Raw genomic sequence first — 57,671 nt, 5'->3', positions numbered from 1 at the left:
TTGGTTTGAGGCAGCATCTTCATTTAAAGATATTATGAACGACTGTTTTAAAAGCAATTCTCTATTTCGATATTCATTTCTTTTCCTTCTTTCATTCTTAAATGCTCTTATTTTTTTAAGCTCTTTTTGTTCTCTTTTCAATTCGTCCACATCCAAAAATGAGCTATATAACTTTCTCATTTTGATTAACTCATCATATGCATCCAAATATTTACCTTTCTTCTTAAGTAGCTGCACGTTCTCTTTATCTTTTTTATAATTAGAAGATATCCACAATGAATCATTAGGAATATTTCCTTTGGCCATAGCGTCTAATGTAAAAAAGGGAAAAACTTTATTAATTATATTTTCGGAAGGTAAATTACTATCTCCTCTGTACTCATATAAGACAGTAGTAAGTCCACGTCTCTTTAGATACTGATCAGCATACAAGAAATCCTGATACCTAAAATTTTCATCACTAACTATTCCGAAATATGAGAAATTTTTATTCCTATGCAATTTTTGATCATAGTCATAACTGTCATTAATAGCCAATACACCATTAAACTGCTTATAAAACAAAGGTATCGAAGTATTAAGAGGAGCATCTTTTCCTACTCCAAAAACATACATTCTTTTATTTTTAATCGGAAAAAGTGAAATAATATGTTTTATAAGTAAGGGCATATAAGTCGATTTATCGCTTACACTTTCTTTGTTACCATAGTTGGATACTACTACTACATATCCAAATTCTTCCGCTGCATTTTTAAACAAATGCGTTAGATTACTCATATTTTCGGTACTATCAAAACCAAATAGGATAGGCCATGATTTTTTAAGATCAAAAGATTTTGGTACATATATACTATATACTCCTTCTGTTTCAGGCACTAATAATGAGTCGGTGACCGCACCCTTTTTAAGTCTTAAGGTATTCTGACTGGACGCAGATGTTACAATACAAATAAATATAAAAAGTGACCAAATTTTGGTAGAAATACATTTCATGTTAGAAAATTTATGCTATTACATTGGCCACAAAAAAAATGCCATTCCCTGATGTATATTTTTCTTTATCAAAAGAATAACACTTTATGCTCCAATCTTTCCTAACTCCACTCCTTCTGAGTAAGCAACTTGGATATTATGTTCACTAAAAGCCTTCTTAATTTCTTGATGCGTAATAAAGGTTACCTCCCAGAAATCATCGGGCTTTACATAAGGCCGTACAGCAATTAGAATATTATGAGAATCAAAGTTTTCTATTCCTATTTCGGTTTTAGGGGTATCCAAAATTTTATCAATCGGATCAAGTGCATTTTCTATTACTCTTTTTACCTTAGAAAAATCTTCGTTATAAGGCATGGTCACAGTAATCTCTAATCGTACAACTCCCCTTTTAGAATAGTTAGCAACTACATCGTCTGTTATTTTAGCATTTGGAATAATTAAAACTTTATCTCCTGGTGTTACTACAATAGTGCTAAAAATACCTATTTCTTGCACTTTTCCAAATGAGTCTCCTACCTGTATCCAATCTCCCGCCTCATAAGGTTTTAAGAACATAATTAATATTCCGGAAGCAAAATTTCCTAAACTACCCTGTAAAGACATTCCGATTGCAAATCCAACTGCAGCCAGAATCGCTAATAATCCTGACAGATCTACTCCTAAAATGGTGACAATAGCAAAAACAACAGCTATTTTTAAGATTACCGAGATAATAGACAACAAAAAAGGACGCATAGTATCCGAAATTCCTGTCTTCTCCAGTGTTTTGTCTAATAACTTAAGTAGTTTTTTAATAAGTTTAAAACCGATCCAAAACACTAAAGCAGCCGCAATAATTTTGGGAGCAAAAAAAACAACTTTATCAATTGCTATTTCAAAATATTCCTGTAGTTTTTCCATAGTTAGGTTTTTGAAATATCTAAAATAGAAAAATTAAATAAAAAAACGCTCAGAGTTTTGCTCGAGCGTTTTTCCTATCCTTTTCCCGTACTCTCTTTGGTTCTAAGAACCAATATCCTCACACAAGATTTTGATAAATTTTACACACTTATAATACATCAAACCTTGTGCCAAAATTTAGAAAATATTGACCTAATTAATTACTATTAGCAATTGCATTTTTATACTTCTTTAATTCAGTTGCTACTTTTGGAGTTAGCATAAATAATCCTATTATATTAGGTACTAACATCGAAAAAATCATGGCATCCGAAAAATCGGTTACAGCGGTTAGACTAGCCGCAGAACCAATAATTACACAAATACAAAATATAGTTTTGTAGATATAAGCCACATATTTTTTTCTTCCAAATAAATAGGACCAAGCTTGATAACCATAATACGACCAAGAAATCATTGATGAAAAAGCGAAGAGTATGACTGCAAAACTTAGCAAATAAGGAAACCATGAAATGCCACTTTCCAACGCATTTGCAGTTAGTAGAACACCTTGCTCATCAGATATTTCGGCTCCAACATTAATTTGACCAGTTATAATTAAAACCAATGCAGTCATTGTACAAATCACGACTGTATCGATAAATGGTTCTAGTAAAGCTACTAATCCTTCGCTTGCCGCATATTTTGTTTTCACCGCCGCATGAGCAATGGATGCGGATCCAATACCTGCTTCATTAGAAAAAGCAGCTCGTCTAAATCCTTGTATCATAACTCCAACCATTCCACCAGTTATCCCTTTTGCACTAAAAGCACCATCAATAATAGATATGAAAGCTTCTGGAACTATTTGATAATTGATTACTATTATTGTAATAACAGCGAGTACATAGACTATAACCATTGCAGGTACAATCTTGTCTGTTACTCTGGCAATTTTCTTAATTCCTCCTATAATTACAATGGCCACTAAGATTGCCATGATTAAACCGAAAAGCCATCCTTTTCCATAAAAGAAACTGTTTTCTCCTCCGGTTACATGTTCGAATAACTTGAAAGCTTGATTGGCTTGAAACATATTTCCTCCACCAAAAGAACCACCAACGCACATAATTGCAAATATTACTGCTAGTATCTTTCCTAATTTAGAAAATCCTTTTTCTCTAAGACCTTTACTTAGATAATACATTGGACCACCATAAACAGTACCATCTTCTGTAACTTCCCTATAAGCTACTCCTAACGTACATTCTACAAACTTAGATGCCATTCCTAAAAAACCAACTAATATCATCCAAAAAGTAGCTCCTGCTCCACCGATTGATAATGCAATAGCTACACCTGCAATATTACCTAATCCTACGGTAGCTGATAAAGCAGCTGTTAATGCTTGAAAATGACTTACCTCTCCAATTTCTCCTTCTACCCTTGCTGTATCTGGTTGATCTCCATTTGTTGTTTGAACAGATTCCGAGACTTGTAATGTTTCTGAATCTTCAAGTGCATCATATTTTCCTCTTATAATATGAATAGAAGTCCAAAAACTTCTAAAGTTGATTCCCTTAAAGTAAATGGTAAAATATGAAGCACCCAGTAAAAGCACAACTAAAACCCAAGGAATACCTACCTGCGATGTGATTGGAATTTCAGCAAAAATTGCATCCACAAACCAATCTGTCATATTTTTAAATCCTGAATTAATCTTTTGATCAAAAGACTGTATTTCTTGCGCTGTTCCCTTTACGTATCCTAGAAAACAAAGACATCCCGTTATAATTTTTTTCATCTGACCGATTTTTTGATTTCGGACGAAGATTGAATAAAACTATCTATGAGAAAAGATTACGCATTGATCAAATTAGCTATTATAAGTACTTAAGCACATACTTAATCACTAGTATCATTATCTAAACTGGCATATTGTAAAAGTTGGTTTGCTTTGGCAAAAGCAATAAGTTGTTCTTTCCCATCTGCCCCACTAATTTTGAGCACTTTTTTAATCTGATAAATATGGGTTTGAAAACCATCCAAACTAATATTCATAGCTTCCGCAATTTCGGTATAAGATTTACTTTCGCCACATACACCCAAGTTTCCTAAAACCTCTTTTTGTCGATCAGACAACGTAATTTTTGTTGATTCCTTTAAAGAATTTATTTTAAGTTCACTCTCCTTTATACGTTCTTGTAATCTTGCAATAGTATCTAAATGACTTTCATTAGCCAATACCAACTTCTGCTGTTCTTTTAGTAAAATCTCTTTTTCTTTATTAAGTAACTCTACTTCATTTTGCTTTAATTCTTTTTCAGAAAGAAACTTCCAACTGTATAATAAAATAGAAAATAGTAATATAAATAGAAACTTAAATGACAATCCTGTTATAACTCCTAGCAAACTCCAAAATTTCTGGTCTAGAAGTTCTAATGCTTTATCCTGAGGAATGATTCTTTGCGTAACCGCTATTACAATCAAAACGAAAAGTAAAAAGCACGGTACTACCATAAACTTCATATTACGATTTGCGAAAGCTTTATTAAGCTCATTTAACAATGCAAAAGCAACAATTAAAGAAATAGGAATATCGATAAGCCAAATAAAATTATTACTAATCTCTGTATTACTATAAGAAGTTACTATAAATACAAAGGCAATCATTATTAATATTCCACTAAACAAAGTGACAAATTCTTTTTCGGAAAAACGCTGAACTAATCGAACCACTATATTGCGTTTCTTGTGATGCTCTATGGATGGTAATGAAAGTAGAATACTTAATGAATTTGCTAATGAAATTAGAACTCCTACATAAATGACAAGTTTGTGTGTTGGACTTATATAAGATACTTCTATTAGTAATATGTTAATCAGGGCTCCAAAACCCCAAAGGAATATTGCCAAACCGAACCATTTAATACCAATAATAGAAATAGAAGATTGATTTTTGAACTTTTCTTTTTGATAAATTCTTTGAATTACAAAAGCTGTAATCAAACATACAATGGCTGTAACATAATATTCTAAAGTGACATACATAACGTCTTAAAGATAAGATTTAATCTATTTATCCTCCTTTCTGTTCAGAATAGGATTGTTTTCAACCACATTTGATAGAATAATATGTGTTTTGGCTTCACCATATGTAATCAATCTATCAATAAACCCTTGAAGATGAACCTGATCTTCCAACACTACTTCCATAATGATATTTTCATTACCAGTTATTCTATAACAATTAAGGACTTCTTTGAATTCTGATATCTTTGACAAAAAAGGTTTAAGGCGTCCCATAAAGGCTCTGATTGTTATAATTGCTTTTAATTGATAACCAGTTTTAGCATAGGAAACTTTGGTAGTATATCCTTCTATAATTCCTAAGTCTTCCATTTTTTTTATTCGCTCTGCAACTGCAGGAGAGCTTAGTCCTACATTTCTTCCGATCTCTGCATTTGACAATCTAGCATTCTCTTGTAATAGCTGTAGAATTTTCCAATTTGTATCGTCCATTATGATTTTAACTTTTCTAAATGAAAAACTTTAATTTTTAAAGCAAAATAACCATTATACTTTAAACTAAAAAGCAATATCCTTGTAAATACACTTAATTTTGATAGTGGAATGGAGAGACGCCCCAAAAATATAATTCTATACCAAAAAGCTTTGGAAATACTTATACTATCTAAAAGTGTTTCTAAATATTTGGCTTATGATTTAGCTCCCTTAGAAAAAAACGGTAATGAAAATCCGTTTATTTACTTTACTGGTGATATCGTAAAAGATTCTGATTCTTTGGTTCCTAGAATTATAGATGTTGAAAATCAAGTTTTCCAGGATGATCGTCTAAAACATGCTAACCTTTTAGAAAACCTAACAAACAAACTATACAAAAACTGTGAACGACTGGAACGTTCTCATAGTAATGGAAAAGACTTTGTTCGACTTTTAAGAAAAGAAGTAAAGAAATTCAAAAAGTTACAGCATCATTGGATGATGACTTTATAATTTCTAATCCTCACTTTTTTGGATAAATCAATCCTCTGATTTTATCCGCTAACTCCTTTTGCTTCGTATTAGATTGGTATAAATTTGGATTATTCATAGAATACGCAACTGCAAAAATCTGAAATCTCAATCTCTCCAACATTTTTTTCATTTCGGGATCATCATCCTCATCTAACTTTTTTAGTTTCCCTAATTCTTTTTCCCACCAAGAGAATTCTATGTTATTTGGATTTTTATAATCCTCAAAAAGACGTGTCGTAAACTTTTTCGTTAAGGTAGTTTCCTTATTAAATGCTTTGGATACTGATTTAAGTTTATTTTTGTACGCTTTACTTTTATGAATTGCTTTTAGTTTGTTCGAAACGCTATCTAAATTGTAAAATGAGTTAAAGGTAATCAGCGCTCGTTCATAATTTTCAATAGCATATAATAAATCTCCTTTTTTTTCGAATTCCTGAGCCTCTCCGTATATCTTTTGATAGCTTTTATAAATTTCGGGAGCTTCTTTTTTCTTTATTCCTTTTAAATGTGCCTGAATTTCTAACCAATCAAAAGCCCTGAGAATTTGTTTTGAAGGGGTCCAACTATGATTCCCATCGTAGGTAATTAATGTGTTAGAGAAATTTAACTGTAATAAATATCCTTTTGCTCGTATCATTTCCTGATAGTTCATATCGCGATCTCCACAAACACCGGCATACGAAAAATTTTGAGTACTAGGTAAATGTGAAGACTCTAATGAAAACCCTGCACCACATCCCACTACGCCAGCAATTTGATTGGTTAATACAGCAATAGCAGAAGCCAAACGGGAACCTCCGGAAAATCCTGATAAGTATATTTCATTTTGTTTGATCTTAAAATTGGCAAACACGAAATCAAACAAACGATTGGTAATATCAAAATTTCTATCATACGGGCCGTTTCTGGTATGATTAGAACAAACCAAGATATATCCATAGTTTTCTGCAGCTTCAATAAAAGGTTGAATACCTCTTTTTCCTTCTGCTCCTGGATCAAAAATAAAAACAATCGGAGATTCTTTGGTTGCATCAAATGAATTCGGCAAATACAGCGTAAACGTTTCTTGTGTTTTTCCTGAAACCAAAACAGAATCTATAACTTTTCCGGTTTCATAGTTTTGTGCAAAGCAATTTGCGTTTACCAATAGCAACGGCATTAATATGATCCATCTAAACATTACTTATATCTTTTTCCATGTTTTATAATCACATCTACATCCTGAAGCAAACTTACATGTCTTAACACATCTCCTTTTACAGCAATGATATCAGCATACTTTCCTTCGGTAATCGTTCCTACCTTGTCCGAAACTCCCATCCAAACAGATGGCCAATAGGTAGCTGCTTTAATAGCATACATGGGATCAATTCCAAATTCGTTTACCCACACATCTAATTCGTTCCAAGTAGATTGGCTATGAAATTTCATAGGAATTCCACTATCAGTTCCAATCATTAATACCACACCCGCATCCATTAATTGTTTAATTTTGGTTTCTAGGGTAGGCTTTCTTAATGGTGTTAATTGAAAATAAGGTAGGCGATCTTTATGTTTAAAGCTACTTTTTATATCTGCAATTATAGTATCGTGTAACCCTCTGTGCCATGAATCATTATCTAAGTGTTCTCCGTGATCTCGTGCATATTCATAATTGTATAATCCTTCTACTGTAGGACACCAAAAGAGCGGTCCCAAATTCATTTGTGCTGTACGCTCTCTTATAGCATTCATAACATCATCCGGATATCTAGGCGCTGATGACAAACCTGTATGTTCGAAACAATCTGCACCCATTTTAAGTCCGGTTTTTATTTCATCAGGACGATGTCCATGCGCTACTACTTTCAATTTATACTTATGAGCTGTATCTATGACTGCTTTGACTTCTGCGCTTGTCATTTGATCCTGATCAATTAACTTAATACAATCCACACCAGCATCTGCTAGTTTTTTAATTTTCTTTTTGGCATCCTCAACTCCATTAATTCCCCATCGAAATGCTTCCGTTCCTGGATACGGCTTTTTTTGTATAAATGGTCCAGAGACATAAAGTGTTGCTCCTGGAATCTCTCCTTTATTTATGCGATCCCTAACGGATAAACTTTCTTTTAGTGGGCCTCCCAAATCTCTGGCGCTTGTTACGCCTGCCATTAATAATTGCTCAGCAGATGCTGGCATAATTACATCTTCTAATAATGGTGGATACGTTTTGTCCCAATAGGTATAATCCGCATGACCATTAATCATTGTATGTACATGCATATCCCACAATCCAGGTAAAACAGACATTCCTTCAGTAGAAATGACTTCTGCTCCTTTTGGCACTTTTAAAGTTGCTATCGTACCTATTTCTTTAATCTTATCTCCTTCGATAAGAATGACACTATTTTTAATTGGAGTAGCTCCAAAACCATCTATTAATGTTCCACCAACTAATGCTTTTAACGATTTTTGTTGCCCAAAAGTGCTACTACAAATAAAGAATATCAGAAGTATTTTTTTCATGATGAGTTGTGTTTCTCTAAAGATAAAAAACTATAAGAAAAGAAAAATCCCGTTATAAAACGGGATTTTAACTTATTTTATCTTGTGCAGATCCCAAAACAAGTTTGGGGTAAGCGACCTCAATGATTTTGCGAAAGCAAAAGCAAGAGTCTGCTTACATATTTCTTCGATACTGACCTCCCACTTCAAATAGAGCAGAAGTAATTTGACCTAAAGAACATTTCTTACAAACCTCCATAAGCGCTTCAAATATGTTTTGATTATTCACAGCTTTATGTTGTAAATCTCTCAATAATTCTGCAGTATCATCTGTATTACCTTTATGTAATTCATTAAGCATTGTAATTTGATACTGTTTTTCTTCTTCTGTAGCTCTGATTACTTCTCCTGGAGTTACCGTAGGAGAACCTTTAGAACTTAAAAAGGTATTCACACCGATAATTGGGAATTCTCCTGTATGTTTTAAAGTTTCATAATACAAGCTTTCTTCTTGTATCTTACTGCGCTGATACATGGTTTCCATGGCTCCTAAAACACCACCTCTTTCGGTTATTCTATCGAATTCTGTAAGCACAGCTTCTTCTACCAAATCTGTTAGCTCTTCGATAATAAAAGATCCTTGAATCGGATTTTCATTCTTAGCTAGCCCTAATTCTTTATTGATGATCAGCTGTATGGCCATGGCTCTTCGTACCGATTCCTCTGTAGGTGTTGTGATAGCCTCATCATATGCATTGGTATGCAATGAGTTACAATTATCATAAATGGCATATAGTGCCTGCAACGTAGTACGAATATCATTAAAATCAATTTCCTGAGCATGCAATGAGCGTCCAGAAGTTTGGATATGATATTTAAGCATCTGTGCTCTAGAATTAGCTCCGTATTTATGCTTCAGTGCTTTTGCCCAAATCTTACGGGCTACTCTTCCAATAACAGCATACTCTGGATCAATTCCATTAGAGAAAAAGAAAGATAAATTTGGTCCAAATTTATTGATATCCATTCCTCTACTTAGATAGTATTCCACATACGTAAATCCATTCGCTAATGTTAAAGCTAATTGTGTAATTGGATTGGCTCCTGCTTCTGCAATGTGATATCCAGATATAGAAACAGAATAGAAGTTACGTACTTGTTTGTCGATAAAATATTCCTGTACATCTCCCATTAGTCGCAAAGCAAATTCTGTAGAAAAAATACACGTATTTTGTGCTTGATCTTCTTTCAAAATATCCGCCTGTACGGTACCACGAACCGTATTTAAGGTAGTTGCTTTAATGTCTTGATAGACATCTGCAGGTAACACCTGATCTCCGGTAACACCTAATAACATTAGTCCTAATCCATCATTTCCTTCCGGAAGATCACCTTGGTAAGCAGGTCTTTCTACGCCTTTGTCCTTGTATATTTTTTTAATCTTTGCTTCTACCTCAGCTTCAAGACTATTTTCTTTGATATATTTTTCACAATTCTGATCAATTGCGGCATTCATAAAGAATCCTAACAACATTGGAGCTGGTCCATTAATCGTCATACTTACAGATGTCATCGCATGCGTAAGATCAAAACCAGAATATAGTTTCTTAGCATCATCCAAGCAACAGATAGAAACTCCGGCATTACCAATCTTACCATAAATATCAGGTCTATGATCAGGATCGTTTCCGTAAAGCGTTACAGAGTCAAAAGCAGTTGACAAACGTTTTGCTGGCATTCCCAAACTCACATAATGAAAACGTCTATTGGTTCGTTCTGGTCCTCCTTCTCCTGCAAACATACGTGTTGGATCTTCTCCAGTACGTTTAAAAGGATATAAACCAGAAGCAAAAGGAAATTCTCCTGGAACGTTTTCTTGCAAACACCATTTTAGAATATCTCCCCAAGCTTGATACTTTGGCAAAGCCACCTTTGGAATCTGACTATGCGATAGGGATTCTGTATGTGTTTCGATCTTTATTTCCTTATCTCTAACTTTAAAAGTATAAATAGGATCTTTATATTTTTGAACTTTGGCTGCCCAACCAATAATGGTCTCCCAATTATGAGGGTCAAGATTTAGTTTTACTCTATCAAACTCTGCCAATAATAATTTTAAGAAATCTTCATTATCCTCCTTTTTTGCCTTTCTTAATATCTCATCATCAATTCCATTTTTGGACAGGTCTATAAAATCTAGATTGACAACACTACAAATCGTCTTATAAATACCGTATAATTTTTGCGCTACTTCTACCTGAGTGCTTACCGTTTTGTCATAGGCTCTATTATTTTCTGAAATCTCAGACAGGTAACGTGTTCTACTTGGCGGAATAACAAAAATCTTTTCGGACATTTCCTTAGAAATATGAAAATCCGATTGTAGATCTGCACCAGTTTTCTCCACTACCTTATCCATGATTGCCTTGTATAAGGTATTCATTCCAGGATCATTGAACTGAGAGGCAATAGTTCCGTATACTGGTAAATCATCTTGTGGAACATCCCACAACTGATGATTACGCATATATTGTTTTTTTACGTCTCTTAATGCATCTAAAGAACCTCTTTTATCAAACTTGTTAATAGCTACCAAATCTGCAAAATCAAGCATGTCGATTTTTTCTAACTGCGTAGCAGCTCCGAACTCTGGCGTCATTACGTATAAAGAAGTATCACTATGCTCTAGAATTTCGGTATCAGATTGTCCAATCCCTGAGGTTTCTAATATGATCAAATCAAACTCAGCAGCTTTTAAAACTTCAATAGCTTCTGCTACATATTTTGATAATGCAAGATTGGATTGTCGTGTGGCTAATGAACGCATATATACTCTTGGAGAGTTAATTGCGTTCATACGAATTCGATCTCCTAATAAAGCTCCACCGGTTTTTCTTTTCGAAGGATCTACAGAAATAAGTCCAATGGTTTTATTCGGAAAATCAATTAAAAAACGACGAACTAGCTCATCCACCAGAGAAGATTTTCCTGCTCCACCAGTTCCAGTAATACCAAGAACTGGGGTTTTGGATGTTTTATTTTTCTCGTGTATTTGATCTAAAGTCTCTTTCGCGATCTCAGGAAAATTTTCTGCAGAAGAAATTACACGAGCAATAGCTCCAATTTCTTTATCTACAAGATGCTCTGCTTCTCCATTAAGACTATCTCCAATAGGAAAATCAGATTGCTGTACCAAATCATTAATCATACCTTGCAATCCTAACTCACGACCATCATCTGGAGAATAGATTCGAGTAATACCATACTCCATCAAATCCTTAATTTCTTCTGGTAGGATCACTCCTCCTCCTCCTCCAAATATTTTGATATGAGATGCTCCTTTTTCTTTTAGCAAATCATACATATATTTAAAGTATTCATTATGACCTCCTTGATAAGAAGTCATCGCAATCGCATTAGCGTCTTCCTGAATTGCACAATTTACTACTTCCTCTACACTTCTATCATGACCTAAATGAATTACTTCCACTCCTGTGGATTGAATAATTCTACGCATAATATTTATAGCGGCATCATGACCATCAAAAAGAGATGCTGCAGTTACAATTCTAACTTTATTCTTTGGTTTATAAGGTGCAATTTGTTCCATTGATAATAAAAAGGATTTTTAGCGCTGCTAATTTACGAAATACGCATTGAAAACGAATATTTTTTTAGAATTATATAATTTATTTAACCCTATTTGTCGTTTCATTAATTTTCATTCAAAGTTACATCTATTTATTTTTATGGATTACGACAAAAACTTATTTTAATTGATGGTAAAACTCATTAATAAAATGTTAACACTATTGTTAAAGAATTTCAAACTATATAGAGAAAGTGATATCTTCCCCGATTATTGAACAAATACTTTTTTAAAATGAAAATTTCATCATCAAAAAACAAATTAATCATCTTATCGCTCGCTTTCGCATTAGGATTGGGGATCCAAAATGCAGATGCACAACGTAAGAAAAAGAAAAAATCAAAAAAAGGAGATACTGAACAAGTTGATACTCCTAAAAAGGATTCTAAAGAAAAATCGATTGAAGATCTTACCAAAAAGAGTAAAAAAATCGAAGGTTTGTTTACCGTGTATAGAGATACCATCGACGGGAGTACCCAAATGCTGATCAAAAAAGATCAGATTGGAAAAGAATTCATTTATTTCAGTCAGATTTCTGATGGAGTTTTAGAAGCAGGTGCTTTTAGAGGGTCCTACATGAATAATAAAGTTTTTAAAATTGAAAAACATTTTAATAAGATTGAATTTGTAACTCAAAATGCGTCTTTCTATTTTGATGAGAGCAGTGCTTTATCAAAAGCCTCCAACGCTAATATTAGTGAAGGAATTATGGCTAGTTTAAAAATTGAAGCGCAGGATGATGAAAAAGGTTTTTATCTTATAAAATCGGACAACCTTTTCCTTAAAGAAACTTTTGAGCAGATTAAAATGCCTAATTTTCCGGGACAATCTCCTTTCTCATTTAAAGTAGGTTCTCTTAGTAAGGAAAAAACCAAAATCAAAACAATTAAAAACTACCCAGAGAATTTAAATATTAACACTCATTATGTATATTCTAAGCCGAATGTACTCAATGGAGGGTCTGCTGCAGTGACTGACGGTAGAAATGTAACCATCAAGGTAGAGCATAGCTTAATAGCGATGCCAGAAAATGATTATCAACCACGATTTGATGATCCAAGAATAGGGTATTTCTTTACACAAGTAACTGATATGACCTCTGCAAGTGCGACGCCGTATAGAGATCTTATACATCGTTGGAACCTTGTAAAAAAAGACCCTAACCTTGCACTTTCAGAACCTGTAACACCTATCACTTGGTGGATAGAAAACACGACTCCTATTGAGTTTAGAGAAACGATTAAAGAAGCTGTTTTAGAATGGAACCATTCCTTTGAAAAGGCTGGTTTTAAAAATGCTATGGTCGTTAAAGTACAACCAGACGATGCAGATTGGGACGCTGGAGACATTAGATACAATGTACTTAGATGGACTTCTTCTCCAAGACCTCCTTTCGGAGGTTACGGACCTAGTTTCGTAAATCCAAGAACTGGTGAAATATTAGGAGCAGATATTATGCTAGAATATGTATATCATACGAATCGCGTTATGTATGATCGTCTTTTTAACTTATCTGCTAACAGTTATACAGAAGAAGAAAATTATCCGACCATGGCAAAGAATAAACATATGTATTGTTCTTACGGACATGTAATGCAGGAAAATTCATTATTTGGTCAGGCTGCACTAACCGCTTTTGGTGCTAGCGAAAATGAAATGGAAGGTATGAAGAAGGAAGCAATGAAAGAGCTTATCATGCATGAAGTAGGACATACTTTGGGTCTCAATCATAACATGAAAGCTAGTCAACTATTTTCTCCAGAAGAACTTAGTAATCCAGAATTCATAAAAGGAAAATGTCTTACTGGATCAGTAATGGACTATACTGCAATAAATGTTACCAATGATCCTGCAAAACAAGGAGCTTATTTCTCAACAACTGTAGGACCATATGATGATTGGGCGATTCAATTTGGATATACTCCAGTAACATCTCAGAATGAATTAGAAAAAATTGCGAACCAATCTAATAAACCTGAACTAATTTTTGGTAATGATGCTGATGATATGCGTTCTCCAGGTAAGGCTATTGATCCGAGAGTAATGATTGGAGATATGTCTAACGATCAAATTACTTATTCTATCAACCGAATAGAATTAGTGAATGAAATGATGAATAAAATTAAACTGAAGTTTAGCAGAAAAGGAGCTTCCTATCAGGAATTACGTCAGGCATACTACATCCTTAAAGGCCAATATGCTAGTGCTGGAAATGTTATTTCGAGATTTATTGGAGGTGTATATGTTGATAGAAGTATGGTTGGTCAAGATCCAAATGCCAAGCCATTTACTCCTGTTAGTTATGAAGATCAGAAAAGAGCCATGAATGCACTTAAAAAATATGTCTTTGCTCCTGATGCTTATAGTGTTCCTAATGATCTTTACAATTATATTGCAATGCAGCGAAGAGGATATAACTTTTTCGGTGGCCCAGAAGATCCTAAAATTCATGATCTTACACTAGGTCTTCAGAAAAGAGTTTTAGATCATATTCTACACCCAAATACCTTACAACGTATAACAGATTCAGAATTATACGGTAATAAGTATATCTTATCTGAGTTTATGACGGACTTAAATAACGCTATTTTCCAAGCTGATGCTGCAGGATCCATTAATACATTTAGACAAAACCTTCAGTTAGAATACACAAAAAGGCTTATTAATATTATTGCATCCAACACCGCAAAAGGTCCAAAGTATACATATGCCTCTAAGTCTATGGCTTTATATAACTTGAAGAGAATTAGATCAATGATTTCTAATGGATCTGGAAATAAGTTATCAAAAGCTCATAAAGATCATTTAAGAACTTTGATTAACAATGTAGTAGAAGACATAAAATAAACTTCTATATCTTAATAGCTTAAAAAGGCTGATTTATAGAATCAGCCTTTTTTATTACCAATACTTCAGAAAAAACAGAAATATATTTTAAAATATCTAAAAAGGTTTTACTTATTTCAAATTTGTAGGAGATTATTACAAATTTTATATACTAAATAGTATGTTTATATCTTAATTAAACTTAAACCAACCCACCACATTAAGACCAAATGAAAAAGACCACACTTCTTATTCACTGTTTAGACAAAAAAGGAATCATTGCCACAGTCACCAATTTTATCTTAGCAAAAAAAGGAAACACTGTCTACATAGAGCAACATGTAGATAGAGAGTTAGGTGAGTTTTTCATGAGGTTAGAATGTGAATTTGATCAAGATGAAGAAAAGTTAGCATTATTCAAAGAATCCTTTAATAAGGTGGTTGCGGATAATTATAATATGCATTGGGAAATGTACAACGCAGAAAAAAAGCCTAAAATGGCTCTTTTTGTCTCTAAATATGATCACTGCTTGTATGATATTTTGAGTAGGCATGCTTCTGGAGAGCTTAAAGCAAAAATACCTATCATCATCAGTAATCATCTTGATCTAAAACCAATTGCCGATAGTTTTAAAATTCCATTTAAACATATTCCTGTTACTAAAACAAACAAAGCCGAAGCTGAAGCGGAACAATTAGCACTACTTCAAGAACATAAAGTAGATTTCATTGTCTTAGCGAGATATATGCAAATACTTTCAGAAAACTTTGTAAATCAATTTACAAATAGAATTATTAATATCCACCATTCTTTTTTACCAGCTTTTCCCGGAGCCAAACCATATCATTCTGCTTATGAACGTGGTGTAAAAATTATTGGTGCTACTAGCCATTATGTAACTTCAGATCTGGATGAAGGCCCTATTATCGAGCAGGAAGTAGTTCGTGTATCACACATCCATAACGTTCAGGATTTTATTCTAAAAGGTAGAGATCTTGAAAAAATAGTTCTATCGCGGGCCATCAAACATCATATAGAAAGAAAAGTGTTGGTCTATAATAACAAAACAGTCATTTTCTCATAAACCGAATACATCTCCTGTACTAGCAAAATTATACCCTTCTTCTTCTAACTTTTTTCTATCCTTATTTTCTGGATTTATTAAAGGGTTAGAGTGATTAAAATGGATGAATATAATTTTTGACTTCATTTCTTTACTTTCATTATTGAACAACTCTATGGTTTCTTGAATAAACGGATGAGGAACTTCGGACATAGGTCTAGGAATTTCTCCATCATTAAAAAAAGTAGCATCCAAAAACGCATAGTCTACCTTTTTTACCTCATCCACAATATTATTTTCCCAAAGAGACCATTTATTAATATCTGGAATAAATAATGCCGTCTTGGTTGGGCCAGATATTTTATACCCTACCGTTTTAGAAAATTCATCTCTATGAGGTACTGTAAATGGAGTAACATTAATCTCATTTGTTATCCTCAAAGGTTCTTTATCATTCAAAGTCTGTATCCTTATATTATCTAATGCTACCAGTTGAGACCAAGGTCCATTTGATTCTAAAAAAGATTTCATTTTAGGCATAGCAAAAACATTAATATCTTTTGCTCCCATTGCTTCTCTACCGAAATACATAAGACCTGTATAATGTCCGATATGCGCATGCGTGAGAAATACACCATTTATAATAGGATCTTGATCCAGAAAATGTGCATCTAACATTGCCAATTGTTCTGGCAGATCAGGAGTTGCCTCTATCAAAAACTTTTTCTTCGCTTTTTCATCTACTATTCCTAAAGAAACCACTAACTCCTTTTTAATTTTACCAGAAGCCACAGTCTCAAATTCATTGGTATTATTAATATGAGGATATCCTCCATCCTGTGCGATTCCTAATACGGTGATATATTGTAGTGCGTCATTATATCGCGAAGATGTTCCTTTTGTCGAATCTTCTTCATTTTTACAAGAAATAATGAAAAGAGATAGAGCGAAAAAAATTAACTTTGAATTCATAGAGAAGAATATCTACTCAAATCTAACAATAAATTAAGAAATGATTGTGACATGTAAATTGTCCACGAAAGAAACTCTTCCTAGATTACAAATACTTAAACACAAAAAAGATGAAAAGATTTTTGCTAATACTCGTTATATTTCAACTCACCAGTTGTGCAGAACTGCAGCAAGTTATAGAAAGCCTTCCGCAAGAAACTACTGGTGGTATCGGTCTTAGTAATGTTGATATTGGAAATGGTCTACGGCAAGCATTAGATAAAGGGATCGACAAACAAGTAACAAAACTTACGCAAAAAGATGGTTTTTTTAGAAATGAATTGGTAAAAATTGTATTACCTGATGAACTTAAAAAAGTAGATAAATCATTGCGAGATATTGGATTAGATAATTTAGCTGATGAAGGTTTAAAAGTATTAAATAGAGCTGCTGAAGATGCGGTAAAAGAAGCGACTCCTATTTTTGTAAATGCAGTAAAGCAAATTACATTTAATGATGCTAAACAAATTTTACTTGGTAATCAGGATGCTGCGACACAATATCTTAAGGGAACTACAAAGACTGCTTTATACTCAAAATTTAACCCTGTTATAAAAAATTCACTTTCCAAAGTAGGAGCAGATAGAGTTTGGTCTAATATTATTAATAAGTATAACAGTATTCCTTTTACGAACAAAGTAAACCCTGATCTTACAGATTACGTTACAGGTGAGGCATTAAATGGTGTTTATACCATGATTGCTGTGGAAGAAGGTGAAATAAGAACCAAATTAAGTTCTAGAACTACCGATTTACTTAGAAAAGTTTTTGCGCTTCAGGACGGTAAATAAAAGCTCAGAAGGAATAACCCTACACTTTATACACTTCATCTAATCTTGTATGGTTTTCAACGATTTTTCAAATTTTTCACAAAAATTCAGCTTTTTATTTAATTTATAGATTTAATAACAATCAATAAGATTTTTTTATAAGAATACGGAACCCCTTCAAGAGAAGGGGTTCAATTATTCTCAAAACCCAACCATCTGTTTCAAGGAGGTAATTATATTGTAGGACTTTTTTTATCGAGAGATTCATTTAATTTCGCGTCCGATTTTAAAAAAGCCCTCAATGAAAAACTTAATCAAGCTTAGCATAGCTATAGCTATTTTCGTATGCTCTGGACTTATTCAGGCCCAAGAGAAAACAGTAACCGGAATGGTTACGGATCCCTCTGGAATTCCACTTCCAGGAACAAATATTTTAGTTAAGAACACTGATAATGGGGTACAAACCGATTTTGATGGTAATTATTCTATCGAAGCTAACATAGGTGATACACTTATCTTTTCTTATTTAGGTTTCGAAACACAAGAAGTTATAATCGCCTCATCTTTAGTAATCAATGTTGCGCTTAAAGATAATGTTGAAGGATTAGACCAAGTAGTAGTAATAGGATACGGAAGTTCCTCCAAAAAACAAATTACCACGAGTGTTGCAAGCATACAAGCTGAAGGAATAGGTGATATTAACACTCCAAGTATTCAATCTTTGATGACCAGTAAAGTTACTGGTGTTCAAATAACTCAACTTTCAGGAAGAGTTGAATCTGGTATAAAAGTAAGGGTAAGAGGTGTCTCTACAGTGGGCGCATCTCAAGAACCATTATATGTTTTAGACGGAGTACCATTAATTAATGATGATGAGTCTATAAACAACTCTCCTATCAACCCATTAATAGGACTTAATCCTAATGACATTGATTCCATAGACTTCCTTAAGGATGCATCTGCAGCGGCCATATATGGGGCTAGAGGAACTAATGGTGTGATCATTATCACTACTAAAAAAGGTAAAGCAGAAAAGACCAAAGTTACATTGAACACTGCTTCTGGATGGAACTTTGCTACCAACAAAAGAGAGTATTTAAACGCCGAACAATATGTTGATTTCTACACCGAAGCCGCATTAAATAGCGGACTTTCATTAAGCGAAATTGAAAGTCGATTTGATCAACTATCTCTAGGGAGAGATTGGAGAAATAATCAAGTGGATACCGATTGGCAAAATCTTGCATTAGTAGAGGGTATCACTCAAGATATAGATTTATCCGCTTCTGGCGGAAGTAAAAATCTAACTTACTATGTTTCTACTTCATACAACAAAACAGAAGGTATTATACTTGGGAATGAATTAGACCGCTATACTTTAAGAGCTAAAGTAGATTCAGACGTTACTAAAAAATCAAAAATTGGAGCGAATATAAATATCTCTAAGGTAACGATTGATCGTCTTTCCAATGACAATGCTTTTATTTCACCTCTTCAATCTATAGCGCAATCTCCTCTTACACCCGCTTTATTAGAAGATGGTACAGCGAACGTAGATGGAAACTCAACTTTATTTCAAAATTTCTTAGGACAGGAACAAACAGGAAGATTTGTTACCGACATTTGGAGAACTACGGCAAATATATACGGTGATTTCTACATTAATGATTATTTGAGATTTAAATCTGAAGTTGGTTACGATTCTAATAATCAGAATGCAGAAAGATTCTCTGGAAGTTTGACAGAATTTGCTTCAGCAGGAGGTGTTGGTACTGTTAGTAATGCTATTACCGAAAGATATATTTTAACCAATTATCTAACCTATAAACGTAATCTTGGTGAGGCAGTGGATTTTTCTGCTACACTTGGAGGTAGTTTCGAGGAAACCAATCGTAAAAGTCAATTCACGATAGGACAAGGTTTCCCATCAGATGATTTACAAACCTTAGATAATGCAGTGTTAATAACAAACGGAGGATCTAATAAAACCAAATATAACTTTCTATCTTATTTTGCAAGATCCCGTTTTTCTATTGCAGAAAAATATCTTATAAACTTAAGTATTCGTAGAGACGGTTCTTCAAGATTTGGCCAAGATTCTCAGTTCGGATGGTTCCCTGCTGCTTCTGCTGCTTGGATAGTTAGTAACGAACGATTTTTAAGCAATTCTTATTTGCTAAGTAATTTTAAATTAAGAGGAAGTTGGGGTATAACTGGAAATGCAGAAATCGGAGATTTCGCAAGTAAAGATCTCTATGGAGTTACTACCTATGATGAAAGACTTGGTGTATCTCCAATTCAAATAGGAGATAATGAATTACGATGGGAAAAAACTACTCAGTATGACTTAGGAGCTGATTTTGGCCTGTTTAATAATGTCATTTCAGGAGAGTTCGATTATTATAACAAAACCACAAATGATTTATTATTTAATCAGCCATTACCAGGTACTTCAGGTTTCACTTCAGTTGTAAGAAATATTGGTGAGATCGTAAATGAAGGGTTTGAAGTAAGCTTGAATGCAAGAATTATTTCAAAACCATCTGTAATATGGAGTATAGGTACACTCTTTACTAAAAATACAAATGAAGTTACTGATCTTCCTAGTGGAGACATTATAGATGGAGTAAATATTATTAGAAAAGGAGAAACTTTATCTTCATTCTATCTGTATGAGTACGCTGGTGTAGATCCTGCTAATGGAGATGCATTATTTTACACAAATACATTAAATGCTGATGGTTCGTTAGATAAATCAACTACGAATAATCTGTCAAACGCAAATAGGATAGTTACTGGAAACCCTTTTCCTGAATATCAAGTTGGATTTACCAATAATCTAAAAGTGAATGGATTTGATTTTCAATTTACATTCCAAGGAGAATTCGGAGCTTCAATTTTTGATCAAGCAGGTAAATTCTCTTCTGGTAATGGTAAATTTTTCGATAACCAAACTGTCGATCAGTTAAACAGATGGCAAAACCCAGGTGACATTACCGATGTTCCACAAGCAAGATTAAATCAAGACAATGGGCAAGCTGATTCTACTCGTTATCTTCAGGAGGCTGACTTCATTCGACTTAGAAATATTACACTTGGATATACGATCAATCCTACCTTTTCTAAAAGGTTCTATTTAGAAAAAGTAAGATTCTATTTTAGTGGTTTAAATTTATTTACTATTACTGACTATGATGGATATGATCCAGAGTCGACTGCAGATTTTAATGGAAATTCTGGAGTAAGAACTGGTATCTCCTTCTACTCTGCTCCACCAGCAAAAACATACACATTAGGTTTAAATATAGAATTTTAATACCGCTATTAAAACCTATATATCATAACCAAAAAGTTAAGAAAGAAATGAAAACATATATAAAAACATTATTAACCATAACTGTTATACTAACCCAAATCAGTTGTGAAAACAGATTAGATACAGACCCTGAACAGTCGCTAACTACAGAAAACGCTTTTGATACTCCAGAAAAGGTAACAAACATATTAATTGGAGCATACGCACAAGCAGGACAAGGTGCAAGTTATGGAGGTCAATTATATACCATAGCAGAACTACTTGCTAATGATCAAGAGTTAGGATGGAACGGTACTTTTTCTGATCCTAGTGAGTTTAATAATAAAACCATAAATACCAATAATACTTTTGTTGCAGCTTTATGGTTAAATGGATACGATATCAGTAATCAAGTAAATATTGTTTTAGACAATTTAGATATATTCGAAAATCTGGATAGAAAAAATTCTGTTGAAGGTCAAGCTAAATTCTTAAGAGCGGTTACCTATTTTGATTTACTACGTTTCTTCTCTAAGCACAACAACAATCGTATAAATGATGGTGAACTTGGAGTTCCCATTGTTAGAACACCTGTTATACAGCTAGACGATATTACGTACCCAACTAGAAATACTATAGGACAAGTATATGATTTTATTATAAACGATCTAGAGGATGCTATTGCATTGTTACCGCAAACCAACGGTGTCTTTGCTTCTGCTAACGCAGCCAAATCATTATTAGCCAGAATATATTTACAAATTGGCAATTATGAGCAAGCTAGGGATCTATCCAATGAAGTAATTCAATCTGGAATATATACCCTTACAGAAACTCTTGATGATGCGTATAATAATGATGATAATTCTACTGAAGACATTTTTGCCTGGCAAGTAACCGATTCTGATGGCACGAACAGTATGAATACATTTTGGGCCACTGATAGATTTGGAGGAAGACCAGGAAATCCAGACATCTCCATAGAAGATGCATTTTTTGGAATATTTGACGATGCTAATGACGCTAGAGCGAACTATTTTTACATAGACTCGGAAACAGGATCGGGAATAGCTTCTTTTAAATGGATATTTGGAAATTCAAATATACCATTTATCAGATTACCGGAGATATATTTAATCAGAGCTGAGTCTAATTTTATTCTTAATACAGCTATTGGTGATAGTCCGCTAAACGATGTGAATGTTGTAAGAAATAGATCTAATGCATTTCCTTTCACAGATATCGAATATGTCGATATTATTTTAGAAAGATTACGCGAATTATCTTTTGAGGGGCACAAATTACATGATTTTAAAAGGTTGGAGATTTCAGTTGGAGAGCTACCTTTTGATGACAATAGATTAGTATTACCTATACCTCAAAGAGAACGAAATATCAATCCTGATTTAGAGCAAAATGAAGGGTATTAGTATAATTAATTTGAATTAGCCAATAAAGGATCGTGCAATTTAGTTTGCCCGATCCTTTTTTTAGTATAGCATTAAATAAACTTAACTTAGTCTTAAGAATCATTTTTACTGAGAGCTAATACTTTTGCATAAAAAGTAAAAGAAAGAAAAATGTTTTATTGGTCTAAGGATAAATCTGATCTCGAAAAACTACAAAAACGCTATTGTCGTTTAATGAAAAGCTCTTATATCATTGCCTTAAAAGATAAAGAAAAGAGTGATAACTTAAATGAGGAAGCAAATAAGCTTTTGATGGAAATCAAAAAATTAGATCATCAGCAATCCTAATTACTTGTCTCCTATTTACTGAATTGATGTAAGAAGGCTAAGGATTCTTCATTAAAAACCTCTGGTTGTTCTACATTTACTACATGACCAGAATCTTTTACTACAAAAAGATTCGAAAATTGGTGCATAGAAACAACTTTCTTTATCGATGGCAGAAATAAATAGTCTTCTTCTCCCATTACATATAAGGTAGGTATTTTAATGTCTTTAGATCTAAAGAATCTTAGTAAAGGATTGATTTCTGAAGTTAATCTAAACCAACGAACAAATTCTTTCTGATATAGCTTTTTAGCCTCATTTACGAAAAGAACTCTTGATTCTTTATGATTCTTTTTAGGCATTATGATAAAAGCAAAAAACTTATATAAAAACATATAAGGCACTACCGATTTAAATACAATCCCAAGCTTCATTAATACCTGCGACCTCAAGTTGAGTTTCATAATTGCTCCACCCATAATCATACTTTCTACACGATCAGGATGTTTTTCGGCAAGATTTCTAATTAATATAGTCCCTAAAGAAATTCCAATAAAATGCGATGATTTAATTTCCTCTTTATCGATCACCTCTACAATATCATCTGTTATAGAATCAAAAGTATATTTAGAATTAAAAGCATCTTTAATTGCAGGTTTAGAATTACCATGACCTCTTAGATCCAAAAGGAGTACATTATAATGCTTTCTAAATTCTCTAACTTGTTTATACCATATAGAAGAACTTCCACCTGCTCCATGAACAAAAGTTACCCATTTAGGATTCGTATTATGGCGATATATAGAATAATTTAGCATATACTAACTGAAGATGTAAAGATAAGTACTTATTAGTCACTATTTGCAGAGTATTAACAGTATTTAATAGATTGTTCAAGAATTATTGATCAATGCAGGCTTTTAAAATACTTAAAAGCTAAAGCAAGTCTTGATCCATACCACGAAAAATATTCTCCATCTACCAATACAACTTTGGCACCTGGTATCATTTTTTCTACTTCTTGTTTATGATTTTCAGAAAAAGGAAAAGGTTCTGATGATAACAAAATCAAATCAATATTTTCTATAGATGTTAATTCCTCTTCTGATATTTCAGGATATCTTTCTTCGTTCCCATAGACATTAACAAATCCATTCAACTCCAGTAAATGATGAATAAATGTTCCTTTTCCAGCTACCATCCAAGGTTTTCTCCAAATAAAATAAGCAACTTTTTTCTGCTTTTTGTACTTGATAAATTCTAAAAAATCCTTTTGCTCTTCAAGAATCTTAGAAACTAAATGCTTAGCTTCTTCTTGAGTATTAAAGATATCCCCGTATTGATAAATGAGTTCTATTGCTTCATCCATAGTACTAATATCGGATACATGAACTGGATGTTTTGTTTCTAACGATTCAACAATCTCCTTAGTGTTTTCTTCTTTATTACAAAGAATAATGTCAGGATTTAATTCTTCAATTTTATCCAAATGAATATTTTTCGTACCTCCTACTACAGATTTGTCTTTTCTAATATGTATTGGATGTACACAGAACTTTGTAACACCTACTATACAGTCCTCTAATCCTAATGCTACCAATAGTTCGGTTTGCGAAGGAACCAAAGAAATTATTCTTTTGGGTGTATTTAACAGTTCGATATTCCTATGTAATTGATCTTTATAAATCATGGTTATCTACTTAGCCATTTCCCATAAAACACTGTCTTAAAAAAATCACAAACATTTAACTAACAGGTTTTTAAATTAGGAATTCCTACAAAAAATAAGTAAATTGTAAGAAAGAGTTTTAATTTAAATATTTGGGGCTATGAATTCAATAATACTCAACATTATCATCTATTGTTGCTTAGCATTTTTTGTATTTTTCATTGCATACGGACTTATCGGTTATGCAAAACAAGTGTTTAAAGCCAATAGACGTTAATCGATTTTAAAATGTAATTAGAAAAGGAAATTGAATTTAGGTTTAATTTCCTTTTTTAAGATTGAGCCTTTAGTATTTCTTCCATTTGCTGTTGTAGTTCTTTTGCTTTTTCTGCCGCAACTACATCAAAATCTGACTCTTTAGAAGCGTAAATAATACCTCTCGATGAATTAATTAATAATCCAATCTGATCATTAATTCCATATTTACACACATCTTGCAAATTTCCTCCTTGTGCCCCTACACCAGGTACTAATAAAAAACTATCAGGAACAATTTTTCTTATTTCTCCGATAAACTCGGCTTTGGTTGCTCCAACCACATACATCAAGTTCTTAGAATTTTGCCATTCTTTAGAAGTTTCCAGTACTTTTTTATACAATTCAATTCCTCCTATGGTTTTTGTCTGAAAATCAAATGCTCCTTGATTAGACGTTAATGCCAGCATAATGGTATGCTTTCCTTTAAACGACAAAAACGGTTCTATTGAATCCTTTCCCATATACGGAGCAACGGTAACAGAGTCAAAAGCCAAGTCTTCAAAAAACGCTTTGGCATACATAGCACTTGTATTTCCAATATCTCCTCGTTTTGCATCTGCAATCGTAAAAATCTCGGGATGATTCGTATTAAGATATTGAATCGTTTTTTCTAAAGATTTCCAACCTTTTAACCCATAAGCCTCATAAAAAGCGGTATTTGGCTTATATGCTACTGCCAAATGATGTGTGGCGTCTATAATCTTCTTATTAAACTCAAAAATTGGATCTTCTGTCTCCAACAGATATGAAGGTATTTTATTAAGGTCCACATCAAGACCAATACATAGAAACGATTTCTTTTTCCAGATTTGACCTACAAGTTCTTGAGTTGTCATTGTTTTTTATTTAAGATTTATTTATTCTTTACCGTCTACGTATTCTTGCAAATATTGGTATCTAGGTGTTAATTTACCATCCTGCGTCATACGCGCTCGTTCTAAAACACCATCCTTATCATCATTAAAAAAGGCTGGGATTACATGTGCTAAAAACATGTTTCCAAATCCTTCACTAGCATCTTTTGGTAACTCACAAGGTAAATTATCTACTGCCATTACCACAATAGCTTCAGGATCTTTAAAATCGATTTCTTCTTCTCTTTGCGCATGATATCCATAAATTGGATCTGCGATTGTAGAGGATCTTATAGTAGTTGCTACTGGTCCATCAATATCACAAGAAATATCTGCTACTACTTTTATATTAAAATCTTTTGATTTTGCATCTTCTCTAGTATAGATAAAAGGAGCTCCATCTCCAAAGAAATGACCCGCCATGTATATATCACTAACCTTGGCAAACTTCATAAAATCACTTACGTACTCCTGTGGATGATCATAAAAATCTTGCTTACTGATTACTATTCCGTCTTTTCTTTTATTGTAATCCAAGACATCTATTTGTGTATAAACTGGTTCTTCAAAATCATTTGCTATATATTCTTCTGCAGAAACTTCTTTGATGTTCATCGCATCCAAAATTTCTTTCGCTCCACCTCCAACTTTTCCTTTTCCGGTCAATACAATTTTAATATTTGGTAACTTGATCTTAGACAGTTCTTCTTCAAGTGCTTTTTGATCTCGTAATGTTTCAGCTTTGGGAAGAGTAAAACTTTCATTTTTCAACCCAAAAGCCCTAAACCCATTATAAGCACCAACAATTCCAGCATATCTACCAAAACCAATTAATCTCCATCCTCCTTGATTCACTACTACCTCATGATCATACAGTTCTATGTTCTTATCCAGAATTGCTTTTAATAATTTACGATTATAGGGTTGCTTTTTTATGGTATGAGAAAAGAAGAAATACTTTCTATTAGGGATCAACGCATCAATGGGAACTTCTTTTACACCTAACAATACTTCGCAATCACTGATATCCTCTGTAACATCAAAACCAGCTGATCTATACGCTTCATCAGAAAAGATTCTAATATCAGAACTTTCTACTTTAAAAGAAGCTTCTGGAAACTTGCCCATTGTGTCATTAAGACCTTGCGGAGAGAAGACTACGCGACGATCTGGCGGGTTTTTTCGTTCTCTGATGATTCCAAATGTAGTCATATAGCTTTGGTATGTAATTTGTTTATGTAAAAGCGCGGCTAAGATATGACAAATATGATTATCTTTGCCAACCATTTTGGTATTCAAATGAAGTTTATTGGATCAATTTAACTTTAAATGAATGCATTATATAAATTATCGGGGTCGACTGGTTTTGACAGCGAGATTAATAGAGTGGTAAGCACGTCGAGCGCTGGAATATAGCTCGTAAATATCATGTTTCATCTTTTTTAAACGGCGAGAATAACTACGCCCTAGCTGCATAATCTGAATTATAGTAAGATAGTGCCTCGGTTCGCTAGGCGAACAAGCAGGATACCTCTCAAGAGCCTTGGTTTACGGCGATTGGTTTTGAGGTATCGTAAAAGTAAACCTAGAAATTATAGTGTCTTGATATAATTTCGAAATTTAAGTAAGAATAAGCGATAGGTTGGCGGTCTTTGGTCTTTCTTATCGACGAAAACTAAACAAGGACTAAGCGTGTAGAAAGCTGTTGTATTACTTGTTTGGACGAGGGTTCGAATCCCTCCGACTCCACAAAAAACTCCCAAATCATTACTGTTTTGGGAGTTTTTATTTTTTAAATTCCTTTTATCGTTGACTAAACTGTAACTTCACCTAATATCTACACCATCTTTACCTTTATAAAATCGTTTGAGTTCTATTCGATTTCCAACAGAAACTTTCATGACATAAAGACCTTCTAACAATAAAGAAATATCAATATCTCTATCCAGATGAAGCTTTTTTTCGATCCTTATAAAACCAGATGCATCCATAATTTTAATAACCATTGGTTCTTTTATATCCGAAACGATAGATATATACTGATCTGCCGCTGTAGCTTTGAGCATTATAGCAGGAGTTTTATCATTAGAAAAATCTATAGGTGTTGTTATATCCACAGAAGGCTTGGAATACATGGTATTTATACCGAACATTACAATTAAAACAAGTAGTATTTTTTTCATCTTTTTTATTTTTAATTTACTCATTTTCAAATAATTATTAGGTTAAATAAATGATAAAAAGCACTTATCTTAAGACAACTTTAGGATATATTATAACGATACAGTTAAAAATTACTTTGGCTAGCATTATGAATTGTATAATTCTTAGTAATCTCATGTGTGAAACTTAAAAAATCAAACTATTTTTATTAAAAAAGTTTGATTTTAGGAATTTAGAATTAAAATTTACTAGTACAAAGTAATCAAAACGAACCCAAAACCTTTTTTCTACATCAAACAAGTTTTGAAAAATAGGTAAGTTAAAACCTACTTATTTTTAAATAAATGACAAAAACACGCTTCCCTATAAAACCTACCAAAACACTAGGATAATCACTTTTTCAGCTTCTATCATTTAGGATAGGATTTGTAATTTTCACTTTTTATTCCCAAAAGGTATTTAGCTAAAAAAGATAACGTTATATCGAAAAGTGATATCAAAGTGAATTTCAAAACAAAATAAGATTTAACTTTATAAAGTCACACACAAACGTAACCCAAATGAAAAGTGCCAACCACACCCAAAATTTTCTTTTAATAAAAAATATGTCTTTTACGTACCAGCAAAAACATTCGCCCAATTAGCTTTTGTAGTAGCTCTCTAGTAGTATTTATTATTTTTTTCGACAATAGATGAAACCGAACCATGTCTATTGTTGATGTCACACCCTAAACCCATCAAAGCTATGCAAGAATTTAGCGTTGTTGTGGCATATGATGACCCACTCAAAAGATTGGGCATCAAAGCCATGTTAGAAGCCCCAAAAGACATGAAATTTAAGCTATATGAAGATATATCAGACTTAGAAAACACCAGAAAAGTTATTGTCAATAATCAACCCGATTTTATCGTCATAGATGCTACTTTAAACTCTAATAAATCTGGAATCGAACTGGCCAAATATACCCGATTACACTCTAGGAAGACTAGAATTATTATTATGGCTTTTACCTTAGAAGACTGGTTAATTAAAGAACTTAAAACTTTGGAAATTAAATGGATTCTATACAAAGCAGAAACAGTACAAAACATTACTAAATGTGCTGGTAGAGCTATTCAAAATAAACCATATGTAAGCAAATTATTTAGAGAATCCTGGTGGAAAGAAGAAGGAAATCCGATTCCGAGTGTATCTGATAAATCTTATCAGCAATTATCAAAAACTGAAGTCAAAATACTCAATCAAGTAGCACTTGGTAAAACCAACAAGGAAATTGCTTTAGACTTATTTAAAAGTGAAAAGACCATTAAAAATCATCGCCAGAATATTTGTAAAAAGTTACAAATAACCGGTAGTAATGCGCTTTTTAAATATACCATGAGGCTAAAGGATATATATCATTAATTTTTTATTAGGATTATGTTTCAATCATAAAAATGAGCACTTGTACCCATTTTTTTAAATAGAAGAGTTTCTAATTTTCCATTCGAAAACTAACTACTCTAAATACAATGAAAAACACTACACTAAAAACCTTCTTGGTTTTACTGTGGCTGATATCACTATCACATGCTCAAGAACTTATTCTAAAACAAGACAACCAGATTTATAGTAAGAAACAAAATGAGAAAATTAGCGCTCTAAGACTCAGTATTAATCAATTATTCCAAACAACTCAGATTGATCATATAATCTACCGACACGATGCTATCAACTCTAAATTTCAGATAACTCCTGATTATGATTTTTTTCAAGGATTACAAAGTCCATTTAATCCAAACCTATGGATATATATGGAACGGGAACAAATTGGAGGTGCATTTCGACTACATAAAGTTAATCTAAAAACCAATATTCAAACCACTCTATTGAGCAAAGTGAATAAAAATAGACAGGAAAAGGCTTTCAAACCGATTGCATGGACTAATGATCCAAATAAAATATTTGTGGAAGCAATGTATTTGGATGCTGCAGAAGAACATGAAGGTATTTTTATTTATGATATAAAAACTAATGAATCTCAAGAGATCCATATCCCTTTTGCATACACTAGAACTCCATTGCTTGCATCCAATAGAAATACATTCATATTCTCTGGATCTACGACATCGTCCAAACCGGATTATCTACATGGTGTATCTGATATTGTTTATGAGTATAACATCCAAACAAAAAAGAATGAAGTTATCCTTAAAAGCAAAGGAAAGCATATTGATATAGTAGGCTGGAAAAGCAAGGTAAAAACAGGCAAGCAACAAAATAATAACAAATCTGCATTATCTTATTATTTACCTTGGGATTTTGGAGAGGAGAATTGTGTATCTAGACATGGAACTCCTGGACCGACAGGTTCTCATAACCCTGTAGGAGAGTGTGGTTTTTTTACACCTGGTGGACATCATGGATATCATGCCATAGATTTCGCAACATCTTTATCTAGCGATGATAATGTAAGAGCTTCTGCAGCTGGAGTAGTTTCTTTCTCAGGAATTAGTGGTAGCCTATCAAGTGGTTATGGAAGATTGGTAATTATAAGGCATAGCGATGGAACACGAACCTACTATGCGCATAACAAAACACTGCTGGTAAGCCAAGGACAATCCGTACAGAAAGGACAAGTAATTGCTTTAGAAGGAACCACTGGCGGATCCACTGGTGATCATATCCATTTTGAATGGAGAGCTGCTGGAGGAAATGCTTCTACTCCTGGATCTTTTGCAGATGCAGGGCAACCCAGACAAAATTTTATTTATCGATCTCAAAATTCTTTCGGATCACAAGCGGATACTCAAGCTCCAACTACTTCAATTAGTGTTTCTGGAGGTAATACACAATCAGGAGATTTTACAGCTAATTATAATGATTCTGATAATGTTGCTGTTACAAGAAGATTTTATCAGGCATTAGAACAATATGGCACTAATTGGTACGCTAATCGTGGTAATGGATTTTTTAATGACAATTTTAATGTATTATACTCTGGCTATACCTACGGAGAAGGGAACTGGAGTATTAATAATGGACATTTACGTCAATCTAATACCGCTTCTGACAACACAAAATTAAATACATTTTTATCACAGAACTCTGGACTCCCCTACTTATATGAATTCTCTGCAAAAACCATATCAACTTCCGGACCAAGAAAATTCGGTATTCATATCATGGCAGACAATCCAGACCAAAGCCAACGAGGAAATTCTTATTTGATATGGTTTAGTGGAGAAGATAATAAAGTTAGAATTTATGAAACCGTAAATGATCAACTTAATTTCAGAGCGATTGATGATGTTGCATTAGACAACAAATGGGCAAATTATAAGATAACCTATAGTCCAGCATTTGGAGTCATCGAAGTATTTAAAAATAACAAATCCATACTTAAATGGACAGATACTTCTCCAATTAAAAACGGTAGTACCATTTCTCTAAGAACAAATAAGACCATCATGGAATTTGATGACTTAAAGGTGTATAAATTTAGAGCCGATGCAAGTACATTGATTACTGCTGGTTCTGGAATCACAAAAGATATTAGACGACAAAATGGTAAAATCAAAAGCTTGGTTAGAGATGCTGCTGGAAATTGGTCTCAACCTGGTAATTTAGATGTAACCATTAGTTCACTGACTAAACAAAATTCTCTCATTAAAGATGATACGTATTTAGAAAGCAACATTCAGGTATATCCAAATCCTACCAATGGTAATGATATTAAGTTGACCAATCTATCATCATACAATTCTCCTATTTCTATTTCCATTATAGATATTACTGGGCGAGTTATAACATCTGCTAGAAAAAACATTGAAGAAACTGAAAACCGAGAAATTGACCTAAGTAGTTACTTTATTCCATTAACAAATGGACATTACTTCATACGAGTAAAGGACGATAGGTCACATAAAACAATCTCGGTAGTCAAAAGGTAAGTTTTTTGTAAGTGTGTAAAAAGGGCTCTACTCATCTGGTTAACAACGAGTCTGAGTCCTTTTTCTTACAAAACTATCTCTAGAACACAAACTTAAACACTATCATCATTATGAAAACTAACAAACAATTTATGTAAATAACTCTTGAATATGGTCTCAAAAAACCAAGTTTAAAAGAGTAAAGATCACTGAATAAAATATTGAATCAAACTCCAAAAACTGACAAAAGTATTTTAATCTAACCATAAGAATACTTGAATTTCAAATCCTGTCAATTTTATAAAAAACAAAATTTTTAAAATGAAAACAAATCATATGATAATGATGGTAATTTTCTATCTATTACAGGTAGGATTTACTATCAACGCTCAATCACAGTTAAGTAATATTACTGCAATATCTCCAGAAGGAAGATACAGTACTCCAATCTGGTCTCCAGACGGACAAAAACTACTAATAACCAATCAGTATTACACCTCTCTTTACATCATCGACCTAACCAACAACAATAGTCTGAACAGGATAAAAAAAGGGAAAGGCATTGGATATCTTGCCAATTGGTCTCCTGATGGACGAAGTGTTGTATTCAGAGAAAAACAAGAAGGAAGCTTCTCAAAAAACTTAAAAATAAAAAGCTTGCACTTAGAAACGAACAAAGAAACAATTCTGAATGATGTGCATCCAGATAATACCAATCCATCCATGCAAGCAAGATCAGGCAAAAACTTAATGGTATATATCAACTCCGAAACATTAAAACTGGAAGCCAAAGAAGGATTGAATGGAAAACCATGGGTAATAACGAAAGAAAATGGTCAGTTCTATCATCCTGTAGTTTCTCCAAATCAAAAATTTGTAGCTGTACATGAAGGTCCAAATATCTATATATATTCAATTTATGGTAACGAGAAAAGAAAACTCTTAGGAGTTGGTATAGCAACATCTTGGCTTAGTGACAGCAGCGGAATTATCACATTTGAAGATAAAAGTAATGATGGACATGTGATTTCAGCTTCTGATTTATATCACATTTCAAAAGACTCTTCTATCAAAACAAATTTAACCATTGCTACTGATGATATTGTTGCCACATGGGGAGATGTATCACCAGATGGAAAAAGAATTGCTTTTTCTGATGAAAAAACTGGAAGAATTTTTACTGCAGACCTTATTATTAAAAACTAAGCTCATGAAAAACAAATCATATATTTTAAAGACTATATTTCTATTCATAATTATTATCCTTTTTTCTCCCGAAACACAGTCTCAGGTAGTCGTTATAGATCCTGGTCATGGATATACTTCAACAGGCGCTGATCCAGATGGAAGAACGGAAACCGAACATGCCACCGCGTTAGCAGTCGGACTGAAATTACGCACTAAATTACAGAACAGCTGTGGCAATTGGACAGTTCGAATGACCAGATCCACTAGAAACGGGTGGGTTTCCGTATCACAACGAAGAGTTATGGCAAACAGTTGGAACGCTGATCGTTTTATCAGTATTCACTGTAATGGTGGTGGGGGAACCGGAACTGAAACCTTTTGGTCAAAATCAAGTAACACACCAAACGCTAGTAATAGTCGTTTTTCTAGAGAAGTTCAAGATCAAATGGTCTCCAAAGGACAATGGTTTGACCGAAGATCTTCAGAAGATCGTCCCTATTTAGGCTATACTTTGGGGGTGCTAAACAAAAACAACGCGATAGGAATTCTAAATGAGATTGGTTTTGTAGATTCTTCGGATAAAAACAAATTATTGAATGATACATGGAGAGATCGATTTGCTGATGCATATGTGACTGCTCTTCTAAATAGTTTAGGAAATTGCTCCGGAGATAGCGGAGGTGATAATGGTGACGAGACGGATACCGAAGCGCCAACTACTTCGATTAGTGCTTCTGGAGGTAACACACAATCCGGTGATTTTACAGCAAATTTTAACGATAACGATAATATAGCAGTAACCAGAAAATTTTATCAAGCTCTCGAAAAATATGGCGATAACTGGTATGCTAATCGCGGTAATGGATTTTTTAATGATAATTTTAATGTGTTGTACTCTGGATATACAATAGGAGCTGGAAATTGGGATATTAATGATGGACATCTACGCCAATCCAACACCACTTCAGACAATACGAAATTAAACACCTTCTTATCACAAAACTCAGGCTTACCATATTTATACGAATTCTCTGCTAAAACTATTTCTACCAGTGGTCCAAGAAAATTTGGAATTCACATTATGGCTGATGATGTTACACAAACCCAAAGAGGAAACTCCTACCTAATATGGTTTAGTGGTGAGGATAATAGAGTAAGAATTTATGAAACTATCAACAATCAACTAAACTTTAGAGCCATTGGAGATGTAACTTTAGATAATAATTGGGCAAACTATAAGATCACCTACAGTCCAGCATTTGGAGTTATAGAAGTCTTTAAAAATAATAAATCATTATTACGTTGGACAGACACATCACCTATTAAAAATGGGAGTTCTATATCTCTTAGAACCAACAAAACTAGTATGGAGTTTGATGATCTAAAGGTGTACAAATTTAGAGTTGATAATACACAAACCATTACAGCAGGATCTTCAGTAACAAAAGATATTAGAAGAAGAAACGGAAAAATAAAAAGTTTGGTTCGCGATGGCGCAGGCAATTGGTCATTACCAGGAAATCTAGACGTAACCATCAGCTCTCTTTCTCGACAGAATCCGAACCTTTTAGATGACACAAAACTAGATAACAATAAAATAACTTTATATCCAAATCCTACTGATGGAAATGGTACAACACTACAATTTCCTTCTGTAAAAAATGAAAAATCAGTAATCAAAATCTATGATTTAACTGGCAAAAAAATAAAAACTATTACTTATAAAAGTTCAAATACTGGAGTTGTGAATCTAAATATTGATACCGAAATCTCTGATATATCTGCTGGACACTATTTTATAAAAATATCTAATTCCAGGATTTCAAACACCATCAATTTTATAAAACAATAACAATTCATTTACAGACTACCAAGCCTAACCATATCGCAACCATTGGTTAGGCTTTATAAAAAAAGAAAGGAGGTGACCTAACAAAATTAAAAACCAACTCCACCACCACAGATAACCACACAAATGCAAACTCATAAACTTCATACTAATGAAAAAAATAACTTTAATAATCTCTGTGGTTATTGTATTCTTATCATGTTCAAAAGACGACATTACAGAAATTCCAGAAAATAACTCTAATCAAAAATTACATTCTATAGAAGAAATAAATAATTATATTTCTGATCAACTCAAGAAAAATGGGGATCTCGATTGGACCAAAACCCCAACTGACATTTTGTGGAGTGCCTTAGTACACAGTGGAGGGTATTTAAATATTGGTTACGGAAATGAGGGTGAAAGCTTTTCTAACAACCGTTCTACCAGACTCATTAATATAAAATCAAAAATTTTAGAAATCATAGATGAGACAGAGGAGCAAGAAACTTCCAAATCCCTAAAACATGATGATGAAATCTTGAACTATATTGAAGTCCTAATTACAAAAAAAGAGACTCTTGAAAATATTAAAAAAGCATCCCATATTCGTTATGTAGAACCGAGTGAATACGACTATTTCTTACCAGATCCTGAAGAAAAAAACTTTGGATGTGCTTTTGAAGGAAGAATAGTTAACCCAGAAGACTATCGTGTTATCGCTCCTAATTCATGGGTGCCATGGACATTCGACATTCATAACATTCCTGAAGCTTGGGAATATAGTACTGGACGCGGAATTACGGTAGGAGTAATCGATTCAGGAATTTCGCAATCACAAAAATTCTTGGGAAGTGATTTTAATGATGGATTTTCTAACGGGCGAACAGTTAAACAATTCGGAACATTTGATGATTCTGTCTTTGATGATTGTGGACATGGAACAGCAATGTCGGCTGCTATTGCATCTCCGCGAAACGATGACGCTATGCCTGTAGGAGTGGCTTATAACTGTGATCTTGTTGTATACCGAGGAACCGGTGATGTACTTCTGGAAAGTAGAAAAGAAAGAAAAGCGGTTAGCAAAGCACTAAAAGAACTAGCAGATATGCCAGATGTTAAAATTATTTCCATGTCCATTGGCTGGGTTTGGACCGTAAGAAACATAAAAGATGCTGTAAAATATGCTTATTCAAAGGATAAAATGATTGTGGCTGCAGGAGGAACATCAACAACTTTTACTAACTGGTATGCTGTTATTTTTCCAGCGAGTATGAAAGAGACCGTTGCTGTAACGGGAATAAAAGAAAACGGAAAAAGATGTTCGATTTGTCATGATGGAAAAAAGATAGATTTTACAGTAGCTATGCAAAGAGATGCAGATTCTAATAGAACTATGCCTGTTTTAGGATTTAGCTCTGATGTAAGAAATGTAGTTGGAGGATCTTCTATCGCTACAGCTACTACTGCAGGAATCGCAGCTTTAGTTTGGGCAAAAAATCCAGATCTAAGTAGGCAGGAAGTTCTGGAAAAAATGCAAAAAGCAGGAGAATATTATCCTGATAGAAGCAATCGATACGGATACGGAAAAATAGACGTCGCAAAGGCTGTTCAATAATCTGATCTTTAATAAAAAAGGTTGCTAAAATTAGCAACCTTTTTTATTTGTTATTTTGTAACAGGTTTTCCTTTATATTTCCATTCGGTAATACCACCATCGAGATCATAGATCTTGGTAAATCCTGCCTTTTTCATATAAGCAGAACATTTACCGCTTCTACCTCCACGACCACAATAGACAGCCACAGGTTTAGTTTTATCAACTTCGGATAATAAAGTTTCAAAATTCTCATCCGTAAAATCAATATTAATAGCACCTTCGATATGTCCATCAGCATATTCTTGAGGAGTTCTTACATCCACCAGCTGTACTTTCTCCATTTCTAACAAGGAATCCATTTCCTCTACGGTAATAAGCTCTACTATTGCCGTATCTTTATTCTGATCTTTACAGTTGATAAATAACACAGAAAAGATCATCGCGATGGCTATTGTTTTAATTTTCATACGTATGAGTGATTTTTATTCAGCAACTTCACCATCCCAATTCATAAATCCGCCAAGCAAGTTATATGTAGTTTCGAATCCCATTTGATTCATCAGCGTACAGGCCTGAGCGCTACGACCTCCAGATCTACAGTAGACATAATAATTTTTTGATTTGTCTAATTTTTCGATCTCATCCAGAAAACCTTGCCCTTTTCTTATGTCTATATTCAGCATATTTGGAATAAAACCATCTTCTACTTCTTCTTCGGTTCTAACATCCAAAATTACTGCATTATCGTCTTTAGCAATTAGATCTTCCCATTGATCTTGAGTTATATCTTCGGCCATTGTATAGTTTCGTTTATTTAATTGTACGTAAAGATTAGTAATTCCTTACAAATATAAGTCACAAGGATGAATTCTACGAGAATATTAATCGCAATTATATCCGCTTTTCTTTAATTAAGCTTTAATGCTACAACCGATTGCTTTGGTAGTCTCTATGGCAATTTTTTTTCCTTTTAACAAGGCATTTACTGCATCTTCTACATACTTTTTATCTGCAGCAGCAGCATCTTTATAATTATTATCAATCGCACCAATATAACGCACTAAATTGCCAGTTCCTGTTTTTTCTAAGATATAAACGTGAGGTGTTTTAGTTGCTCCATATTGTGGATAGATCTTTTGACCATCGTCAAATAAGTAAGGGAATGTAAATCCTTTTTCTTTTGCGCGAACCTTCATTTCGTCAAAACTATCCGTTGGATAAGCTTTAGGATTATTAGGATTGATAGCGATAACGGGATATCCTTTTGTCTTGAATTTCTTATCCAATTCGATAATTCTATCTTCGTATGCAACAGAATAAGGACAATGGTTACACGTAAAAATAACGATAAACCCTTTGGCGTCTTTATAATCCTCTAAAGAAACCATCTTATCATCAATATTTTTCAATTTAAAATCCGTAGCAGTATCACCTATTGCATAGCCTTTATCAGCTTCATTTACATTAACTTTATCAATAGCAAATGCACTTACTGCAATTACTAGGACTACTACCACTAAAATTTTTAAAGTTTTCATTTTGTTTGCGTTATTAAGTTTTTCTGATATCCAAGCCCAAAAATATTATCATAATATTTTTTTAAGTTCTCTCTCTAATTCGTCATACGTAAAAGAGCGTTCATAAAAATTTGAAGTATTTCCTTTATATATTATGGTTGCAGGGATAGAACCTGACCAATTTTCATTTACTTTAGGAATCCAGTTATTAGCATCTGGATCATCCAATAATACTATTTTACTTTGTATGCGTTGTTTTTTAACGAAAGGAATCAGCTTAGACTCTACATGATTCGGTAAGTCTAAACTTACTAGTATTACTTCTACCTCTTTATTTGGATATCTACTATTAATAAGCTCGAAATAAGGAAGCTCTGCTACACAAGGTTTACACCACGTTGCCCAAAAATTAATGACACGTGTTTTCCCATCATCAATATTCAGAAGATGTTCGAAGTTTTCAAAATCGTACACAGGTATCTCCACCCCTTTGTCAGAAAAAACATTAGAAGCTTCAATAGCTATCTGTTGTTCTCCTTTACAATTCGATAACAATATCGCTAATCCTATATATAAGACCAATTTTCGCATTATACTAAAATATTAAAACGTGTTATTACCTAAAAGGAAATTAACAAGGTTTAAATAATTCATATAGATAATTTTAGGATTCTAGAACTTAGGTTAATTTGACAATAATAGTGTTTACCATTGTATCCATAATAATTTTAACAAAGAATTAGTATCTCTTTTAATTTTCTTAAAAGGCAAAATCTATACATTTGTATAAACAACAATTGTATACACAAATGAATATTGAAGATATCATAAAAACTAATGCATCTTTACCACTATCAAAAAAAGCAGTGATCAATTTATTTTACACAAATAGTATTATTAATGATCAGATTCATGCAGTTTTAAAACCTTTTGATATCTCTATCCAACAATTTAATGTTTTACGAATCCTAAAAGGACAAAAAGGAAAGCCATCTAATCTATCGACAATTCAAGAACGCATGGTAAGTAAAATGAGTAACACAACCAGACTGGTTGACAAATTAATATCTAAAGGTTACGTAAATAGAACTATCTGCCCATCAAACAGAAGAAAGGTAGAGATCACTATTACACCTCTTGGTATTGGTTTTTTAGATCAAACTAGTATTGCAGTAGAAGGATTAGAACAAAAGATTACCTCTAATCTTACAGAGCAAGAATTAATTACCTTTAATACATTATTAAACAAACTAAGAAGTTAAACAAGTAATCACAATTTAATAATCACTAATATTTCAAAATCATGAAAACCAAGCTTAAATTAGTAATTTTCGCATCTATTGTATTCATTACAGCATCTTCAATTGCGCAACAAAAAAAGATCAATGTTGCTGAAAGCACTATAGAATGGACAGGAAAAAAGATCACTGGTCAACATACAGGAACACTTAATTTTTCTAGCGGATTCTTGACTTTCACTAACAAGGAGTTAACTGGAGGAGAATTTGCCGTAGACATGACATCAATTCAAGTAACAGATCTTGAAGCTGGAAAAGGAAAAGAAAAACTCGAAGGTCATTTAAGTTCTGATGACTTTTTTGGAGTAAACAATTACGCGACAGCCAAATTAGTTATCAAAAAAGCAACAAAAATAGCAAATGGCTATAAAATAGCTGGTGACCTTACGATCAAGGGGAAAACCAACCCAATAACCTTCGATCTTGCCGTAAAGGGAAGCTCCGCAAGTACTACTCTTAGCATTGATAGAACTAAATACGATATTAAATATGGATCTGGTAGTTTCTTCGACAACCTAGGCGATAAGGCTATTAACGATGAGTTCGAATTAGCAGTAAACTTAAAAATGTAATTTTTTATTTTTTGAATTGTAATTAATTTATATATTTGAGCCAATTAAATAAAAAATGAATTTAATCTTAACAAATACTTGGTGGTGGTTGTCTTATAACGAAAACGTCGTGAGATAGCTCCTGTCATATAGTTAAGTAAACATATCAAAGGCTTGTCAAATCACGACAAGCCTTTTTTTATTGGCATAATCAAAGGGTATTCTAAAATATAAATATCAAAATTTAAAATGAGTTATACATTAACCACACATTTCAAACAAATTCTGGCTGATACCATTACACCGGTAAGCGTTTATCTAAAAATCAGAGATCGATTTCCTAATAGTTTGCTTTTGGAAAGTAGTGATTATAGAGGAAATGAAAACAGTTTTTCCTATATCTGTTGCAATCCAATTGCTAACATCAAAATAGAAAATGAGACCATCTATCAGTCTTTCCCCGATAAAACTCACATAGAAACCGCTATTACAGAAGAGACAAACATTCCTTTGGTTATTGAAAATTTTGGACAGCAATTCAAAACCTCTAAAAGCGATTTTAAATTCATTAATAATGGATTATTCGGTTATATCGCTTATGATGCCGTTCGCTATTTTGAGAATATCAGTATTACCAAAAAAGAAGGTGCTTTAGATATACCAGATATGCAATACACCGTTTATCAAAATATCATTGCCATCAATCATTTTAATAATGAAGCCTACATCTTTGCACATTGTTATGAATCAGAAAGTAATATTGCAGAAATAGAATCTCTTTTAAATGTAAAAAACTTCGCTTCCTACAACTTTAGTACTGTTGATGAAACCACCTCTAATCTGGATGATGAGCAATATAAGGAACATGTAGCCCTAGCTAAAAAACATTGTCAACGAGGAGATGTTTTTCAATTAGTATTGTCTAAACGTTTTTCTCAAAAATTCAAAGGAGATGAATTTAATGTATATCGTGCATTACGAAGTATCAACCCATCTCCGTACCTATTCTACTTTGATTATGGTGATTTTAAAATTTTCGGAAGCTCTCCAGAAGCTCAATTAGTAGTAAAAGACGAAATTGCCGAGATACATCCTATTGCAGGAACATTTAAACGAACCGGTAATGACGAGCAAGATGCTGAACTAGCAAAAAAACTTTCTGCTGACGAAAAGGAAAATGCTGAACATGTAATGCTGGTAGATTTAGCACGAAATGATTTAAGCCGTAACGGTAGTGAGGTTACAGTAGAGACCTATAGAGAAGTACAATTTTACTCTCATGTGATCCATTTAGTTAGTAAAGTTACTGGTAAAAAACACAAAGACACCACAACAATGCAAGTAGTTGCAGATACCTTTCCTGCTGGGACTTTAAGTGGCGCACCAAAACATATGGCAATGCAACTCATCGAAAAATATGAAACCGTGAACAGAGACTTTTACGGAGGCGCTATTGGATTCATGGATTTCTCCGGAAACTTTAATCATGCTATTATGATTCGTACATTTTTGAGTAAAAATCATACACTGCATTGGCAAGCGGGTGCGGGATTGGTAAACGAATCCAATGAAGAAAACGAACTACAAGAAGTATATAATAAACTAGGAGCATTAACCAAAGCATTAAAACTTGCTGAAGAAATATAAAGAGCTTACAAACTCTAACTAAAAAAATGAAAAAAGTATTAGTAATAGATAACTACGATTCATTCGTGTATAACCTAGTTCATTATTTAGAGGATCTAGGTTGCGAGGTGATAGTAAAACGAAATGACCAACTACATATCGAGGAAGTAGCTGCTTATGATAAAATATTACTTTCTCCAGGTCCTGGTATTCCAGATGAAGCTGGGTTGCTAAAGGACATCATTAAAACCTACGCGGATTCCAAAAGTATTTTTGGAGTATGTCTCGGGCAACAAGCAATTGGAGAAGTTTTTGGAGGAAGTCTTATTAATCTCGATGATGTATATCATGGCGTTGCTACAAAAGTAAAACTTACTGTATCTGACGAAGTGATTTTTGAAGGACTCAATGACTCTTTTGATGTTGGTAGATATCATTCTTGGGTGGTATCAGATGAAGACCTACCTTCTTGCCTAGAAGCTACTTCGTTTGACGAGAATGGGCAAATTATGTCTATCCGACATAAAGAATTAGACGTTAGAGGTGTTCAATTTCATCCAGAATCAGTGCTTACTCCCGATGGAAAAAAGATGTTAGAAAATTGGATTAATAATTAGTATCTGACACACACAAAAAGAAGTACAAAATCAAAACACACAATGAAAGCATTACTAAATAGATTAATCAATCACGAAACAATCTCTAAAGAAGAGGCAAAACAAGTACTTGTGAATATCTCTCAAGGAGCTTATAATCAAAGTCAAATTGCATCTTTCCTTACTGTGTATATGATGCGTAGCATTACTGTTGAAGAATTAGAAGGTTTTAGAGATGCACTATTAGAACTATGTATCGCAGTAGATCTTAGCGAATATAATCCTATAGATTTATGTGGTACTGGAGGAGATGGAAAAGATACTTTTAACATTTCTACACTCTCCTCTTTTGTTTCTGCAGGAGCTGGAATAAAAGTAACTAAACATGGTAATTATGGAGTTTCTTCAAAATGTGGTAGCTCCAATGTGATGGAACATCTAGGAATTAAGTTTAGTAATGACAAAGACTTTTTGAAAAGAAGTATCGATGAAGCTGGAATTTGTGTACTACACGCTCCCCTATTTCATCCCGCCATGAAGAATGTAGCTCCGATACGAAGAGAATTGGGAGTAAAAACGTTCTTTAATATGTTAGGACCAATGGTAAATCCAGCATTTCCAAAAAATCAAATCGTTGGAGTTTTTAACCTTGAACTGGCAAGAATGTACGGATATCTATATCAAAATACCGATAAAAACTTTACCATTATTCATGCATTAGATGGATATGACGAAATTTCACTTACTGGAAGTACTAAAACCATATCTAATAATACCGAAGGAATGCTTACTCCAGAAGATTTCGGGGTACAAGCTTTACAAATGGAAGATATTGTTGGTGGTGATTCCGTAGAAGAATCTGCTACTATTTTCATGAATATCCTGAGTGGTAAGGGTACCCAAGCACAGAATGATGTAGTTTGTGCCAATGCGGGTATGGCAATCGCCACTGTGGAAGGATTACAACCTAAAGAAGGCTTCGAAAAAGCAAAAGAATCGTTGCTATCAGGAAAAGGATTAACAGCCTTAAAAAAAGTACAGGAGTTAAGTTGTTAGTTATTGGTTAATAGTTGATAGTTTATAAATGGAATATACAGAATTAAAAGTGTGGAAAGAAACTAGACTATTAGTGAATACTATTTATAAAATGACCAAACTATTCCCAAAAGATGAGACTTATGGTCTAACTAATCAAATGAGAAGATGTGCAATTTCGATACCTTCAAATATAGCAGAAGGTTGTGGAAGAAAAACTCCAAAAGATAGTATTCATTTTTTTCATATTTCAAGAGGATCATTATATGAATTAGAAACACAGTTATATCTTGCATTAGATCAAGAGTATTGTACTGAAAAATCACATCAGGAAATATTGGATCAAATCATAAGTTGCAAAAAATTATTAAATGGTTTTATTAACTATTATGAAACTTTAAAAAATAAATGAACTATCAATCGATAACTATTAACCAGTAACAATTAACTGTCAACCGTCAACAAAAAACTATTAACCAAAAACGATCAACTATCAACAACACAATGAACATACTAGACAAAATAGTTGCCGATAAATACAAAGAAGTTGAACTTAGAAAAAGTATCATACCAGTTCAACAACTAGAAAATTCAGTATTATTTAATAGACAAGGAAACTCGCTTGCTGAGGCTCTACTCAACAGTGATACTGGAATTATTGCAGAACATAAACGTAGATCGCCTTCAAAAGCCGTCATTAATCAAAAGGTTAGTGTACAAGACGTAGCTATTGGATATGAAACCGCTGGTGTGTGTGGAATGTCAGTACTTACGGATGGAAAATATTTTGGAGGATCTTTGGATGATTTAGTACTTGCAAGAGCGTCCGCATCGATGCCTTTATTACGTAAAGAATTTATTATTGATGAATATCAGTTACTAGAAGCCAAAGCATATGGCGCAGATGTTATCTTATTAATCGCTGCAGTACTATCGAGAGATGAAATAAAATCACTTTCTGAATTTGCTAAAAAATTATCACTAGATGTATTATTAGAAGTGCATAATTTAGAAGAATTAGAAAAATCTATCATGCCTTCTCTAGATATGCTTGGGGTTAATAATCGTAACCTTAAAACTTTTGAAGTTAGTACGGATGTAAGCAAAGAACTTAGCAAACATATTCCTGATGACTTTGTAAAAGTTTCAGAAAGTGGTATTAGTAGTATCGAAGCTATCAAAGATTTACAGCAATATGATTACAAAGGTTTTCTAATTGGTGAAAACTTTATGAAAACAGAAAATCCAGGTCAGAGTGCTATAGAATTCTTAAAAGCATTGCAATCATGAAGCTAAAAGTCTGTGGAATGAAATATCAGGAAAATATGCAAGCAGTCGCTGAATTACAGCCGGACTATTTGGGCTTTATTTTCTATGAAAAATCACCCAGAAATTTTGATGGAGACATTCCAAAGTTACCTGATGAAATAAAAAAAACAGGAGTTTTTGTAGATGCTTCCATAGATTTTGTAATTGAGAAAGTAAAAAAACACAATTTTAAGGTAATTCAATTGCACGGAAACGAATCTTCGCAATATTGTAGAGATTTACAATCTGAGTTGGAGTGTTTTTCTGAAACAGAAAGTACTGAATCTATTGAAATATGGAAAGTTTTCTCAATCAAAGATCAATTTGATTTTGAAATACTAGAACCTTATGAAGGTATTGTAGATTATTTTCTTTTTGACACCAAAGGAAAAGAAAAAGGAGGCAATGGATACACATTTGATTGGAGTGTTTTAAACAACTACCCATCCGAAACACCTTTTATTTTAAGTGGTGGTATTGGATTAGATGAGATTGAAAAAGTAAAAGAAATTCTAAAAACAGATTTACCTATTTATGCCATTGATGTAAATAGTAAATTTGAAACAGCACCAGGATTAAAAAATATTGAGGAATTAAAGATTTTTAAAGAAGAATTAAATAGAATGCGTGAGGGATAGCAGTGTAAATCCCGGAGATTTGTTTTGCTCTGATTGTCATACTGAGCTTGTCGAAGTATAAACAGGGAAAAATAAAACGAGGAATTGCAACGGATAGCCCGACCTGAGAAGAGCGAAGGTCACGCCCAAAACATAAAAACAAAAATAAAATGAGCTATCAAGTAAATGAAAAAGGATATTACGGAGATTTTGGTGGAGCATACATCCCAGAAATGCTATATCCAAATGTAGAAGAATTACGATCTACGTATTTAGACATTATGAACGAACCTTCTTTTAAAGAAGAGTTTGATCAGCTATTACGCGATTATGTGGGTAGACCATCACCTTTGTATTATGCGAAACGACTTTCGGAAAAACATAATACCAAAGTGTACCTTAAACGCGAAGATTTGAATCACACAGGAGCGCATAAAGTAAATAATACGATTGGTCAGATCCTTGTCGCCAAAAAATTAGGTAAAAACAGAATCATTGCAGAAACAGGAGCGGGACAACATGGTGTGGCTACAGCAACCGTTTGTGCGTTAATGGGAATTGAGTGTATCGTATATATGGGAGAAATTGACATCAAACGTCAAGCTCCGAATGTAGCACGTATGAAAATGTTAGGTGCAGAAGTACGACCAGCAAAATCTGGAAGTAAAACCTTAAAAGACGCTACTAATGAAGCTATTAGAGATTGGATTAATAATCCAGTAGATACACATTATATTATTGGTTCTGCTATTGGACCTCATCCTTACCCTGATATGGTAACTCGTTTTCAATCTATTATTTCTGAAGAAATCAAATGGCAATTAAAAGAAAAAGAAGGTAGAGAAAATCCGGATTATGTTGTAGCCTGTATCGGTGGAGGAAGTAATGCTGCTGGAACCTACTATCATTTCCTAGACGAACCTAGTGTTGGTATCATAGCGGTAGAAGCCGCCGGAAAAGGAGTGAACAGTGGTGAAAGTGCTGCAACTTCGCAGTTAGGTAAAGAAGGGATTATTCATGGGTGTAAAACCTTATTGATGCAAACTCCTGATGGACAAATCACCGAACCTTATTCTATTTCTGCAGGATTGGATTATCCAGGTGTTGGACCGTTACATTCTCATTTGTACAAATCAGGACGTGGAGAGTTCTTTTCGGTAACTGATGATGATGCAATGACCGCTGGTTTAGAATTATCTCAGTTGGAAGGAATCATTCCAGCTATCGAGACATCACATGCCTTAGCAATTTTTAATGATAAAAAATTCAAACCAGACGATATTGTAGTGATTAGTTTATCCGGAAGAGGTGATAAAGATCTAAATACGTATATCGATTATTTTAAATTGTAAAATTAGCAATGAGTATTTAGTCGTTAGTGTGAAAATTCTAATGTCTGGAATACTTCGTTTCTTCCATATTTTATAGTTTAATACTCAATAAAATAATATAACTATATAAGAAAATTAAGAAATTATCATTCCAGCGTAGGCTGGAATCCATAATAAAACAAAATGCTAAAACCAGAACATCAATATGCTGTATATATTCTTTCAAACAAGAAAAACGGAACACTTTATATAGGGATGACTAACAATCTTGAAAGAAGAGTTTTTGAGCATAAAAACAAATTGATTGACGGCTTTACAAAAAAGTATAATCTGAATACATCGGTTTACTTTGAAACTCATCAGTATGTAAATAACGCTATTATAAGAGAAAAAAGATTAAAAACTTGGAAAAGACAATGGAAAATTAATCTTATAGAAGAAGACAATCTTTCTTGAAATGATTTGGCTTCCGATTGGTATAATTAAATATACAGAATAGATCCCAGCCTACGCTGGGATGACAAAATAAAGATAAACCATCTAAGAAAATTAACAGCTTGTATTTAATATCAAAGTCATTTTTACTCAACACTTTATACTAAATACTCAATATTAAAAAACATGAACAGAATAAACACAGCTTTAGCACAAGACAAAAAGCTATTATCTATATACTTTACTGCAGGATACCCATCGTTACATGACACAAAAAAAATCATTCAAGATTTAGAAAAAAGTGGTGTAGATATGATTGAAATTGGATTGCCGTTTAGTGATCCTTTAGCAGACGGTCCAACCATCCAAGAAAGCTCTACAGCTGCTTTAAAAAATGGAATGACCACCAAATTACTTTTCGAACAGTTAGAAGATATTCGAGAAACTGTTTCCATTCCGTTAATCATCATGGGATATTTTAATCCAATGATGCAATATGGTGTAGAGGCATTCTGCGCAAAATGCCAGGAAATAGGAATTGATGGTTTAATCATTCCAGATTTACCTGTTGCTGAGTACCATGAACAATATCAAGAAATCTTTGAAAAATATGGATTAATCAATGTATTTCTTATTACTCCACAAACTTCTGAAGAACGTATTCGTTTTATAGATAGTGTTTCTAATGGGTTTATTTATATGGTAAGTTCTGCAAGTACTACAGGTGCAAAAAACACTTTTGGTAATGTACAACAAGAATATTTTGAAAGAATAGAAGGGCTTCAATTAAAAAATCCGCAAATAGTAGGATTTGGAATTAGTAATAACGAAACCTTTTTACAAGCTACTAAAACAGCAAAAGGTGCCATTATTGGATCTGCTTTTATTAAACATCTAACCCAAAATGGCGCTGATGCGGTGGAAGATTTTATTAAGCAAATACGATAATATGGTACAAAACTTATAACATACTATATTTTTCTATATTTTTAATTCTAAATACATTGAGACAAATCCAAGAACTTTTATAACAACATCATAACTGATGAGTTTTATATCTATACCACTAATAATCGCAATTATTTTGATTTTCATATTCATTAAATGGTTCAAACCAGGGTTTTTAGAATTTAAAAAAGATATTCAGAAAAAACCAGAAGGCTTATTAGATGTAGATGATCGATATAACGTTAGTAAAGTTGAAAAGGAAAAGGAGCTCAACGATTTATTAGAAAAAATAAATGATCAAGGTATTGATAAACTAAGTAAAACAGAAAGAGAACGATTAGAAGAGCTATCTAAATAATTTTACTATTCTTTTTTGAATAAGTTGTCTAAGAATTTTTCTAATTTTTCTCTTTTTAATTGCTGAATATTAAGTTTGAGTTTTGATATAAAACCATAAGAGCCTCCATCGATTCGCATAGAACCAGAGATATACAATTCATCTTTATTATCTAAATGCATCTTTCCTAAATCGAGAATAGGATACTTAAGATAAATCGAAGTTTCACCATTTATACCATAGCTAGGATCTACTTCACCGGTATCTAATAATTTTTTGATCAGTATTTCAAGTTCATTATCCAAACTTGTAGAAATAATAAACACTTCCCCTTTTTTATTTACAACAAAATTAGTGTTATAAATATCAGCACTATAGCTCATTTTTCCACTGTCATAAAATGAGGTATCAGGTGTACCATCAACATCATATTTACGAATATGATAAACACCTTCAGAATCATCTTCCATTTGAGAGGTGTATAGCTTTTCATTACACAATATAATCTGATCAAAGGATTGATAATTCTCTTCTATAGTAATACAATCCAACTTATTATAAGCCATCTGATCACTATCCAAACTTGCCAAATAGGTAGCTTGCTCTTGTCCTCCATCTATAGATTCAGAATACGCTAATAACAACTGATCATTATCCATTGCAGAACAATTGAGTGTAAAATCATGATCGTCATATAAGCCAGCTGATAGTGTCTCTCCAACACCCGAAAGCTTAAGAATCCCAATCTTTTCTTTTTTAGCAGCACTATTAACGTTAAAATGCTGCACCTTGGCCACAACGATTATTTCGTCTGTAGAAGAAGCATGGATATATTGACCATAATTATCATCAAAATTATCCATAATATTCTTTTTGTAGAATCCGCTACTACCGAAACCAATATTCATCATACCATCTTCATAAAATTCATTTACGGAAACCATCCAGCTATGTCCATTCCAAAAATTAGATAGCACCAATACACTTCCGTCTTCTTTAGAATCAATTGCTACAGGTATTGTATACTCATTATTAAAACTACCTGTTCTAGCTGAAAAATCAGTATCCTTCTTACCGTTTTTATATAAACGTACCAAATGCTTTTTGGAGTCTGCCTCGTATAAGACATTAATCTTGCTTTCGGCAACAACATCGAAATCAATGATATGAGATGATTCTGATCCAAGTTCTTTAAATACTAACAAACCATTTCTAGAAAAATCTATGTCAAGCTGTTGGCCATAGGAATAGCCTGCTAGCAGAAATATAAAAACAAATAAATGATGAATTCTCATAACGAAATATCCTAGTAACTACTTTTAGTCACCTTCGCTAAGAGGTATTATTTCAGATGCAGACTAGGGGGACGAAAATAAATACTTGTTTGTATTTTGAAACAATTCATTTATTTTTAATCTGGCCTCAAAAAAAAGAATTAATCTTTTATAATGCAAGATTTTTCTTAATAATAAAACATTAATAACGTTAATAAAGTCAAAATAATATTTCATGCATAAACTTATTCTATTCTTAATCACTTGTACGTTATGTAATATTATAACCGGCCAAGAAGATTTTTACAAAAAGTTATCTGATGCTACCTTAACATTAACAGAACAAAAGGTTACGTACGACCCTTCTTATTTCTCCATTTCCTATCCTAATGGTGACGTACCTAGTGATAAAGGCGTATGCACCGATGTAGTTATAAGAGCTTATCGCAAACTAGGAATCGACTTGCAAAAAGAGGTACACGAGGATATGAAATCAAATTTTAGCAGCTATCCTAAAAACTGGGGATTATCTAAAACCGATAAAAACATAGATCACAGAAGAGTTCCTAATCTTATGAAGTTTTTTTCCAGATTTGGTACCGTAAAATCCATTTCCAATAAGCCCGAGGATTACCTTCCCGGAGATATCGTTTGTTGGAGTTTAGGTGGCGGACTCACGCATATCGGCTTGGTTGTAGATAAAAAATCCAGTGACCAAAAACGTTATCTCATCGTACATAACATTGGGGGTGGACAAGTACTAGCTGATTGTTTATTTGATTATACTATTATTGGTCATTATCGCTATCAAAAATAATACTCTCAATATCTAAAAGAACTCACGATATTGCATTACCCTAAAATCAATAGTATTAAATTTTGGGTCTTTACTTTTTAAATCTTTATAAAGTTGTAGACTACCAATAGCCCGATTTGCAGTACCTGAAGGAGCTGTTAATGAAACTGTTTTTATAAAACGATTGTCTAACTGAAACTGATGAATTCTGGGAACTTCGTTAGATACTACTTCCAATCTAAGATTATAATCTTTCAAATGTTTTCTAAAAAAATATTCCGGTCCATTTTTACTATTACCTCCAGTAAATATCAGCATCTCTATTTTGGGATATTGTTTTAAATAAGACACAATATCTCTCAGTTTTGGATTTTTCATTCCTAAATCTGAAGCATCTACTTTTTCACGAACACAACTACCCACAATATCGCAAACCCCTATTCCTCTTGAACTCAAAAAGTTTCTGCGCTGTTCTGCAGCTTCATGAGTCGTTTCAAATTTTAAATTTAGATCAAAAATCTTATCTAGTACAGGCCATAACAATCCATTGCTACTTCCATAACAGAAATCAACATCTCTTTCATTTAATTCTCCTGTTGTAAATCTCGGTGGCGGCAATGTCCCTACTATCAATTTAGTAGCACCTTCAGGGAAAAATGGCTCATATGGATGAATATGATGAAACACGCTTACATAATTTTATACTGATGGAAATAAAGTTCTTTTATGACAACTTTTAAATCGTATCTTAAAATTAAGATTAGAACTGAAAATAAATAAATGGTTGAAAATCGGCTGCATAAGTTTGATAACATATAATTGCTACTATTGTAGCTATAAGACCTTTGATAACAATATTACTTTTTATAAACTGTTCTAATATCCAATCTTTTGTTTTATAGGGTAACCAATGGGTAATATATCCTATGAGCATTACGATAAAAACCAATCTATACTCCCATAATACCGTTAGAGCGTTCCCCCAATCCATATTGGTCATTACTGCCTGATAGAAACGATCTATATGATCCATACTATTTCCTCTAAAGTAAATTCTAGTAAAAGTTATAAATGCGAATGTTAATGCAATTCTCCACAATAACGCATACCAAGCTGTAGAATTCTCATAAGGGCTAATTTTACGCCAATATTTATAGGTTACAATCCCAATACCGTTAAGACCTCCCCAAATAACAAATTTCCAAGAAGCACCATGCCAAAGGCCTCCAACCAACATTGTAATCATGATATTTACATTCCTATTAAAATGCCATGCTACTTTAGAAGAAAACACCGTTATGATTAATAAAAAACCTATGAAGGCTGTGGAAATGATAGCAACACCAAAATCCGCAAATGCAAAAGCTCCCAAAAAGGTAAATACAATGATAAAAACGTAAGAAAAAATACTTCCATTACGATTTCCTCCTATAGGAATATATAAATAGTCTTTTAACCAACTTGATAAGGATATATGCCAGCGCCTCCAAAAATCCCCACAATGAATAGCTTTATAAGGAGAATTAAAATTAACGGGCAATTTATACCCCATAAGTAGAGCCAATCCGATAGCAATATCTGTGTAACCGGAAAAATCTCCATAAATCTGCAAAGAATATCCGATCATTGCCATGATATTTGTAAATCCAGAAAACATATCCGGCACATCAAACACCCGATCCATAAAATTCATAGCGATGAAATCTGCAAACAACATCTTTTTAATCAATCCTTTTAGGATCATAAAAGTTGCATTACCAAATTCTTCTTTGGTAATTGAAATTTCCTTTCTGATTTGAGGAACAAAATCTGCAGCTCTAACGATTGGTCCGGCTACTAACTGAGGGAAGAAACTTACAAAAAACCCAAAATCAATGATCGATTTCAAAGGTTCTATTTGCTTTCTGTATATGTCTACACTGTAACTAATCGTTTGAAAGGTGTAAAAAGAGATTCCTACTGGTAAAATGATAGCATCTACGGTAAAATAATCTGCATTCGCCCATGAATTAGCAAATTGCGCTAAATAATTAATTACCTCATAATCTGTATTAAAAAGAGTATTATAGGATTCTGTAAAGAAATATGCATACTTAAAATAACATAGCGTACTAAGATTAATAATTACACTAAATGCAACCAGTAGTTTTTTTACTATAATTGATTTACTATGATATATAGCCTTCCCTAAAAAGAAATCATTTACAGTACTAAAAAGCAAAATACCAATAAACAAACCACTGGTTTTGTAATAAAAAAGTAAGCTAATCGCGAACAAATAAGCACTTCGTAAATTCTTTTTACTGTAAATAATTGCATACAGGAAATAGATCACTGCAAAGAAAATCCAGAAATCTGCTTGTGTAAATATCAAAGGAAAATCCTCCGAAAAAGAAAAAATGTCTATTAATCTATTCATTAATAATTTGATTCAAAACAGAATTAGGAGCTAACTGTAATTCTTTTTCCCATGAATTCGTAATAGCCTGTAATAATAAATCTGCTTTAATTCTATATCCCAATTGTGTAAAATGTATTCTGTCTTTTGGCATCAGTTTATGCTGATACCAATCTCTGGAAGAATTAAATCCTCCCATTATTTCATAAAAATCCCAAACGGCCATTTTATGTTTCTCGGCCAATTTATAGATAATTTTTTGCATTACCCTTGTTCTAGGATTTGGATATTTCCTTTTGTAATAAGAATCATTAGGTACAGTTAACAAAATAGCACAATCAGGATTGGCTTTTTGTACGTTCAAAATAAGATTCTCGTAATACATGGTATACTCTTCTGGATCAAAATCAGGATGATACGCATCATTGGTCCCGACCGAAACGATAAATAAATCAGGAGTATACAACATCAACTGATCATTAAAGAACTTACAGCGATCATAATAGCTAAAACTAGCACCATTAACTCCAATTGTAGTGTACTGTACTCCAGGATTATCATTCATAAGCTCCATTCCCATCATTAAAAACTCTGGGTTTTCTGGATTTCCTATTCTTTGTACACAAAACTCTAATTCTTCTAACGTTTGTGTCAATACGTATTCTACAAAATGAGCTTCTTTGTTTACTTTTGTGTCTGCTATTAAACCTTCTTCTTTAAATCGAATTTCATAATCTTCACTCCAGTTATCATAAAAGATTCGAATCCTATTAAAATCATATTGTTGCGCATCATACCCTCTGTGATTCGCCTTTATTTTAATATTAGCAACAGAGTCTTTGAAAACTGCTGTTACACCAGACATTCCCCAAGCAACACTATCTTTTTTGATGGAACAACGGTATCCAGTCCAGTTTCCGTCATACTCTACATTATAGTTACTTGGATTGTTCGTACGCGCTATTTTATATGGAAAAATAAAACCCCTTTGTCCTTTGGCAGTAGGGCTCATATGCTGTAAATACGTCCTTAATCTATTGGAATAAATATCTGCTTGAATATGAGAGCCTCCAATATGAAAAATATGAACATTTTCTTCTTTTCCTTTGGCAATGGTATCAAGTTTTCGAAATAGCTTCGCAAACGAAGGAGCATTTTCTACAAACTTAATCTGATTGGCTTTCCAATTGATAAATGAATATTTATTCTGAATGGTGTCCAAAGTGTAATCTTGTCCCCAGACTAAGGAACTACACAAAAACACATAAAAACATACTATTTTATGTTTCATCATTCAGTTCTTCTTTAAGATCTAGATATAAAGCGGTAAAAAATAATTCTGAAATAATTTTAGTTCCTTTCCATGTAAAATGCATGTAATCATTCGCAGTTAACTTCTCTTCTACCCAAAAAGGCATGGATCCCTTTCCTCCCATTGCATCGTACATACTCCAATAAGCAACATTATTCTCCGAACAAGTTTGTATGAGTTTTTCATTCAGATAAGGTAACAATGGATAAGTTTCCATTTTACCATTAACAGGAAGGCACATATCTGTAGGCCCAATAAATATAAAACTTGCATTCTTTGTCCTACGTCTTAACCAATTAATCTGATTTACCATAGATTTTGCATAGCTATCCACTTTTATAGAATCTTTAAGATATGGCATTGTATTCCCTCCATACTGCATAATTATGATTTTGGGGTTTAAGTTTCTTGCCATTTGTCCATATGCAGAAGCATTTGTACTAGAAAAAATGGTTCCCGAAGAACCTCGCATAGCCACATTATCCATTTGCACTTTTGAGCCTCCGTCCAATGTAAGTCCATAAAAATCTGCACTTATCTTACCTTCCAATTCTATTTTTAAATTACTTGGAGTAGTATTGGTTTTGATTTTATATTTATGATACTTACCATCTGCTTTTAAACTATCTTGTTGAATTAGCTTATCGTTGTTGTATACGGAAATTTTTATTGGATAGTTACAGTTTCCATAATGTAATCCAATATTCGTAAACCTTCTAAATTTAGCATAAGCTTTCTTAGATTTACCAATTACAACAGATGCTTTTATAATTGGCATAGAATCCAATGCAGTGCTATCTGGAGGCGTTTTAAGATGTTTTGTAAATCTCGAAACCGACATATAAGCACCATACTTTCTATGCTTAAACTTTTCTTGCGTGGGATCAAATCTGGCATACCTGAACCAATTCTCACTTGGTTTTACGATCGCTGCAATTTGATTATAAACAGGTTTCACAGGAATAAATCCTGGTCCGCTACCACCATACATCCCTTGCAATCTATTTCTAATATATCCTGTAATCCTATCCCCCTCAATTTGCGAATCTCCATAATGAATAATTCGACAAGATCGGGAAGAAAGCTTAGCTTGCAATTCTTTAGCAAAATCAGGATTGCTAGCAGGATAACGTATCCGTTCAATCTGAGTAGTATCTATTTTAGAAAAATCAGGACGTTGAATACTATCCTTTTTAGCAACCATATCAGGAGAAGTACTTTCTTCTAAATCCCCTTCGTCGGCTACAGGAGTAACAATCTCAGTTACTTTTAGTATATCTTCTTTAGTGAGCGAGGAATCTTTTTCTAAAGCTAAAAAAGTCTTATAAGTAGGATATTTTAAAGATAGACCTTCATAAGAAAATCCATCTTCCTGAATCTGTTCTTTTTGGATCCCTCCTTTTTGACTTAAAAACATTAGTCCAAATAATCCACCCAATATGAGTATTAAGAATAGGGATATTTGAATAGGTTTGATTTTCAAGATTCTCGGGGGACTTTGATTTCTGTAAAAATAGAAAGTTTTTGCGAAATGCAAAGGGAATATAAAGGGTTAATGCGAATCCAATCAGAATTATAGGTATTATTAGTTACTTAAATTAAATAAAAAGGTGATCAAATATTTACTCTAGGATAAGGATGTCAATAGTTTTTTAACGTCATTTACCACGCCTCGATATCTATTACGATTGGGTTTTGACATATGTTGAGATTCTAAAATAATTTCAGATAAGATTTCTTTTGCCTCTGCATCTTTTCCTTTTTCTAAAAAGAATTTAGCTAGTGTATAACGTTCTTCATAATTAGAATAGCGTTGATCTATTGGTTTCAGGTTTTTCTCTGCTTCTTCAGATTTCCCCTCTTCTTCCAGCGCCAAACCATATAAAAACTGACTTCTGGAACCTTTAAAATCCGATCGTTTTGAGATATGTTCTGCACAAAAAATAACTTTTTGGTATTCATTTGTTTGATAATACCCTTCTAATAGCTTTTTAACTACTCCAGGATCTGATGTATAATTCCCTTTTAAAGCTATTTCATATTCTCCGATACCAGATTTATAATCACCTATTTCATATAGAGCATCAGCCAGATTTATTCGATTTTGAAAGGTGTCAGCAAACTCTACTTGCCTTCTATGGTCATTAACTTTTTTTGTTGGATTAATGACACTTACAATTTCATTTTGCACTTTATCAAGATCTCTTTTATTAAATACTTGAGTTACCAAATAGATGAGGCTACCAATTACTGGAAGAAACAAAATCAAAAAGTACCAATAGTACTCACGTCTATTTTTAATTACATGATAAATACAAAAAACTTGCAACGCTATAATTAGGAAATAAGGCATGTCGCAAAAATAGAAAACTTAGCTATTTCTAACTAAAAATTTAGAGGCTTTAAAAAAGTAATTTAAGACACATTAAAAGTAACTTTTTCATGTCAAAAATCACTTTGCTAAAAGAAGCTTAAACAACCCAAAGTTATCAACAAAAAATAATTATCTATATTTACACCGTAAACATTTAAAAACCTCAGAGTCATAACAGTAAGTACTTTTAAAGAATAAAGCTCTTAATTTATATTGTTAATAACTTTTAAACAAGGTGTTGACAACTCTAAAAGAGGTATGCCCTAAATATTTTTAAAGTGAAAAAAAACACATTCTTTTTTTTATTATTGATTATATTACATAACGCTCATAGCCAGTGTACTATAGAAAATGAAGACCAGACACTTATCGGTGCCACAACGGGTAATTCTGGACAAAGCTTCACTCCTACTTGCAATGGAATTCTTGATAATATTAGAGTGGTAGCGACTTTTAGCACACTGGTCACGGTTACCCTAAGAAGCGGAGAAGGATACTCTGGAACAATCTTAGGAACACTTAGCAACCAATCAACCAGTCCATCCGGAAATCCTATAACGTTTACTGAATTTGATTTTTCAACCTTAAACATAATATTAATCGCAGGACAATCCTACACCTTTGATGTTTCTAGTGAAATTAATCTAATTTATGACAACGATGATGCTTTAGACTATATTGGTGGACAACGTTATCAAAATGGAAGTGCGCAAGTGGGAACTGATCTGTTATTTAATGTAAATCTTACTGCTATTCCTTGCACCGATCCAGATGTACCAATGGTAACCCATAGTCCTACAACAATTTGTAATGGCGAATCCACCACTTTAACAATCAACGGAAATCTTAATGATGCTACAGAATGGCATATTTATACAGGATCTTGTGGAGGAACTGAAATAGGAACAACCACCTCATCAACTTTTGTAGTTACACCATCCGCTGCAAATACTACTTATTTTGTAAGAGGTGAAGGTGGTTTATGCGTTGTACCAGGTGCTTGTGGAAATACTAACGTGGTTGTTACTCCAGACGATGTCGTTACTTTTAATGCTCCTGCAGATCTATGTATCGATGCTGGAATACAAACAGGATTAGGTGACGGCAGTCCAAGTGGAGGAACGTATTCTGGGAACGGTGTAACTGATGATGGCAATGGAACTACTTATTCTTTTAATCCTACTACCGCAGGAACAGGAACCCATACAATAACATATACCAGTTCGGGCACCTGTAGTTCTAGTGCAAGTGATACTATAGAAGTATTTGAATTACCAATAGTATCCTTTACAGCTCCTGCTGATCTATGTGTAGATGCTGGAATACAAACAGGATTAGGTGGTGGAACTCCGAGTGGAGGAACGTATTCTGGAAATGGAGTAACTGATGATGGCAATGGAACTACTTATTCCTTTAATCCTACTACCGCAGGTACAGGAAATCAAAATATTACCTATAGTTTTACCAATGCAAATGGATGTACCGATACTGCTTCTGATACTATAGAAGTCTTCGATCTGCCAACAGTATCCTTTACAGCTCCAGCTGATCTATGTGCAGATGCTGGAATACAAACAGGATTAGGTGGTGGAACTCCGAGTGGAGGAACATATTCTGGAAATGGAGTAACTGATG

General features: G+C 33.2%; 49 protein-coding genes, 1 other RNA gene and 1 pseudogene (1 of these 51 running past the window's edge). 27 read left to right on the top strand and 24 right to left on the bottom strand.

What is annotated here, in order from left to right; translation table 11 throughout:
* From Q1A73_RS13495 to Q1A73_RS13475, 5 genes are all read right to left on the bottom strand, one after another.
* Nucleotides 1-993 carry the 5' portion of a hypothetical protein gene (locus Q1A73_RS13495; protein WP_299606515.1) on the bottom strand. It extends 423 nt beyond the left edge of the window, so only the first 993 of its 1,416 coding nucleotides appear in the window; its start codon is at nucleotides 991-993; its stop codon lies off the left edge, out of view.
* 84 nt (nucleotides 994-1,077) lie between these two features.
* Nucleotides 1,078-1,896 carry a mechanosensitive ion channel family protein gene (locus Q1A73_RS13490; protein WP_299606512.1) on the bottom strand — a complete coding sequence of 273 codons (819 nt, stop codon included), beginning with the start codon at nucleotides 1,894-1,896 and terminating at the stop codon, nucleotides 1,078-1,080.
* 196 nt (nucleotides 1,897-2,092) lie between these two features.
* Complete coding sequence (locus tag Q1A73_RS13485) at nucleotides 2,093-3,574, bottom strand: alanine/glycine:cation symporter family protein (RefSeq protein WP_299607227.1); 1,482 nt, start codon at nucleotides 3,572-3,574, stop codon at nucleotides 2,093-2,095.
* A gap of 206 nt (nucleotides 3,575-3,780) precedes the next feature.
* The gene (locus Q1A73_RS13480) at nucleotides 3,781-4,926 is read right to left on the bottom strand and encodes a hypothetical protein (protein ID WP_299606510.1); all 1,146 of its coding nucleotides are present in this window, start codon (nucleotides 4,924-4,926) and stop codon (nucleotides 3,781-3,783) included.
* A gap of 24 nt (nucleotides 4,927-4,950) precedes the next feature.
* Nucleotides 4,951-5,403 (bottom strand): Lrp/AsnC family transcriptional regulator, encoded by a 453-nt coding sequence (locus Q1A73_RS13475; protein ID WP_299607226.1) that lies wholly within the window; start codon nucleotides 5,401-5,403, stop codon nucleotides 4,951-4,953.
* A gap of 147 nt (nucleotides 5,404-5,550) precedes the next feature.
* On the opposite strand from Q1A73_RS13475, the gene Q1A73_RS13470 reads away from it, so the two are divergent.
* Nucleotides 5,551-5,892, top strand: a complete 342-nt coding sequence (locus Q1A73_RS13470; protein ID WP_299606507.1) for a hypothetical protein — start codon at nucleotides 5,551-5,553, stop codon at nucleotides 5,890-5,892.
* A 10-nt stretch (nucleotides 5,893-5,902) separates the two neighbouring features.
* Here Q1A73_RS13470 and Q1A73_RS13465 read toward each other — a convergent pair whose 3' ends face one another.
* The 3 genes from Q1A73_RS13465 to Q1A73_RS13455 all read right to left on the bottom strand — a co-directional run bounded on the left by Q1A73_RS13465 (nucleotide 5,903) and on the right by Q1A73_RS13455 (nucleotide 12,010).
* Entirely contained in the window at nucleotides 5,903-7,093 is a 1,191-nt protein-coding gene (locus tag Q1A73_RS13465) for a hypothetical protein (RefSeq protein WP_299606504.1), read from the bottom strand.
* Nucleotides 7,093-8,421: an amidohydrolase family protein gene (locus tag Q1A73_RS13460; RefSeq protein ID WP_299606501.1), complete on the bottom strand. Its 1,329-nt coding sequence runs from the start codon at nucleotides 8,419-8,421 to the stop codon at nucleotides 7,093-7,095. The genes Q1A73_RS13465 and Q1A73_RS13460 overlap by 1 nt, the downstream gene beginning before the upstream one ends.
* 154 nt (nucleotides 8,422-8,575) lie before the next feature.
* The gene (locus Q1A73_RS13455; RefSeq protein ID WP_299606498.1) at nucleotides 8,576-12,010 is read right to left on the bottom strand and encodes a methylmalonyl-CoA mutase family protein; all 3,435 of its coding nucleotides are present in this window, start codon (nucleotides 12,008-12,010) and stop codon (nucleotides 8,576-8,578) included.
* Nucleotides 12,011-12,283: 273 nt separating this feature from the next.
* Between Q1A73_RS13455 and Q1A73_RS13450 the strand changes: the two genes are divergently transcribed.
* Together Q1A73_RS13450 and purU are read left to right on the top strand one after the other, a co-directional pair.
* Nucleotides 12,284-14,896, top strand: coding sequence for a zinc-dependent metalloprotease (locus Q1A73_RS13450; protein ID WP_299606495.1), 2,613 nt, complete (start codon nucleotides 12,284-12,286; stop codon nucleotides 14,894-14,896).
* A gap of 209 nt (nucleotides 14,897-15,105) precedes the next feature.
* Nucleotides 15,106-15,960 (top strand): formyltetrahydrofolate deformylase, encoded by an 855-nt coding sequence (gene purU, locus Q1A73_RS13445; RefSeq protein WP_299606493.1) that lies wholly within the window; start codon nucleotides 15,106-15,108, stop codon nucleotides 15,958-15,960.
* On the opposite strand, the gene Q1A73_RS13440 is transcribed toward purU, so the two are convergent.
* Entirely contained in the window at nucleotides 15,955-16,911 is a 957-nt protein-coding gene (locus Q1A73_RS13440) for an MBL fold metallo-hydrolase (protein ID WP_299606490.1), read from the bottom strand. The two genes, purU and Q1A73_RS13440, sit on opposite strands and share 6 nt — an antisense overlap.
* A gap of 110 nt (nucleotides 16,912-17,021) precedes the next feature.
* On the opposite strand from Q1A73_RS13440, the gene Q1A73_RS13435 reads away from it, so the two are divergent.
* The 4 genes from Q1A73_RS13435 to Q1A73_RS13420 all read left to right on the top strand — a co-directional run bounded on the left by Q1A73_RS13435 (nucleotide 17,022) and on the right by Q1A73_RS13420 (nucleotide 22,772).
* Complete coding sequence (locus tag Q1A73_RS13435) at nucleotides 17,022-17,741, top strand: DUF4197 domain-containing protein (RefSeq protein WP_299606488.1); 720 nt, start codon at nucleotides 17,022-17,024, stop codon at nucleotides 17,739-17,741.
* Between the two features lie 280 nt (nucleotides 17,742-18,021).
* Entirely contained in the window at nucleotides 18,022-21,036 is a 3,015-nt protein-coding gene (locus Q1A73_RS13430) for a TonB-dependent receptor (RefSeq protein WP_299606485.1), read from the top strand.
* A 47-nt stretch (nucleotides 21,037-21,083) separates the two neighbouring features.
* Complete coding sequence (locus Q1A73_RS13425; RefSeq protein ID WP_299606482.1) at nucleotides 21,084-22,445, top strand: RagB/SusD family nutrient uptake outer membrane protein; 1,362 nt, start codon at nucleotides 21,084-21,086, stop codon at nucleotides 22,443-22,445.
* Between the two features lie 150 nt (nucleotides 22,446-22,595).
* Nucleotides 22,596-22,772, top strand: a complete 177-nt coding sequence (locus Q1A73_RS13420) for a Lacal_2735 family protein (RefSeq protein ID WP_299606479.1) — start codon at nucleotides 22,596-22,598, stop codon at nucleotides 22,770-22,772.
* Nucleotides 22,773-22,783: 11 nt separating this feature from the next.
* Here Q1A73_RS13420 and Q1A73_RS13415 read toward each other — a convergent pair whose 3' ends face one another.
* The 4 genes from Q1A73_RS13415 to Q1A73_RS13400 form a co-directional block, all read right to left on the bottom strand.
* Nucleotides 22,784-23,569 (bottom strand): alpha/beta hydrolase, encoded by a 786-nt coding sequence (locus Q1A73_RS13415; RefSeq protein WP_299606477.1) that lies wholly within the window; start codon nucleotides 23,567-23,569, stop codon nucleotides 22,784-22,786.
* Between the two features lie 89 nt (nucleotides 23,570-23,658).
* Nucleotides 23,659-24,441: a helical backbone metal receptor gene (locus Q1A73_RS13410; RefSeq protein ID WP_299606474.1), complete on the bottom strand. Its 783-nt coding sequence runs from the start codon at nucleotides 24,439-24,441 to the stop codon at nucleotides 23,659-23,661.
* Between the two features lie 311 nt (nucleotides 24,442-24,752).
* Nucleotides 24,753-25,574, bottom strand: coding sequence for an orotidine-5'-phosphate decarboxylase (gene pyrF, locus Q1A73_RS13405; RefSeq protein ID WP_299606471.1), 822 nt, complete (start codon nucleotides 25,572-25,574; stop codon nucleotides 24,753-24,755).
* 21 nt (nucleotides 25,575-25,595) lie between these two features.
* Nucleotides 25,596-26,804, bottom strand: coding sequence for an NAD(P)-dependent oxidoreductase (locus tag Q1A73_RS13400; RefSeq protein ID WP_299606468.1), 1,209 nt, complete (start codon nucleotides 26,802-26,804; stop codon nucleotides 25,596-25,598).
* A 140-nt stretch (nucleotides 26,805-26,944) separates the two neighbouring features.
* Between Q1A73_RS13400 and ssrA the strand changes: the two genes are divergently transcribed.
* Nucleotides 26,945-27,344, top strand: a transfer-messenger RNA (tmRNA) gene (gene ssrA / locus Q1A73_RS13395).
* A 74-nt stretch (nucleotides 27,345-27,418) separates the two neighbouring features.
* Here ssrA and Q1A73_RS13390 read toward each other — a convergent pair.
* Nucleotides 27,419-27,775, bottom strand: coding sequence for a T9SS type A sorting domain-containing protein (locus Q1A73_RS13390; RefSeq protein WP_299606466.1), 357 nt, complete (start codon nucleotides 27,773-27,775; stop codon nucleotides 27,419-27,421).
* A 725-nt stretch (nucleotides 27,776-28,500) separates the two neighbouring features.
* Here Q1A73_RS13390 and Q1A73_RS13385 point away from each other — a divergent pair.
* From Q1A73_RS13385 to Q1A73_RS13365, 5 genes are all read left to right on the top strand, one after another.
* Entirely contained in the window at nucleotides 28,501-29,160 is a 660-nt protein-coding gene (locus tag Q1A73_RS13385) for a response regulator transcription factor (RefSeq protein WP_299606464.1), read from the top strand.
* A 107-nt stretch (nucleotides 29,161-29,267) separates the two neighbouring features.
* A complete protein-coding gene (locus Q1A73_RS13380) occupies nucleotides 29,268-31,688 on the top strand; it encodes a peptidoglycan DD-metalloendopeptidase family protein (protein WP_299606461.1) in 2,421 nt (806 codons plus the stop codon).
* A gap of 300 nt (nucleotides 31,689-31,988) precedes the next feature.
* Nucleotides 31,989-32,873 (top strand): hypothetical protein, encoded by an 885-nt coding sequence (locus Q1A73_RS13375; RefSeq protein ID WP_299606459.1) that lies wholly within the window; start codon nucleotides 31,989-31,991, stop codon nucleotides 32,871-32,873.
* A gap of 4 nt (nucleotides 32,874-32,877) precedes the next feature.
* Nucleotides 32,878-34,707, top strand: coding sequence for an N-acetylmuramoyl-L-alanine amidase (locus Q1A73_RS13370; RefSeq protein ID WP_299606456.1), 1,830 nt, complete (start codon nucleotides 32,878-32,880; stop codon nucleotides 34,705-34,707).
* A 148-nt stretch (nucleotides 34,708-34,855) separates the two neighbouring features.
* Nucleotides 34,856-36,301, top strand: coding sequence for a S8/S53 family peptidase (locus Q1A73_RS13365; RefSeq protein ID WP_299606453.1), 1,446 nt, complete (start codon nucleotides 34,856-34,858; stop codon nucleotides 36,299-36,301).
* A gap of 50 nt (nucleotides 36,302-36,351) precedes the next feature.
* On the opposite strand, the gene Q1A73_RS13360 is transcribed toward Q1A73_RS13365, so the two are convergent.
* The 4 genes from Q1A73_RS13360 to Q1A73_RS13345 form a co-directional block, all read right to left on the bottom strand.
* Nucleotides 36,352-36,750 (bottom strand): rhodanese-like domain-containing protein, encoded by a 399-nt coding sequence (locus Q1A73_RS13360; RefSeq protein ID WP_299606450.1) that lies wholly within the window; start codon nucleotides 36,748-36,750, stop codon nucleotides 36,352-36,354.
* A 15-nt stretch (nucleotides 36,751-36,765) separates the two neighbouring features.
* A complete protein-coding gene (locus Q1A73_RS13355) occupies nucleotides 36,766-37,080 on the bottom strand; it encodes a rhodanese-like domain-containing protein (protein ID WP_299606447.1) in 315 nt (104 codons plus the stop codon).
* A gap of 114 nt (nucleotides 37,081-37,194) precedes the next feature.
* Nucleotides 37,195-37,821, bottom strand: a complete 627-nt coding sequence (locus Q1A73_RS13350) for a thioredoxin family protein (protein WP_299606445.1) — start codon at nucleotides 37,819-37,821, stop codon at nucleotides 37,195-37,197.
* 48 nt (nucleotides 37,822-37,869) lie between these two features.
* Nucleotides 37,870-38,391 (bottom strand): TlpA family protein disulfide reductase, encoded by a 522-nt coding sequence (locus Q1A73_RS13345; RefSeq protein WP_299606443.1) that lies wholly within the window; start codon nucleotides 38,389-38,391, stop codon nucleotides 37,870-37,872.
* Between the two features lie 191 nt (nucleotides 38,392-38,582).
* Between Q1A73_RS13345 and Q1A73_RS13340 the strand changes: the two genes are divergently transcribed.
* The 12 genes from Q1A73_RS13340 (at nucleotide 38,583) to Q1A73_RS13285 (ending at nucleotide 47,903) form a co-directional block, all read left to right on the top strand.
* Nucleotides 38,583-39,062 (top strand): MarR family transcriptional regulator, encoded by a 480-nt coding sequence (locus tag Q1A73_RS13340; RefSeq protein ID WP_366141458.1) that lies wholly within the window; start codon nucleotides 38,583-38,585, stop codon nucleotides 39,060-39,062.
* 41 nt (nucleotides 39,063-39,103) lie between these two features.
* Complete coding sequence (locus Q1A73_RS13335) at nucleotides 39,104-39,670, top strand: YceI family protein (RefSeq protein WP_299606440.1); 567 nt, start codon at nucleotides 39,104-39,106, stop codon at nucleotides 39,668-39,670.
* 228 nt (nucleotides 39,671-39,898) lie between these two features.
* Nucleotides 39,899-41,296 (top strand): anthranilate synthase component I family protein, encoded by a 1,398-nt coding sequence (locus Q1A73_RS13330; RefSeq protein WP_299606438.1) that lies wholly within the window; start codon nucleotides 39,899-39,901, stop codon nucleotides 41,294-41,296.
* Nucleotides 41,297-41,322: 26 nt separating this feature from the next.
* Complete coding sequence (locus tag Q1A73_RS13325) at nucleotides 41,323-41,892, top strand: aminodeoxychorismate/anthranilate synthase component II (protein ID WP_299606435.1); 570 nt, start codon at nucleotides 41,323-41,325, stop codon at nucleotides 41,890-41,892.
* A 42-nt stretch (nucleotides 41,893-41,934) separates the two neighbouring features.
* Nucleotides 41,935-42,927, top strand: coding sequence for an anthranilate phosphoribosyltransferase (trpD, locus tag Q1A73_RS13320; RefSeq protein WP_299606432.1), 993 nt, complete (start codon nucleotides 41,935-41,937; stop codon nucleotides 42,925-42,927).
* Between the two features lie 28 nt (nucleotides 42,928-42,955).
* The gene (locus Q1A73_RS13315; RefSeq protein ID WP_299606429.1) at nucleotides 42,956-43,318 is read left to right on the top strand and encodes a four helix bundle protein; all 363 of its coding nucleotides are present in this window, start codon (nucleotides 42,956-42,958) and stop codon (nucleotides 43,316-43,318) included.
* Nucleotides 43,319-43,410: 92 nt separating this feature from the next.
* Nucleotides 43,411-44,196, top strand: a complete 786-nt coding sequence (gene trpC / locus Q1A73_RS13310) for an indole-3-glycerol phosphate synthase TrpC (RefSeq protein ID WP_299606426.1) — start codon at nucleotides 43,411-43,413, stop codon at nucleotides 44,194-44,196.
* Nucleotides 44,193-44,852 (top strand): phosphoribosylanthranilate isomerase, encoded by a 660-nt coding sequence (locus Q1A73_RS13305; protein WP_299606423.1) that lies wholly within the window; start codon nucleotides 44,193-44,195, stop codon nucleotides 44,850-44,852. The genes trpC and Q1A73_RS13305 overlap by 4 nt, the downstream gene beginning before the upstream one ends.
* A 149-nt stretch (nucleotides 44,853-45,001) precedes the next feature.
* Nucleotides 45,002-46,183 carry a tryptophan synthase subunit beta gene (trpB, locus tag Q1A73_RS13300; RefSeq protein ID WP_219010584.1) on the top strand — a complete coding sequence of 394 codons (1,182 nt, stop codon included), beginning with the start codon at nucleotides 45,002-45,004 and terminating at the stop codon, nucleotides 46,181-46,183.
* A gap of 162 nt (nucleotides 46,184-46,345) precedes the next feature.
* Nucleotides 46,346-46,618: a GIY-YIG nuclease family protein gene (locus Q1A73_RS13295; protein WP_299606412.1), complete on the top strand. Its 273-nt coding sequence runs from the start codon at nucleotides 46,346-46,348 to the stop codon at nucleotides 46,616-46,618.
* A gap of 165 nt (nucleotides 46,619-46,783) precedes the next feature.
* Complete coding sequence (trpA, locus tag Q1A73_RS13290; protein WP_299606409.1) at nucleotides 46,784-47,545, top strand: tryptophan synthase subunit alpha; 762 nt, start codon at nucleotides 46,784-46,786, stop codon at nucleotides 47,543-47,545.
* 97 nt (nucleotides 47,546-47,642) lie between these two features.
* A complete protein-coding gene (locus Q1A73_RS13285) occupies nucleotides 47,643-47,903 on the top strand; it encodes a DUF6576 domain-containing protein (RefSeq protein ID WP_299606406.1) in 261 nt (86 codons plus the stop codon).
* 5 nt (nucleotides 47,904-47,908) lie between these two features.
* Here the strand turns inward: Q1A73_RS13285 and Q1A73_RS13280 are convergent, their stop codons facing one another.
* The gene (locus Q1A73_RS13280; RefSeq protein WP_299606404.1) at nucleotides 47,909-49,177 is read right to left on the bottom strand and encodes a hypothetical protein; all 1,269 of its coding nucleotides are present in this window, start codon (nucleotides 49,175-49,177) and stop codon (nucleotides 47,909-47,911) included.
* A gap of 214 nt (nucleotides 49,178-49,391) precedes the next feature.
* Between Q1A73_RS13280 and Q1A73_RS13275 the strand changes: the two genes are divergently transcribed.
* Complete coding sequence (locus tag Q1A73_RS13275) at nucleotides 49,392-49,973, top strand: DUF1287 domain-containing protein (protein WP_299606401.1); 582 nt, start codon at nucleotides 49,392-49,394, stop codon at nucleotides 49,971-49,973.
* A 12-nt stretch (nucleotides 49,974-49,985) separates the two neighbouring features.
* On the opposite strand, the gene Q1A73_RS13270 is transcribed toward Q1A73_RS13275, so the two are convergent.
* The 5 genes from Q1A73_RS13270 to Q1A73_RS13250 form a co-directional block, all read right to left on the bottom strand.
* Complete coding sequence (locus Q1A73_RS13270) at nucleotides 49,986-50,639, bottom strand: uracil-DNA glycosylase family protein (RefSeq protein ID WP_299606398.1); 654 nt, start codon at nucleotides 50,637-50,639, stop codon at nucleotides 49,986-49,988.
* 73 nt (nucleotides 50,640-50,712) lie between these two features.
* On the bottom strand, nucleotides 50,713-52,371 hold the full coding sequence (locus tag Q1A73_RS13265; protein WP_299606395.1) for an MBOAT family O-acyltransferase: 1,659 nt from the start codon (nucleotides 52,369-52,371) through the stop codon (nucleotides 50,713-50,715).
* Nucleotides 52,364-53,644 (bottom strand): GDSL-type esterase/lipase family protein, encoded by a 1,281-nt coding sequence (locus tag Q1A73_RS13260; protein ID WP_299606392.1) that lies wholly within the window; start codon nucleotides 53,642-53,644, stop codon nucleotides 52,364-52,366. Before Q1A73_RS13260 ends, Q1A73_RS13265 begins: the two co-directional genes overlap by 8 nt.
* Complete coding sequence (locus Q1A73_RS13255) at nucleotides 53,631-55,145, bottom strand: lipase (RefSeq protein WP_299606390.1); 1,515 nt, start codon at nucleotides 55,143-55,145, stop codon at nucleotides 53,631-53,633. The genes Q1A73_RS13260 and Q1A73_RS13255 overlap by 14 nt, the downstream gene beginning before the upstream one ends.
* A gap of 144 nt (nucleotides 55,146-55,289) precedes the next feature.
* On the bottom strand, nucleotides 55,290-55,892 hold the full coding sequence (locus Q1A73_RS13250) for a hypothetical protein (protein ID WP_299606387.1): 603 nt from the start codon (nucleotides 55,890-55,892) through the stop codon (nucleotides 55,290-55,292).
* Between the two features lie 422 nt (nucleotides 55,893-56,314).
* On the opposite strand from Q1A73_RS13250, the pseudogene Q1A73_RS13245 reads away from it, so the two are divergent.
* Nucleotides 56,315-57,671, top strand: a pseudogene (locus Q1A73_RS13245) (hypothetical protein); the annotation flags it as partial.

It is taken from the genome of uncultured Aquimarina sp. (assembly GCF_947492115.1).
In the GTDB taxonomy this organism is placed as follows: domain Bacteria; phylum Bacteroidota; class Bacteroidia; order Flavobacteriales; family Flavobacteriaceae; genus Aquimarina.
This window is presented reverse-complemented; position numbering and strand designations above follow the sequence as displayed.

Excerpts from the sequence above, each read along its gene's own strand:
- Q1A73_RS13490 (WP_299606512.1), bottom strand. The coding sequence starts at position 1,896 with ATGGAAAAACTACAGGAATATTTTGAAATAGCAATTGATAAAGTTGTT.
- Q1A73_RS13485 (WP_299607227.1), bottom strand. The coding sequence starts at position 3,574 with ATGACAGATTGGTTTGTGGATGCAATTTTTGCTGAAATTCCAATCACA.
- Q1A73_RS13480 (WP_299606510.1), bottom strand. The coding sequence starts at position 4,926 with ATGTATGTCACTTTAGAATATTATGTTACAGCCATTGTATGTTTGATT.
- Q1A73_RS13465 (WP_299606504.1), bottom strand. The coding sequence starts at position 7,093 with ATGTTTAGATGGATCATATTAATGCCGTTGCTATTGGTAAACGCAAAT.
- Q1A73_RS13460 (WP_299606501.1), bottom strand. The coding sequence starts at position 8,421 with ATGAAAAAAATACTTCTGATATTCTTTATTTGTAGTAGCACTTTTGGG.
- Q1A73_RS13455 (WP_299606498.1), bottom strand. The coding sequence starts at position 12,010 with ATGGAACAAATTGCACCTTATAAACCAAAGAATAAAGTTAGAATTGTA.
- Q1A73_RS13450 (WP_299606495.1), top strand. The coding sequence starts at position 12,284 with ATGAAAATTTCATCATCAAAAAACAAATTAATCATCTTATCGCTCGCT.
- purU (WP_299606493.1), top strand. The coding sequence starts at position 15,106 with ATGAAAAAGACCACACTTCTTATTCACTGTTTAGACAAAAAAGGAATC.
- Q1A73_RS13440 (WP_299606490.1), bottom strand. The coding sequence starts at position 16,911 with ATGAATTCAAAGTTAATTTTTTTCGCTCTATCTCTTTTCATTATTTCT.
- Q1A73_RS13435 (WP_299606488.1), top strand. The coding sequence starts at position 17,022 with ATGAAAAGATTTTTGCTAATACTCGTTATATTTCAACTCACCAGTTGT.
- Q1A73_RS13430 (WP_299606485.1), top strand. The coding sequence starts at position 18,022 with ATGAAAAACTTAATCAAGCTTAGCATAGCTATAGCTATTTTCGTATGC.
- Q1A73_RS13425 (WP_299606482.1), top strand. The coding sequence starts at position 21,084 with ATGAAAACATATATAAAAACATTATTAACCATAACTGTTATACTAACC.
- Q1A73_RS13420 (WP_299606479.1), top strand. The coding sequence starts at position 22,596 with ATGTTTTATTGGTCTAAGGATAAATCTGATCTCGAAAAACTACAAAAA.
- Q1A73_RS13415 (WP_299606477.1), bottom strand. The coding sequence starts at position 23,569 with ATGCTAAATTATTCTATATATCGCCATAATACGAATCCTAAATGGGTA.
- Q1A73_RS13410 (WP_299606474.1), bottom strand. The coding sequence starts at position 24,441 with ATGATTTATAAAGATCAATTACATAGGAATATCGAACTGTTAAATACA.
- pyrF (WP_299606471.1), bottom strand. The coding sequence starts at position 25,574 with ATGACAACTCAAGAACTTGTAGGTCAAATCTGGAAAAAGAAATCGTTT.
- Q1A73_RS13400 (WP_299606468.1), bottom strand. The coding sequence starts at position 26,804 with ATGACTACATTTGGAATCATCAGAGAACGAAAAAACCCGCCAGATCGT.
- Q1A73_RS13390 (WP_299606466.1), bottom strand. The coding sequence starts at position 27,775 with ATGAAAAAAATACTACTTGTTTTAATTGTAATGTTCGGTATAAATACC.
- Q1A73_RS13385 (WP_299606464.1), top strand. The coding sequence starts at position 28,501 with ATGCAAGAATTTAGCGTTGTTGTGGCATATGATGACCCACTCAAAAGA.
- Q1A73_RS13380 (WP_299606461.1), top strand. The coding sequence starts at position 29,268 with ATGAAAAACACTACACTAAAAACCTTCTTGGTTTTACTGTGGCTGATA.
- Q1A73_RS13375 (WP_299606459.1), top strand. The coding sequence starts at position 31,989 with ATGAAAACAAATCATATGATAATGATGGTAATTTTCTATCTATTACAG.
- Q1A73_RS13370 (WP_299606456.1), top strand. The coding sequence starts at position 32,878 with ATGAAAAACAAATCATATATTTTAAAGACTATATTTCTATTCATAATT.
- Q1A73_RS13365 (WP_299606453.1), top strand. The coding sequence starts at position 34,856 with ATGAAAAAAATAACTTTAATAATCTCTGTGGTTATTGTATTCTTATCA.
- Q1A73_RS13360 (WP_299606450.1), bottom strand. The coding sequence starts at position 36,750 with ATGAAAATTAAAACAATAGCCATCGCGATGATCTTTTCTGTGTTATTT.
- Q1A73_RS13355 (WP_299606447.1), bottom strand. The coding sequence starts at position 37,080 with ATGGCCGAAGATATAACTCAAGATCAATGGGAAGATCTAATTGCTAAA.
- Q1A73_RS13350 (WP_299606445.1), bottom strand. The coding sequence starts at position 37,821 with ATGAAAACTTTAAAAATTTTAGTGGTAGTAGTCCTAGTAATTGCAGTA.
- Q1A73_RS13345 (WP_299606443.1), bottom strand. The coding sequence starts at position 38,391 with ATGCGAAAATTGGTCTTATATATAGGATTAGCGATATTGTTATCGAAT.
- Q1A73_RS13335 (WP_299606440.1), top strand. The coding sequence starts at position 39,104 with ATGAAAACCAAGCTTAAATTAGTAATTTTCGCATCTATTGTATTCATT.
- Q1A73_RS13330 (WP_299606438.1), top strand. The coding sequence starts at position 39,899 with ATGAGTTATACATTAACCACACATTTCAAACAAATTCTGGCTGATACC.
- Q1A73_RS13325 (WP_299606435.1), top strand. The coding sequence starts at position 41,323 with ATGAAAAAAGTATTAGTAATAGATAACTACGATTCATTCGTGTATAAC.
- trpD (WP_299606432.1), top strand. The coding sequence starts at position 41,935 with ATGAAAGCATTACTAAATAGATTAATCAATCACGAAACAATCTCTAAA.
- Q1A73_RS13315 (WP_299606429.1), top strand. The coding sequence starts at position 42,956 with ATGGAATATACAGAATTAAAAGTGTGGAAAGAAACTAGACTATTAGTG.
- trpC (WP_299606426.1), top strand. The coding sequence starts at position 43,411 with ATGAACATACTAGACAAAATAGTTGCCGATAAATACAAAGAAGTTGAA.
- Q1A73_RS13305 (WP_299606423.1), top strand. The coding sequence starts at position 44,193 with ATGAAGCTAAAAGTCTGTGGAATGAAATATCAGGAAAATATGCAAGCA.
- trpB (WP_219010584.1), top strand. The coding sequence starts at position 45,002 with ATGAGCTATCAAGTAAATGAAAAAGGATATTACGGAGATTTTGGTGGA.
- Q1A73_RS13295 (WP_299606412.1), top strand. The coding sequence starts at position 46,346 with ATGCTAAAACCAGAACATCAATATGCTGTATATATTCTTTCAAACAAG.
- trpA (WP_299606409.1), top strand. The coding sequence starts at position 46,784 with ATGAACAGAATAAACACAGCTTTAGCACAAGACAAAAAGCTATTATCT.
- Q1A73_RS13285 (WP_299606406.1), top strand. The coding sequence starts at position 47,643 with ATGAGTTTTATATCTATACCACTAATAATCGCAATTATTTTGATTTTC.
- Q1A73_RS13280 (WP_299606404.1), bottom strand. The coding sequence starts at position 49,177 with ATGAGAATTCATCATTTATTTGTTTTTATATTTCTGCTAGCAGGCTAT.
- Q1A73_RS13275 (WP_299606401.1), top strand. The coding sequence starts at position 49,392 with ATGCATAAACTTATTCTATTCTTAATCACTTGTACGTTATGTAATATT.
- Q1A73_RS13265 (WP_299606395.1), bottom strand. The coding sequence starts at position 52,371 with ATGAATAGATTAATAGACATTTTTTCTTTTTCGGAGGATTTTCCTTTG.
- Q1A73_RS13260 (WP_299606392.1), bottom strand. The coding sequence starts at position 53,644 with ATGATGAAACATAAAATAGTATGTTTTTATGTGTTTTTGTGTAGTTCC.